Annotated in this window: 59 protein-coding genes, 1 tRNA gene and 5 pseudogenes (1 of these 65 running past the window's edge); 40 read left to right on the forward strand and 25 right to left on the reverse strand. The window is 42.3% G+C overall.

Translation table 11 applies throughout. The features are described from left to right. Positions 1 to 176 precede the first annotated feature (176 nt). Entirely contained in the window at positions 177 to 1,394 is a 1,218-nt protein-coding gene (tyrS, locus tag B5D77_RS04715; protein ID WP_106908372.1) for a tyrosine--tRNA ligase, read from the forward strand. A 14-nt stretch (positions 1,395 to 1,408) separates the two neighbouring features. Here the strand turns inward: tyrS and B5D77_RS04720 are convergent, their stop codons facing one another. Continuing rightward, positions 1,409 to 1,645 (reverse strand): ferredoxin-thioredoxin reductase variable chain, encoded by a 237-nt coding sequence (locus B5D77_RS04720; protein ID WP_008198231.1) that lies wholly within the window; start codon positions 1,643 to 1,645, stop codon positions 1,409 to 1,411. Positions 1,646 to 1,907: 262 nt separating this feature from the next. Here B5D77_RS04720 and B5D77_RS04725 point away from each other — a divergent pair, with 262 nt between their 5' ends. Continuing rightward, positions 1,908 to 2,738, forward strand: coding sequence for a hypothetical protein (locus tag B5D77_RS04725; RefSeq protein WP_008198229.1), 831 nt, complete (start codon positions 1,908 to 1,910; stop codon positions 2,736 to 2,738). A gap of 6 nt (positions 2,739 to 2,744) precedes the next feature. Here B5D77_RS04725 and B5D77_RS04730 read toward each other — a convergent pair whose 3' ends face one another. After that, complete coding sequence (locus B5D77_RS04730) at positions 2,745 to 3,635, reverse strand: alpha/beta fold hydrolase (RefSeq protein ID WP_008198227.1); 891 nt, start codon at positions 3,633 to 3,635, stop codon at positions 2,745 to 2,747. 202 nt (positions 3,636 to 3,837) lie between these two features. Then, positions 3,838 to 5,574 (reverse strand): IS1634 family transposase, encoded by a 1,737-nt coding sequence (locus tag B5D77_RS04735; protein ID WP_106908373.1) that lies wholly within the window; start codon positions 5,572 to 5,574, stop codon positions 3,838 to 3,840. Between the two features lie 231 nt (positions 5,575 to 5,805). Between B5D77_RS04735 and B5D77_RS04740 the strand changes: the two genes are divergently transcribed. The 7 genes and pseudogenes from B5D77_RS04740 (at position 5,806) to B5D77_RS04775 (ending at position 15,095) form a co-directional block, all read left to right on the forward strand. Next, positions 5,806 to 6,096 carry a DUF4347 domain-containing protein gene (locus tag B5D77_RS04740; protein WP_173915180.1) on the forward strand — a complete coding sequence of 97 codons (291 nt, stop codon included), beginning with the start codon at positions 5,806 to 5,808 and terminating at the stop codon, positions 6,094 to 6,096. A gap of 54 nt (positions 6,097 to 6,150) precedes the next feature. Further along, entirely contained in the window at positions 6,151 to 6,387 is a 237-nt protein-coding gene (locus B5D77_RS27950) for a hypothetical protein (protein WP_008205433.1), read from the forward strand. Between the two features lie 36 nt (positions 6,388 to 6,423). Next, positions 6,424 to 6,942 carry a hypothetical protein gene (locus B5D77_RS04750; protein WP_106909953.1) on the forward strand — a complete coding sequence of 173 codons (519 nt, stop codon included), beginning with the start codon at positions 6,424 to 6,426 and terminating at the stop codon, positions 6,940 to 6,942. Between the two features lie 21 nt (positions 6,943 to 6,963). Continuing rightward, positions 6,964 to 7,200, forward strand: a complete 237-nt coding sequence (locus B5D77_RS27955) for a hypothetical protein (protein ID WP_106908374.1) — start codon at positions 6,964 to 6,966, stop codon at positions 7,198 to 7,200. Between the two features lie 36 nt (positions 7,201 to 7,236). Beyond that, positions 7,237 to 7,716 (forward strand): hypothetical protein, encoded by a 480-nt coding sequence (locus tag B5D77_RS27960; protein WP_106909954.1) that lies wholly within the window; start codon positions 7,237 to 7,239, stop codon positions 7,714 to 7,716. Between the two features lie 225 nt (positions 7,717 to 7,941). Beyond that, positions 7,942 to 14,628, forward strand: a complete 6,687-nt coding sequence (locus B5D77_RS04765; RefSeq protein WP_106908375.1) for an ELWxxDGT repeat protein — start codon at positions 7,942 to 7,944, stop codon at positions 14,626 to 14,628. 125 nt (positions 14,629 to 14,753) lie between these two features. Continuing rightward, a pseudogene (locus B5D77_RS04775) lies at positions 14,754 to 15,095 on the forward strand (XisI protein). A 122-nt stretch (positions 15,096 to 15,217) separates the two neighbouring features. Here the strand turns inward: B5D77_RS04775 and B5D77_RS04780 are convergent. The 5 genes from B5D77_RS04780 to B5D77_RS04800 form a co-directional block, all read right to left on the reverse strand. After that, the gene (locus B5D77_RS04780; RefSeq protein WP_106908376.1) at positions 15,218 to 15,997 is read right to left on the reverse strand and encodes an HNH endonuclease; all 780 of its coding nucleotides are present in this window, start codon (positions 15,995 to 15,997) and stop codon (positions 15,218 to 15,220) included. Positions 15,998 to 16,037: 40 nt separating this feature from the next. After that, on the reverse strand, positions 16,038 to 17,123 hold the full coding sequence (gene ald, locus B5D77_RS04785; RefSeq protein WP_008198294.1) for an alanine dehydrogenase: 1,086 nt from the start codon (positions 17,121 to 17,123) through the stop codon (positions 16,038 to 16,040). A gap of 321 nt (positions 17,124 to 17,444) precedes the next feature. After that, complete coding sequence (locus B5D77_RS04790; RefSeq protein WP_002761852.1) at positions 17,445 to 17,747, reverse strand: DUF3181 family protein; 303 nt, start codon at positions 17,745 to 17,747, stop codon at positions 17,445 to 17,447. Beyond that, on the reverse strand, positions 17,740 to 17,994 hold the full coding sequence (locus B5D77_RS04795; protein ID WP_002761850.1) for a hypothetical protein: 255 nt from the start codon (positions 17,992 to 17,994) through the stop codon (positions 17,740 to 17,742). The genes B5D77_RS04790 and B5D77_RS04795 overlap by 8 nt, the downstream gene beginning before the upstream one ends. 108 nt (positions 17,995 to 18,102) lie before the next feature. Further along, the gene (locus B5D77_RS04800) at positions 18,103 to 19,971 is read right to left on the reverse strand and encodes a sodium:proton antiporter (RefSeq protein ID WP_106908377.1); all 1,869 of its coding nucleotides are present in this window, start codon (positions 19,969 to 19,971) and stop codon (positions 18,103 to 18,105) included. Positions 19,972 to 20,176: 205 nt separating this feature from the next. Between B5D77_RS04800 and B5D77_RS04805 the strand changes: the two genes are divergently transcribed. Genes B5D77_RS04805 through B5D77_RS04820 form a run of 4 tightly spaced genes read left to right on the forward strand, consistent with a single transcriptional unit; the run spans position 20,177 to position 21,150 of the window. Next, positions 20,177 to 20,392 (forward strand): hypothetical protein, encoded by a 216-nt coding sequence (locus tag B5D77_RS04805; protein WP_106908378.1) that lies wholly within the window; start codon positions 20,177 to 20,179, stop codon positions 20,390 to 20,392. Positions 20,393 to 20,399: 7 nt separating this feature from the next. Next, positions 20,400 to 20,669, forward strand: coding sequence for a type II toxin-antitoxin system RelE/ParE family toxin (locus B5D77_RS04810; RefSeq protein ID WP_039899589.1), 270 nt, complete (start codon positions 20,400 to 20,402; stop codon positions 20,667 to 20,669). 32 nt (positions 20,670 to 20,701) lie between these two features. Then, on the forward strand, positions 20,702 to 20,944 hold the full coding sequence (locus tag B5D77_RS04815; protein ID WP_002792732.1) for a DUF2281 domain-containing protein: 243 nt from the start codon (positions 20,702 to 20,704) through the stop codon (positions 20,942 to 20,944). After that, positions 20,944 to 21,150, forward strand: a complete 207-nt coding sequence (locus B5D77_RS04820) for a PIN domain-containing protein (RefSeq protein ID WP_198285282.1) — start codon at positions 20,944 to 20,946, stop codon at positions 21,148 to 21,150. Before B5D77_RS04815 ends, B5D77_RS04820 begins: the two co-directional genes overlap by 1 nt. Here B5D77_RS04820 and pta read toward each other — a convergent pair. The 3 genes from pta to B5D77_RS04830 all read right to left on the reverse strand — a co-directional run bounded on the left by pta (position 21,132) and on the right by B5D77_RS04830 (position 25,488). After that, complete coding sequence (gene pta, locus B5D77_RS04825; RefSeq protein ID WP_106908379.1) at positions 21,132 to 23,228, reverse strand: phosphate acetyltransferase; 2,097 nt, start codon at positions 23,226 to 23,228, stop codon at positions 21,132 to 21,134. The genes B5D77_RS04820 and pta overlap by 19 nt on opposite strands. A gap of 215 nt (positions 23,229 to 23,443) precedes the next feature. Further along, positions 23,444 to 23,728, reverse strand: a complete 285-nt coding sequence (locus tag B5D77_RS25725; protein WP_149978263.1) for a hypothetical protein — start codon at positions 23,726 to 23,728, stop codon at positions 23,444 to 23,446. Continuing rightward, entirely contained in the window at positions 23,692 to 25,488 is a 1,797-nt protein-coding gene (locus B5D77_RS04830) for an N-acetylmuramoyl-L-alanine amidase (protein WP_106908380.1), read from the reverse strand. Before B5D77_RS04830 ends, B5D77_RS25725 begins: the two co-directional genes overlap by 37 nt. A 300-nt stretch (positions 25,489 to 25,788) precedes the next feature. Between B5D77_RS04830 and B5D77_RS04835 the strand changes: the two genes are divergently transcribed. The 3 genes and pseudogenes from B5D77_RS04835 to B5D77_RS27635 all read left to right on the forward strand — a co-directional run. Continuing rightward, a complete protein-coding gene (locus tag B5D77_RS04835; RefSeq protein WP_106908381.1) occupies positions 25,789 to 26,223 on the forward strand; it encodes a peroxiredoxin in 435 nt (144 codons plus the stop codon). A 423-nt stretch (positions 26,224 to 26,646) separates the two neighbouring features. Beyond that, a complete protein-coding gene (locus tag B5D77_RS04840; protein WP_106908382.1) occupies positions 26,647 to 29,682 on the forward strand; it encodes an N-6 DNA methylase in 3,036 nt (1,011 codons plus the stop codon). Between the two features lie 524 nt (positions 29,683 to 30,206). Next, positions 30,207 to 30,341, forward strand: a pseudogene (locus tag B5D77_RS27635) (restriction endonuclease subunit R); the annotation flags it as partial. A gap of 83 nt (positions 30,342 to 30,424) precedes the next feature. Here B5D77_RS27635 and B5D77_RS04855 read toward each other — a convergent pair. From B5D77_RS04855 to B5D77_RS04895, 10 genes are all read right to left on the reverse strand, one after another. Then, a complete protein-coding gene (locus tag B5D77_RS04855; protein ID WP_008199301.1) occupies positions 30,425 to 31,447 on the reverse strand; it encodes a DNA cytosine methyltransferase in 1,023 nt (340 codons plus the stop codon). A gap of 46 nt (positions 31,448 to 31,493) precedes the next feature. Further along, complete coding sequence (locus B5D77_RS04860) at positions 31,494 to 31,742, reverse strand: DUF4926 domain-containing protein (protein WP_002789664.1); 249 nt, start codon at positions 31,740 to 31,742, stop codon at positions 31,494 to 31,496. Positions 31,743 to 31,744: 2 nt separating this feature from the next. After that, on the reverse strand, positions 31,745 to 32,053 hold the full coding sequence (locus B5D77_RS04865; protein ID WP_039899700.1) for a DUF6883 domain-containing protein: 309 nt from the start codon (positions 32,051 to 32,053) through the stop codon (positions 31,745 to 31,747). A 20-nt stretch (positions 32,054 to 32,073) separates the two neighbouring features. After that, on the reverse strand, positions 32,074 to 32,349 hold the full coding sequence (locus B5D77_RS27965; RefSeq protein ID WP_051011159.1) for a putative toxin-antitoxin system toxin component, PIN family: 276 nt from the start codon (positions 32,347 to 32,349) through the stop codon (positions 32,074 to 32,076). Continuing rightward, positions 32,339 to 32,575 carry a hypothetical protein gene (locus tag B5D77_RS04875; RefSeq protein ID WP_002743252.1) on the reverse strand — a complete coding sequence of 79 codons (237 nt, stop codon included), beginning with the start codon at positions 32,573 to 32,575 and terminating at the stop codon, positions 32,339 to 32,341. The genes B5D77_RS27965 and B5D77_RS04875 overlap by 11 nt, the downstream gene beginning before the upstream one ends. A gap of 211 nt (positions 32,576 to 32,786) precedes the next feature. Then, positions 32,787 to 33,542 (reverse strand): IS110 family transposase, encoded by a 756-nt coding sequence (locus B5D77_RS26475; RefSeq protein ID WP_254053038.1) that lies wholly within the window; start codon positions 33,540 to 33,542, stop codon positions 32,787 to 32,789. A 136-nt stretch (positions 33,543 to 33,678) separates the two neighbouring features. After that, positions 33,679 to 33,999: a hypothetical protein gene (locus B5D77_RS26480; protein WP_216824537.1), complete on the reverse strand. Its 321-nt coding sequence runs from the start codon at positions 33,997 to 33,999 to the stop codon at positions 33,679 to 33,681. 583 nt (positions 34,000 to 34,582) lie between these two features. Next, complete coding sequence (locus B5D77_RS04885; RefSeq protein WP_106908383.1) at positions 34,583 to 35,137, reverse strand: hypothetical protein; 555 nt, start codon at positions 35,135 to 35,137, stop codon at positions 34,583 to 34,585. 202 nt (positions 35,138 to 35,339) lie between these two features. Continuing rightward, positions 35,340 to 36,032, reverse strand: a complete 693-nt coding sequence (locus B5D77_RS04890; RefSeq protein WP_008198332.1) for a helix-turn-helix domain-containing protein — start codon at positions 36,030 to 36,032, stop codon at positions 35,340 to 35,342. Positions 36,033 to 36,045: 13 nt separating this feature from the next. Continuing rightward, positions 36,046 to 36,327: a ParB N-terminal domain-containing protein gene (locus B5D77_RS04895; protein WP_044000072.1), complete on the reverse strand. Its 282-nt coding sequence runs from the start codon at positions 36,325 to 36,327 to the stop codon at positions 36,046 to 36,048. 115 nt (positions 36,328 to 36,442) lie between these two features. Here B5D77_RS04895 and B5D77_RS04900 point away from each other — a divergent pair, with 115 nt between their 5' ends. The 19 genes from B5D77_RS04900 (at position 36,443) to B5D77_RS27970 (ending at position 49,381) form a co-directional block, all read left to right on the forward strand. Further along, positions 36,443 to 38,206, forward strand: coding sequence for an SWIM zinc finger domain-containing protein (locus tag B5D77_RS04900; protein WP_106908384.1), 1,764 nt, complete (start codon positions 36,443 to 36,445; stop codon positions 38,204 to 38,206). Positions 38,207 to 38,507: 301 nt separating this feature from the next. Next, positions 38,508 to 40,619, forward strand: a complete 2,112-nt coding sequence (locus tag B5D77_RS04905; protein WP_106908385.1) for a TIGR00300 family protein — start codon at positions 38,508 to 38,510, stop codon at positions 40,617 to 40,619. A 91-nt stretch (positions 40,620 to 40,710) separates the two neighbouring features. After that, on the forward strand, positions 40,711 to 41,733 hold the full coding sequence (locus B5D77_RS04910) for a DNA cytosine methyltransferase (protein ID WP_106908386.1): 1,023 nt from the start codon (positions 40,711 to 40,713) through the stop codon (positions 41,731 to 41,733). A 3-nt stretch (positions 41,734 to 41,736) separates the two neighbouring features. Next, the gene (locus B5D77_RS04915) at positions 41,737 to 42,807 is read left to right on the forward strand and encodes a HaeII family restriction endonuclease (RefSeq protein WP_106908387.1); all 1,071 of its coding nucleotides are present in this window, start codon (positions 41,737 to 41,739) and stop codon (positions 42,805 to 42,807) included. A gap of 591 nt (positions 42,808 to 43,398) precedes the next feature. Then, positions 43,399 to 44,883 (forward strand): GUN4 domain-containing protein, encoded by a 1,485-nt coding sequence (locus B5D77_RS04920; protein ID WP_106908388.1) that lies wholly within the window; start codon positions 43,399 to 43,401, stop codon positions 44,881 to 44,883. A gap of 34 nt (positions 44,884 to 44,917) precedes the next feature. Beyond that, on the forward strand, positions 44,918 to 45,130 hold the full coding sequence (locus B5D77_RS04925) for a type II toxin-antitoxin system HicA family toxin (RefSeq protein WP_106908389.1): 213 nt from the start codon (positions 44,918 to 44,920) through the stop codon (positions 45,128 to 45,130). After that, positions 45,130 to 45,336, forward strand: a complete 207-nt coding sequence (locus tag B5D77_RS04930; RefSeq protein ID WP_002743279.1) for a type II toxin-antitoxin system HicB family antitoxin — start codon at positions 45,130 to 45,132, stop codon at positions 45,334 to 45,336. Before B5D77_RS04925 ends, B5D77_RS04930 begins: the two co-directional genes overlap by 1 nt. Positions 45,337 to 45,497: 161 nt before the next feature. Next, entirely contained in the window at positions 45,498 to 45,698 is a 201-nt protein-coding gene (locus tag B5D77_RS04940) for a hypothetical protein (protein WP_061433428.1), read from the forward strand. Then, complete coding sequence (locus B5D77_RS04945) at positions 45,692 to 45,886, forward strand: hypothetical protein (RefSeq protein WP_002789683.1); 195 nt, start codon at positions 45,692 to 45,694, stop codon at positions 45,884 to 45,886. The genes B5D77_RS04940 and B5D77_RS04945 overlap by 7 nt, the downstream gene beginning before the upstream one ends. Positions 45,887 to 45,935: 49 nt before the next feature. Then, positions 45,936 to 46,256 carry a DUF6883 domain-containing protein gene (locus tag B5D77_RS04950; protein ID WP_002734685.1) on the forward strand — a complete coding sequence of 107 codons (321 nt, stop codon included), beginning with the start codon at positions 45,936 to 45,938 and terminating at the stop codon, positions 46,254 to 46,256. Between the two features lie 12 nt (positions 46,257 to 46,268). Then, the gene (locus B5D77_RS04955) at positions 46,269 to 46,505 is read left to right on the forward strand and encodes a DUF4926 domain-containing protein (protein ID WP_002792164.1); all 237 of its coding nucleotides are present in this window, start codon (positions 46,269 to 46,271) and stop codon (positions 46,503 to 46,505) included. Between the two features lie 511 nt (positions 46,506 to 47,016). Continuing rightward, positions 47,017 to 47,445 carry a hypothetical protein gene (locus tag B5D77_RS04960; protein ID WP_008198370.1) on the forward strand — a complete coding sequence of 143 codons (429 nt, stop codon included), beginning with the start codon at positions 47,017 to 47,019 and terminating at the stop codon, positions 47,443 to 47,445. Then, positions 47,442 to 47,654: a hypothetical protein gene (locus B5D77_RS04965; protein WP_002763392.1), complete on the forward strand. Its 213-nt coding sequence runs from the start codon at positions 47,442 to 47,444 to the stop codon at positions 47,652 to 47,654. Before B5D77_RS04960 ends, B5D77_RS04965 begins: the two co-directional genes overlap by 4 nt. Before the next feature lie 131 nt (positions 47,655 to 47,785). Then, a complete protein-coding gene (locus B5D77_RS04970) occupies positions 47,786 to 48,019 on the forward strand; it encodes a DUF433 domain-containing protein (protein WP_002775448.1) in 234 nt (77 codons plus the stop codon). A 192-nt stretch (positions 48,020 to 48,211) separates the two neighbouring features. Continuing rightward, a complete protein-coding gene (locus tag B5D77_RS04975) occupies positions 48,212 to 48,463 on the forward strand; it encodes a hypothetical protein (RefSeq protein ID WP_106908391.1) in 252 nt (83 codons plus the stop codon). Beyond that, positions 48,456 to 48,755, forward strand: coding sequence for a hypothetical protein (locus B5D77_RS04980; RefSeq protein ID WP_106908392.1), 300 nt, complete (start codon positions 48,456 to 48,458; stop codon positions 48,753 to 48,755). The genes B5D77_RS04975 and B5D77_RS04980 overlap by 8 nt, the downstream gene beginning before the upstream one ends. Positions 48,756 to 48,785: 30 nt before the next feature. Beyond that, positions 48,786 to 48,998: a hypothetical protein gene (locus B5D77_RS04985; RefSeq protein ID WP_008198381.1), complete on the forward strand. Its 213-nt coding sequence runs from the start codon at positions 48,786 to 48,788 to the stop codon at positions 48,996 to 48,998. Next, the gene (locus tag B5D77_RS04990) at positions 48,985 to 49,257 is read left to right on the forward strand and encodes a type II toxin-antitoxin system RelE/ParE family toxin (protein ID WP_106908393.1); all 273 of its coding nucleotides are present in this window, start codon (positions 48,985 to 48,987) and stop codon (positions 49,255 to 49,257) included. Before B5D77_RS04985 ends, B5D77_RS04990 begins: the two co-directional genes overlap by 14 nt. Then, positions 49,184 to 49,381, forward strand: coding sequence for a hypothetical protein (locus B5D77_RS27970; RefSeq protein WP_371413506.1), 198 nt, complete (start codon positions 49,184 to 49,186; stop codon positions 49,379 to 49,381). The genes B5D77_RS04990 and B5D77_RS27970 overlap by 74 nt, the downstream gene beginning before the upstream one ends. Positions 49,382 to 49,518: 137 nt before the next feature. On the opposite strand, the gene B5D77_RS04995 is transcribed toward B5D77_RS27970, so the two are convergent. Further along, positions 49,519 to 50,367, reverse strand: a complete 849-nt coding sequence (locus B5D77_RS04995) for a M28 family metallopeptidase (RefSeq protein ID WP_008198385.1) — start codon at positions 50,365 to 50,367, stop codon at positions 49,519 to 49,521. 109 nt (positions 50,368 to 50,476) lie between these two features. Here B5D77_RS04995 and B5D77_RS05000 point away from each other — a divergent pair, with 109 nt between their 5' ends. Beyond that, a complete protein-coding gene (locus B5D77_RS05000) occupies positions 50,477 to 51,859 on the forward strand; it encodes a flavin monoamine oxidase family protein (protein WP_106908394.1) in 1,383 nt (460 codons plus the stop codon). 79 nt (positions 51,860 to 51,938) lie between these two features. Here B5D77_RS05000 and B5D77_RS05005 read toward each other — a convergent pair whose 3' ends face one another. Continuing rightward, positions 51,939 to 54,464, reverse strand: coding sequence for a mannose-1-phosphate guanyltransferase (locus B5D77_RS05005; protein WP_008198389.1), 2,526 nt, complete (start codon positions 54,462 to 54,464; stop codon positions 51,939 to 51,941). 206 nt (positions 54,465 to 54,670) lie between these two features. Here B5D77_RS05005 and B5D77_RS05010 point away from each other — a divergent pair, with 206 nt between their 5' ends. Beyond that, positions 54,671 to 54,862, forward strand: a complete 192-nt coding sequence (locus tag B5D77_RS05010) for a hypothetical protein (RefSeq protein ID WP_039899592.1) — start codon at positions 54,671 to 54,673, stop codon at positions 54,860 to 54,862. Between the two features lie 163 nt (positions 54,863 to 55,025). Beyond that, a tRNA-Arg gene (locus tag B5D77_RS05015) sits at positions 55,026 to 55,099 on the forward strand. Between the two features lie 91 nt (positions 55,100 to 55,190). Here B5D77_RS05015 and B5D77_RS05020 read toward each other — a convergent pair. Together B5D77_RS05020 and B5D77_RS05025 are read right to left on the reverse strand one after the other, a co-directional pair. Continuing rightward, positions 55,191 to 55,643, reverse strand: a pseudogene (locus tag B5D77_RS05020) (transposase); the annotation flags it as partial. Between the two features lie 286 nt (positions 55,644 to 55,929). Continuing rightward, positions 55,930 to 56,058, reverse strand: a pseudogene (locus B5D77_RS05025) (IS4 family transposase); the annotation flags it as partial. A gap of 71 nt (positions 56,059 to 56,129) precedes the next feature. On the opposite strand from B5D77_RS05025, the pseudogene B5D77_RS05030 reads away from it, so the two are divergent. After that, positions 56,130 to 56,567 (forward strand): annotated as a pseudogene (locus B5D77_RS05030) (IS4 family transposase); the annotation flags it as partial. A gap of 117 nt (positions 56,568 to 56,684) precedes the next feature. Then, positions 56,685 to 57,366, forward strand: the 5' portion of a protein-coding gene (locus B5D77_RS05035; RefSeq protein ID WP_254053039.1) for an IS630 family transposase. 182 nt of this gene lie beyond the right edge of the window; 682 of the gene's 864 nt are visible here — the first part of the coding sequence; its start codon is at positions 56,685 to 56,687; the stop codon falls past the right edge of the window.

A 57,366-nucleotide genomic window follows, 5' to 3' on the forward strand; every position in this document is an offset into this window, starting at 1 on the left:
CAAGACAGGTAAATTTTTTGAAATTCGGGAGAGTAAGATTTTAAGACTCTATATTCGATCGAGAGAATTGTCAAGATGTTACCGACTCTGATTGAAGATGCTGGTTTATTTACCTTTTGCTTGTGACTTGACATAATAAAAAACTATAATGGGAAGGCTGTGGAAAATGAGCAACGATGACCGTATCTTCCTCCCTAGACTGGCTAACCCGTGGAACCAGTGACCTATTCCCCCATCAACCCGACTCCCAAGATCCTAGGGAAAATTTAACCCAACTACTGCAAACCGCCGATCGCCCTTTAAGAATTAAACTAGGTATTGACCCCACCGGCAGCGATATTCACCTAGGTCATAGTATTCCTTTTCGGAAACTGCGGGCCTTCCAGGATGCTGGTCATATAGCAGTGGTAATTATTGGCGATTTTACCGCTAGAATCGGCGATCCGACGGGAAAATCGGAAGTTAGAAAACAATTAACCATCGAAGAAGTGAGAACCAATGCCGAGAATTATCTGGCACAATTGCGCCCAATTTTAGATTTTAACACCCCTAATCGTCTAGAAATTCGCTATAACTCGGAATGGTTGGGGAAATTAGACCTCTCACAAATTCTCGAACTCCTCTCCACCATGACCGTCGGGCAAATGTTGGCAAAAGAAGGCTTTTCCGAACGCTACGACAAGGAAAACCCGATTTTTCTCCATGAATTTCTCTATCCCTTAATGCAGGGTTATGATTCCGTAGCTGTTGAGGCCGATGTCGAATTGGGAGGAACCGATCAAAAATTTAATATTGCCGTCGGTCGTGATTTACAGAAATATTTCGGCAAAAAACCGCAATTCGGGCTACTTTTACCGATTTTAATCGGAACCGATGGCAGTCAAAAAATGTCCAAATCCCTGAATAATTATGTGGGACTGCGGGAGTCGGCCCTGTCCATGTACTCGAAACTGGAAAAAACCCCCGACGCTTTGTTAAAAGATTATTACGAACTATTGACAAATTTGCCCTTAGATGCTATGCCGAGCAATCCGCGGGAGGCACAAAAACAACTGGCGATCGAGGTAGTTGCCCAGTTTCACGGGAAAGAGGAGGCATTAAAGGCACAAAAAACGGCGCAGGAGATAGTTTTACAGGGAAATACAGCATCCGCGGCTTCTGTTCCCGAATTTTCCCTCGCAGAGGTCACTTTTCCCCTGAAATTATTCTATCTTCTCTCGGCCACCGGCTTGTGTAAAAGTAGCGGCGAAGGGAGAAGACAGATTCAGGGGGGCGCTGTGAGGATCGATAGCGAGAAAATCACCGATGTGGACAAAAGTTTTCAGACAGCCGAAGCTTTAAGGGGAAAAGTCCTACAGGTGGGCAAAAATAAATTTATTCGCTTTGTAGCTTAAAAGCGAAAAAGTCCCTATTCGGCGGCTTTTTCCACGATTTCTAACTCAAAATCTCGAAAATGGGCTTTAAACTTTTTACTGAACTCGACGAGGACGGGTAGGTTGGCGCTAACCGGCCTACCACGCCATTCGGTGACAATCGCTTTCACCTCTCCCTCTAATCCTTTCACGTCAAAAGGATTCGATTTGTGTTCAGGATGGTGATAAACTACCACAGACTCAATTACACGAACTCGATCGCCAACTTTCATAAACTCTCTAGCGAAGACAAACGCCTATTGTATCTTTGAAAACAATCTTATCATTGTACGCTATATCAGGGAACGGGGAACTGAAAACTCTTAAGATTGAAACCGAGAGCCTGAGCTTTGACGATACTTTTGTTCGTAAGCAGCAATACTGGGAGCAACCTGAGCCTCACCTGTGGTGCAGGGCTGACGGCTGAGGGCAAAAAACTGATAACTGCTTAATGATTTGATAGCATGGAGGAAAACCTATAGAGGGTTAAGCGGTATGAGTGACTATAAAGATTCTTCTTCCATGCGCTATTTCCTGGCGGGATTAAAACCCTTTGCCCAACCCTTATTTTGGCTACCGTTAGGAATATTTTCCTTGGCTCTAATTGGTTTCTCTGTATATCAACAAAATCCTGAATGGTTGGATTCGGTATTAGATACCCCAGGAATGTCCTTAGAGGAACGGGAAATCCGAGCTAACCAGATTACCGATGCTCCTCCCCCCACTGCTCTACCACTGCCGGCCATTCCTGCCCATAATAATACCGCTCGCCCGAACAAACCGGCCCCGACGCAGCCTTTTAATCCTTTAAACACTAATCCCGACAACAACGAGAAACCCTCCTTATTTGCCCCGTTAATGCCGCAGACTAGGCAAAATCAGGCTCCGAAGGCTAGTAAAAGTCTGCAACCGATTCAAGTGCGACCGATTAGTGGCGATACTAGCAATTATCCTTTACAAAGGGAAATCGAAAATCGCTCGCGGACTGCTAACTTGAATAATTCTCCTAATCTCAACCCCGGGGGCAGCCCGAATCAAGTTAATCCCCAGGGGAATAATTCCCCCGATCAACAAAATGTTCAGGCCCCACCCTCCTGGAATAATACCAACCCTAACCCGGTCCGGGCCTCTAGCAACCCATCCAACTATTATCAACCTCCCGTATATCAGCCCCCCGTCTACGGCAGTCAACCGAACGTCACCGGTTATCCCAATCAGGGAATGCCACCTAGCAATAATGGCACCCCCAATCAAGTCCCACCTCCAAGTATTAACCGCGGTTTCACCATCCAACAACCGATTAATGCCCGGCCTTCTGGTTACTAGAGGGACTTAGATAGGAGCTTGCAGGAAGTCTAATAAAATCGGATTAACTATTTCAGGGGCCTCATCCTGGGGACAGTGGCCTAAACCAGCTAGGGGGATGAACTGTTTTACTGTCGGGAATCGTGCTAATTCTTGGCCTAAGGCCAAGGGTTCCCAAGGATCCTCGCTACCCCAAAGCAGAATGGCCCGACAGGGGAGGATCGGCAGTAGGTCTTCCGGCAGTGGGCCGCCAGAATAACCAGTAAAAGCGAGGAAAACCTCGATCGCTCCTGGATCTCGGGCGGGTTTTAGGATTATTTCTACTAATTCCTCTGTTACCGCTTCCGAGCGCCGATAAGCTTGCAGGAGAATTTTACGCACTGTCTGGGGTTTAGCGATCTGTTGGAAGAAAAAAGCCCCAATTGCTTTATTTTTGAGAATTATTTGGGCAATATCCGCACCTAAACGACGATACCAGGGTAATTTCCCCCGTTTTCTTTCGTGCAGTAGTCTGAGGGAACAATTAATCGCCGCTACCCCAAGGACAAAATCGGGATAATCGACGGCAGCCTGCATAATGGCCACACAACCGATGGAATTACCCGCCAAAAAAGCGGGACCCCCCACCACTTCCCGACAAAAATCGGCAATTTGCGCCCCCCAAGTCTCGAAAGTGTAATCGATCTCCTTTTGCGGTTCGGGTTTGTCGGAACCGCCAAAACCAATTAAATCTAGGGCAAAACAGCGACATTTTTCGCCTAAAACGGGGATATTTTTCCGCCAATGTCCCCAAGATGCCCCAAATCCATGCACAAGCACGATCGCCGGTCCCGTCTCCCCCGCACTCTGATAGGTGATTTTGAATCCCCGCCAATGCCAGATTTTTGGTTGTGTCTCTAATCCTAGAATTTGCTGCATATTTTTGTTTATCTGTAAAGTATTCGTTGCTTTTCTTAATATATACTGTCAGGAAAGAAGCATTAAGCGAATATTTTGAAGCATTTTTAGAAAACGGGTTTCTTTGAGAAACCCGTTTTCTTGCAATATTACTGGACTTCCCCGTTGACAAAAAGCCATAAGCTGTGCTGTAGAAGGGATTAAGAGAATTTACGCCGCCCCGTTACTGGGTACAAATCAGGGAAACTCCTAATAAATCTAACGCTTTTTGTTGCAGTTGGGTCGGTCGAGTTATCTTAGAAAAACGATAACTTCCCTCTCTAATCGTACATTCCACTGTATTCAAGCAAATTGTCCCCAAGTCTTCCAACAAAGTCCGAAAACTATGCACAGGAAAGTTCTCTTGATTCCGTTTTTTTCTCTCTTTAGACTGAGCGGATTCACTCCGATTGGCTTTAATCACATTCAGAGAACCATCATCAATTTCTTCATCCTCAAATAATAAAGGAGCCAAGCACTGTTTTAAATGCCATTCCACATAATAAGCCAACATACATAAAAAGATATGAGCTTTGACTCTATCACCCTTATAATGATAGATAGGACGTACCTTTAAATCAATTGACTTATAACAGCGAAATGCCTCCTCCACTTGAGATAAACTTTTATAAGCTTTAACCGTCGTCGCTGCATCCATCAAGGTTGACTCCAGAGAAGTTCTTAACACATACACACCATCCAAGGCCGTTTCTTGAGCGATTAATTCCCGCTTACGCTGATAAGAAAAGCCTTCTTCTGTTATCTCTAGGTTATAGTATTTATTGACCTTAAACTGATTAAGAATCTTGCCCACTCTCAAAGCTATCTTATCTTGGCCCTTTAAAGCTCTTTTCTCCCTTTGAGTCGCCTGAACAATCAAATCTAGTTCCTTCTCTACCGCTTCTAATAATGCCTCTCTTTGTAGTTGATTTTTCTGGGCTATTAAGGGATTCCGACAAGCAATTAATCTTTCTTCGGGATAATCTTCACTCTCAAATTCCACCAAGTTTACCTGATCAAATAATCCTAATTGAATCACTTCCACCTCAGCCAGTTTCCGAATTTGAGGCTTAGTTAAACCAGTAATATAGTCTAATCCTTCTATCGGTTTTACTAATTCCTTGATTTTCGAGTTAGTTAAAATTCCTCTATCACTTACCCAGACCACATTCTCAATCCCCCAACCCTTTCTGACTTTCTCAATTTGTCCGCTTAAAGTAGCACCATCTGAAGTGTTTCCTTCAAATACTTCTACCGCTATCGGACAACCCTTAGCTGAACAGAGCAAACCAAACACTATCTGAGTTTTCCCCTTCTTTTTATCTCGATTATACCCATATTTTCCCAGTTCACAACCATTTCCTTCTAGGTAGGTAGAAGTGACATCATACAAGACTAATGTTCCTGATTCTAAGTGTTTAATTGCTAGGTGCTTCTCAATTTTCTCTTGCTTTTCTAATAACCAATCTAAGGCGTTATATAATTCGTCTTCATCGCCTTTCTCTAAGTCTAACAATTGTCCTAAACTCTGACTACAAGTCTCACTATTAAACCCTCTCGCTGTGGCTAGTTTCGATTTAGGATTGATGATTCTTGCCACAATCATCGCCACCACTAAGTTTCTGATTCGTGAGGATTTTTCACTGATTATTTTATCTAAACCCAATTTTTTAATCGTCTCTAAAATAGCCATTACATGACCATGAGGAAGACTTCTAATCACTTCAAAATGATTGGGAATGCCTTCATTCATGGACAGTGTTGCTCCTTTAAGAGCCAGTTTCAGATTTTCGATAATATCATCGGGTAATTTTGAGAGATTGGCAAGGGTTCTTTTTTTGACTTGATCTCCTTCTCGGTAGGATTCTCGAAGAAGAACAGCGGGGGGAGAATTACGGTTAGGAACTTTTTCTATATACATGGCTATCATTTTAGCAAATGGAGAGAATTCTTGTCCATTAAGAAATGTTACAAATTACATGGGTACATTAAGAAAAGTTAAGGGGGTGCATCCATTGATGGATAAGGGTTTTCGGCTATTGTAGTATATATGTATGGGGGAAGTTCAGATATTAATTTCTGTTACAGGGGTCTTGAAAAATTGGCGATTGTTTGCATAGAATAGCCGCAGTCATCCTTTGCGGTCAATGTCATGACTTCTCCCCTGTTGCCGATTCTTCCTGCTATTGACGATATTTTATTCAATTTCGCTCAATCTGATGGCTTGAGTCAAGCTAATCAGGTGAATAGTGCGAGAAATCAGCGTTTAACCGCTACCGCAGTTTTCCTCGATGCTGGTGTTACCGATTATCAAAGTCTCCAAGCTGGGGTAATTCCAGAAGTCGCCACCGTTATTCTCACTCCCAATCAAGACGGAATCGAACAAATATCCGCTTTTTTACCACAAAATCCCCAGATTACCACCATTCACCTCTATTATTAAATTGGTGCGTTACGCTATCGCGCTTCACAGCCTACGAGTAAGCAAACAACTCAAATGAACCCAACAACCGCCAATTATGATGAACCCTGGAAAGAAGCATTAACCGAGTATTTTGAAGCGTTTTTATACTTCTTTTTTCCCGAAGTTCACCAATTAATTGATTGGACAAAAACTCCCGAATCCCTAGAAAAAGAACTGAAACGGATTACCGCTTCAGCAAAGACAAAAAAACGTTTCGCTGACAAACTCTATTCAGTTATCAGTTACCAGTTATCAGTTATCAGTGACTAATTGGAAGCAAGTAGCAATCCCTTTGCTATAATAGTGATGGCACACCTGAAAACAAAAGCGACTACTGGGAAGCTGCCAGAACGGGAACAGTGGAAGTGGAGGTTAATCAGGGGATTATATGAAAAGGAGTTCGAGAGAGAACAGATAATTAAACTGTTTGAAATCATCGACAATATGATGACTTTATCCCCTGAATTGCAGTCAAGTTTAGAAAGTAAAATCAAACAATTTGAGGAGGAAAGAACCATGCCTTTAATGAGTAATATGGAGTTACGAGGAATAGAACGCGGTAAAGAAATAGGTAAGGAAATTGGTAAGGAAATTGGTAAGGAAATTGGTAAGGAAATCGGTAAGGAAATTGGTAAGGAAATTGGAGCGTTAGAAAAGGCTCGTAACTATATTAAAACGGTGCTGAAAACGCGATTGGGTGACATTCCAATAGAAATTGAGCAAGCTGTTGATAAAATTTCTGTATTATCGATTTTAGACGAGTTACTGAAATCGGCATTAACCGTTAATTCTTTTGATGAGTTGCATCAACTTTTAGAACAATAGTCTCAGTAATTTTCTTCTCCAATGAACCCAACAACCGCCAATTATGATGAACCCTGGAAAGAAGCATTAAGCGAGTATTTTGAAGCGTTTTTAAGCTTCTTTTTTCCCGAAGTTCACCAATTAATTGATTGGACAAAAATTCCCGAATCTCTAGAAAAAGAACTGAAACGTATTACCGCTTCAGCAAAGACAAAAAAACGTTTTGCTGACAAACTCTATTCAGTTATCAGTTACCAGTTATCAGTTATCAGTGACTAATTGGAAGCAAGTAGTAATCCTTTTGCTATAATAGTGATGGCACACCTGAAAACAAAAGCGACTACTGGGAAGCTGCCAGAACGGGAACAGTGGAAGTGGAGGTTAATCAGGGGATTATATGAAAAGGAGTTCGAGAGAGAACAGATAATTAAACTGTTTGAAATCATCGACAATATGATGACTTTATCCCCTGAATTGCAGTCAAGTTTAGAAAGTAAAATCAAACAATTTGAGGAGGAAAGAACCATGCCTTTAATGAGTAATATGGAGTTACGAGGAATAGAACGCGGTAAAGAAATAGGTAAGGAAATAGGTAAGGAAATTGGGGCGTTAGAAAATGCTCGTGATTTTGTCAAAACAGTTTTGCAAGCTCGCTTAGGTGAAGTTGCTTTAGATGTGGAACAATACCTGAATAAAGTTTCGGTACTATCTACATTACAAGAGATTGTTAAATTAGCAGCTACCGCTAATTCTCTCGCAGAATTTAAGCAGTCTTTGGCAAAAATCAATATCTAGAAAACGGGTTTCTGCGAGAAACCATGAGAAAACGGGTTTCTTTGGTATTTAGAAACCGGGTTTCTTTGAGAACCTATTTAGAAACCGGGTTTCTTTGAGAAACCCGGTTTCTTGTCTTTGAGAAACCCGTTTCTTGTATAAATGTTAATTTATGTTATGGAAGTCTTGAAAAATTGGCCATTGTTAGGCTAAAACTGTTAGCAATAAACCTTTGCGGTTAACGTCATGACTTCTACCCTTTTGCCGAGCTTTCCTGCTGTTGACGATGTTTTGTTCAATTTCGCTCAATCTGATGGCTTGAGTCAAGCTAATCAGGTGAATAGTGCGAGAAATCAGCGTTTAACCGCTACTGTAGTTTTCCTCGATGCTGGTGTTACCGATTATCAAAGTCTCCAAGCTGGAGTAATTCCAGAAGTCGCCACGGTTATTCTCTCTCCCAATCAAGACGGAATCGAACAAATCACCGCTTTTTTACAACAAAATCCCCAGATTACCACCATTCACCTTGTTTCCCATGGTGCGCCAGGGTGCTTATATTTAGGGAATTGTCAACTTAATTTAACAAATATTTACGATTACCGCCAACAGTTACAGAATTGGGCAAAGATTAATCATATCCTACTGTACGGTTGTCAGGTCGCGGCGGGAGATGCCGGGACAGAGTTTATTAATAAATTGTCCCAAATTACTGGGGCAAAAATAGCAGCTTCCAGCGGACGGGTAGGAAATGCAGCCTTGGGAGGAAGTTGGGAGTTAGAGGTGAGTTTCCCCGCGACAAAGGGAGAGAATAAAACCTTTGTTGAAACCTCAGATTTGTCGGATTTGCAGACATCTGGGGTTTTTCAGCCAGATATACTCAACACCTATCCCGGAGTATTTGCCCTCACATTAGTAGGAGTATGGGATAGATTAAGCAATGCCAATGCGGTAACAATAGTCGGTAACTATGCTTATGCTGTGGGGGACACTCTGGAGATTATTGATATTAGTAATCCCAGTAACCCGATTTTCAAGGGGAATTATGATAATACTTCTGGCTTTGCTTTTGATGTACAAATAGTCGGTAACTATGCTTATGTCGCTGATTGGGATTCAGGACTGCAAATCATCGACATCAGCAACCCTACAACTCCCACTCTCAAGGGTAATTATGATACTTCTGGCACTGCTTTAGGTGTACAAGTAGTCGGTAACTATGCCTATCTCGCTGATTCTTGGTCAGGACTGCAAATCATCGACATTAGCAACCCGACCAACCCCACTCTCAAGGGTAATTATGATACTCCTAGCAGCGCTTGGGATGTACAAATAGTCGGTAACTATGCTTATGTCGCTGACTGGGATTCAGGACTACAAATCATCGACATCAGCAACCCGACAAATCCTACTTTCAAGGGTAATTATAATACTTCTGGCTATGCTCGGGATGTAGAAGTAGTCGGTAACTATGCTTATGTAGCTGATGATACTTCAGGACTGCAAATCATCGACATCAGCAACCCGACAAACCCGACCTTTAAGGGTAATTATGATACTCCTGGCAGTGCTGAGGGTGTTCAAGTAGTCGGTAACTATGCTTATGTAGCTGATTGGAATTCAGGACTGCAAATAATCGACATCAGCAACCCAACAAACCCCACTCTCAAGGGTAATTATGATACTTCTGGCGGTGCTGAGGATGTACAAATAGTCGGTAACTATGCTTATGTAGCTGATTCTTGGTCAGGACTGCAAATCATCAACATCAGCAACCCATCAACCCCCACTTTCAAGGGCAATTATGATACTTTTGGATATGCTGAGGGTGTACAAATAGTCGGTAACTATGCCTATCTAGCTGATTGGGGTTCAGGACTGCAAATCATCGACATCAGCAACCCGACAAATCCCATCTTTAAGGGTAATTATGATACTTCTGGCTATGCTTTGGATGTGCAAGTAGTCGGTAACTATGCCTATCTCGCTGATTCTTGGTCAGGACTGCAAATTATCGACATTAGCAACCCGACAAATCCTACTTTCAAGGGTAATTATGATACTCCTAGCAGTGCTTGGGATGTACAAATAGTCGGTAACTATGCTTATGTCGCTGACTGGGATTCAGGACTACAAATCATCGACATCAGCAACCCGACAAATCCTACTTTCAAGGGTAATTATAATACTTCTGGCTATGCTCGGGATGTAGAAGTAGTCGGTAACTATGCTTATGTAGCTGATGATACTTCAGGACTGCAAATCATCGACATCAGCAACCCCACTAACCCTACTCTCAAGGGTAATTATGATACTTCTGGCTTGGCTTATGGTGTTCAAGTAGTCGGTAACTATGTCTATCTAGCTGATAGGGATTCAGGACTGCAAATCATCGACATCAGCAACCCGGCAAACCCCACCTTTAAGGGTAATTATGATACTCCTGGTCAGGCTAATGACTTACAAATAGTCGGGAACTATGCATATCTAGCTGATAGGGATTCAGGACTGCAAATCATCGACATCAGCAACCCGACAAATCCCACTTTCAAGGGTAATTATGATACTCCTGGCTCTGCCAATGATGCACAAATAGTCGGTAAATATGCATATCTAGCTGATGATAATGGTGGTTTAAAGATTATTGATGTGAGTGAGTTTACCAGTCCACAAACTGTTACTCTTTCTATTTCTCCCAGCAGTGTTAGTGAAGACGGGACAGCTAATATGGCCTATACCTTCACCCGTAGCGGAGTAACCACTAATGCTTTAACGGTTAACTATACAGTCGGGGGGACAGCGACATTTAGTACAGATTACACCCAAAGCGGTGCAGCAACTTTCACCATTACCACCGGGACAGTGACTTTCGCTGCTAATTCAACCACTGCTAAAGTCACAATAGACCCCACTGCTGACACAACTGTTGAAGATGATGAAACCGTCATTTTAACCCTCGCTGCGGGGACAGGTTATACAGTAGGGACGACCACTCCAGTGACGGGGACGATTAATAATGACGATGTTGCTTTTACCATTGCTGCCGCCAGCAGCAGTCGAACCGAGGGCAACAGTGGCAGCAAAGCCTTTACCTTCACCGTCACTCGTTCTGGCAATACCACGGGAACCAATAACATCACTTGGGCAGTTACCGGCACGGGAACCAATCCCGCCAACGCTGCCGATTTTGTTGGGGGATTGTTACCATCAGGAACCGTGAGTTTTGCGGCGGGGGAAACCAGTAAAGTGATTACTGTTAACGTCCAGGGAGATACAACGGTAGAACCGAACGAAAACTTTACCGTCACCCTCTCCAATCCCACCAACGGAGCTACTCTCGGCACTCCATCTACGGCAACGGTGACGATTGTTGACGACGACGGCTCCGTTCCTTTTTTAGTAGATATCCGTCCCGGTGCCTTTAGCTCCTACCCCAAAAACCTGACGGCAGTGGGCAGTACCCTGTACTTCATCGCCGATGACGACGTTAACGGTTATGAATTATGGAAGAGCGACGGCACGGTAGCTGGTACAGTTGCGGTGGCCGACATCCGCTCCCCCTACTCTCTGACGGCAATGGGCAACACCCTGTTCTTTACCGCCCGTGACGGACTTAACGGTACTGAATTATGGAAAAGCAACGGCACGGCGGCCAGTACGGTTCTGGTCAAAGATATCCTCCCCGGTTCCTCTAGCTCCAACCCCAGCCGTCTGACGGCAGTGGGCAGCACCCTGTTCTTCAATGCCAATGACGGGGTTAACGGCTTTGAATTATGGAAGAGCGACGGCACGGCGGCCAGTACGGTTCTGGTCAAAGATATCTGGCCAGGCGGTGGTGTCCCCTGGGGTTCCTCCAACCCCGACAATCTGACGGCGGTGGGCAATACCCTGTTCTTCACTGCTAATGACAATTTTGACCAGGAATTATGGAAGAGCGACGGCACGGCGGCCGGTACGGTTCGGGTCAAAGATATCAGCCCCGGTGGCTTAAGCTCCTCCCCCTACAATCTAACGGTAGTGGGCAATACCCTGTTCTTTGCCGCTCGTGACGGTTTTGGCGGCTTTAACAGTCAAGAATTATGGAAGAGCGACGGCACGGAGGCCGGTACAGTTTTGGTCAAAGATATCCTCCCCGGTTCCTCTAGCTCCTACCCCCGCAATCTGACGGCAGTGGGCAGTACCCTGTTCTTCAATATCGGCTCGACGGAATTATGGAAAAGCGACGGCACGGCGGCCGGTACGGTTCTGGTCAGTGACAACTTTGCTGCTCCCAGTGCCTTGTTCGACAATATGACGGCAGTGGGCAATACCCTGTTCTTCACTGCCTATAACAACGGTTTGCAACATAAATTATGGAAGAGCGACGGCACGGTAGCCGGTACAGTTGCGGTGGCCGACATCCGCTCCCCCGGCAATCTGACGGCGGTGGGCAACACCCTGTACTTCACTGCCGATGACGACGTGAACGGTACTGAATTATGGAAAAGCGACGGCACGGCGGCCGGTACGGTTCTGGTGGCCGACATCATCCCCGGTGCCTCTGGCTACGGCCCCAGCAGTCTGAAGGTAGTGGGCAATACTTTGTTCTTCACTGCCAATAACGGCGTTAACGGTCAGGAATTGTGGGCTTTAAATGTGGGGGGTCCCACAGTTCCCACCCTCGCCATTGCCGCCACCAGTGCCAGTCAAACCGAGGGCAACAGTGGCAGTAAAGCCTTCACCTTCACCGTCACTCGTTCAGTTAATACCACGGGAACCAATAACGTCAGTTGGGCAGTTACCGGCACTGGAACCAATCCTGCCAATGCCACTGATTTTGTCGGGTCCGTGTTACCGTCAGGAACCGTGAGTTTTGCCGCCGGGGAAACCTCAAAAGTAATTACTGTTGACGTTCAGGGAGATACAACGGTAGAACCGAACGAAAACTTTACCGTCACCCTCTCCAATGCCACCAACGGCGCTACTATCACCACCGCTACTGCCACGGGAACCATTGAAAATGATGATTTAGCAGTTCCCACCCTCGCCATTGCCGCTACCAGTGCCAGTCAAACCGAGGGCAACAGTGGCAGTAAAGCCTTTACCTTCACCGTCACTCGTTCAGTTAATACCACGGGAACCAATAACGTTAACTGGGCAGTTACCGGCAGCGGAACCAATCCTGCCAATGCCACTGATTTTGTCGGGTCCGTGTTACCGTCAGGAACCGTGAGTTTTGCCCCGGGAGAAACCTCAAAAGTAATTACTGTTAACGTTCAGGGGGATACAACGGTAGAACCGGACGAAAACTTTACCGTCACCCTCTCCACTCCCACCAACGGCGCTACTATTACCACCGCTACCGCTATTGGCACTATCCAAAATGATGATACCAGTGTCACCCCAATTGAAGCCTTTGGTAACACCAAATTAGTCCAAGACGCGACTAATAAACTCTATGCTCAAATTGGCAATAATAACCCCACTGTCATCAAAAATGGTGCCACTCAGATTACCACAAATACCTACCCTGGTTGGCAAATCTTAGCCGCAGAAACCGTTGATGGAATTAACCAAGTCCTCTTGAGGAATACATCACAAAACCTTCTATATATATGGAATTTAGATAGCAATTGGAATTGGCAATCTTCCCAGGGAGGGTGGGGATTAAACTCCCTGGAAGCTTTTACCCAAGAAACCAACTTCCAACAAGACTTTAACGGTGATAATCAGATTGGTAATCCCTCCACCACCCTTCCCAGTATTACGCTTACTGTCTCTCCCGCAAGCGTGACAGAAGACGGGACAGCTAATCTCATCTATACCTTCACTCGTACCGGTTCTACTACCAGCGCCTTAACCGCTAACTATACAGTTGGGGGAACAGCTACTAATGGAACCGATTACGCTTCTATTCCCACCAGCGTCACCTTTGCTGCTAATTCAGCGACTGCTACCGTAACCGTTGACCCCACTGCTGACACAACAGTAGAAAGTGATGAAACTGTTGCTTTAACTCTTGCTTCTGGGACAGGTTATACCGTAGGTACTCCCAACGCAGCCACGGGAACTATCACGAATGTCCCCGCTACCATTGTCACCCCAATCGAAGCTTTCGGTAACACCAAATTAGTCCAAGACGCGACTAATAAACTCTATGCTCAAATTGGCAATAATAACCCCATCACCCTTAAAGTTCGTGCCACTCAGGTTACCACAAATACCTACCCTGGTTGGCAAATCTTAGCCGCAGAAACCGTTAATGGAGTCAATCAAGTCCTCTTGAGAAATACCACACCAAACCTTCTATATATATGGAATTTAGATAGCAATTGGAATTGGCAATCTTCCACTGGAGGGTGGGGATTAAACTCCCTGGAAGCTTTTACCCAAGAAACCAACTTCCAACAAGACTTTAACGGTGATAATCAGATTGGTAATCCCTCCCCAAGTAGTCTAGTTGGTGGCTTAGGTAATGATATTCTAGTGGGTGGCGCTGGTAACGATACCCTCAATGGTGCTGCTGGAACCGATACTTTAACCGGTGGGACGGGGACAGACATCTTCATTTTCCAATTTGGCCAATCTACCATAGCAGCAAGCGATCAAATTATGGATTTTGCCATCAATACTGATAAAATTGACCTGCTTAGTCAAGCTGGTGCGGCAATTAATGCCCCGGTCGCTTTTACCCGGGCAACAGATAGCACCACGACCAATATTAACACTATTGTTACTAACGTCTTTACCGATGCTGATGGGGCAACAGCCGGAAATCAAGCTCTCGGAATTAACAGTGCTGTTTTAGTACGGGACAATAGTTCTTCTACTTACCTAATTATCAACGACGGTACGGCGGGTTTCCAAAGTACTAATGATTTGGTGATTAATCTGACCGGGTTAACGGGTACTTTACCAGCGCTCGGCACTATTCCAGTCAATAGTTTCTTTGTCTAAATTGATGGGGGGGATTAATTCTCCCCTTTTAACAGTGTTTTTAGTATAGAATTAGGGCAGGTATTGCTAAAGAACCAGATTGTGAAACTAATTGTCTTTGATGATGAAAGTGAGGTAATCGTGCAATGGATACCCGATTAAAATATCAAGATATTATTAAGACTGTTCTCCAGAATCATGCTAACTATCGTGCTACCTTACCTGATGGCTACACTTCTCAGGTTATATTTGATGATGAACGAGGACATTATCTAGTTTTAGATTTCGGTTGAAGTGGTAATAAGTATCTCCATGCAACACCAATTCACCTTAGCTTGGTTGTCGATAAAGTCTGGATTCAATGTGATGAAACGGAGGAAGGCATAGCGACTGATTTGATGGAAGCAGGTATTCCCAAAGAAGATATAGTTCTGGGTTTTCGTTATCCTAAAGTACGCAAATATACGGGATTTGCTGTGGCTTCGTGACCAAAAATGTTGAATCTATACAGCAAACTTTATACACAAGCTGAAATTGCAAAAATGTTTTAGACAAACTCAATTATAAACAAAGTAATGCAATTGAGAATTTAATTTACCTTATCGTACTTTTAGCCCTGAAATATATGATAGCGATGATAGTTTAAAAAATCCAAATCCGGTGAGAAGCGATCGGGAACATTTAAAGTTTTACCGCGATAGTTGATAAAATTTAGTTCTAACGTCTCGCTACCTTGATCCTGAGCCTTTTTTTCGATCTCATGGCCAATAATTAATCTTAAATCCTCATCGAAACTAATTAAACCTCGATCGAAAGCAGTATCATGAGTACGAGCTAGGCACAGGCCATTATGAGGGTTTAAACGCTGTTCGGGAAATTGACTCCAGGGTAATATATGACTAGCTGTTAGTAACAGAGGAATGGGATTTCCTGTAATACAGCAACGATAGTTATATAGGGCTAAAATTGTCTTTCTAAAAAAGTTTTGTCCGATTCTAACTTTTCTGATTGCCTCGTTTTCTGTTTTGATATTTTCCGAAAAATCATGTCTAGTAAAATCCTCTTGCTGTTCGTTGATAACTCCTAAAAGAACCTGTAATTTTTCCTCACTTTCTAGGGCTAATTCTGTCCAGTTATCCTCGAACTCTTGCCAGATTTGCCGATCAGCTTTACTGATACCTTTTAACCCCTGTACTCCTCGCAATTGATGCCTGGGATCGAGAGAACCAAAATTACATAATTTCATCACCAGGGCCGATGGTGTTCGCTGTAACTTTTCAGCGACTTCGATAATAACAGGATTATTGGTGTGGAATTGTCCATAGGGAAATTTATAGTATAAATTGAGAGCGATCAGCAGCTCATCCCTTGTCCATAAATTCTTAGTCATAACCCCTAGAAAATACCACGATCAGCCCTGAAATTACTGCTCAAATCAAATCGGGAAAAACTTCGCGCACTGCTGGATGAATTAACCGATGATTGGCGACATTTAACCCCTTAGCGAGGGAAACATCTTGATCCAAGGCTTTTACCCCATGGTCGGCTAATTTAATAACGTAGGGTAGGGTACTATTATTTAAAGCTTGGGTTGCCGTCCAGGGGACTGCTCCTGGCATATTAGGCACTCCATAATGTACTACTCCCGACTCCAGGTAAGTCGGTTGACTGTGGGAAGTGGCCCGCAGGGTTTCCACGCAGCCGCCTTGGTCCACTGCCACATCGACAATTACAGAACCAGGGTTCATTTTGGCGACTAAAGAGCGAGAAACTAGAGTCGGCGCTCGTTTTCCTAAGACTAGCACTGCCCCAATCAATAAATCGGCCTTAGGAACCACATTTTCTAATTGTGCCGGGCTACTGTAAAGCAATTCTACCCTGGAACCGAATAAAGTCTCTAAATAGGCCAAGCGCTCGACGTTAATATCTAAAATAGTTACTTTTGCCCCCATACCGATGGCAATTCTGGCCGCTTCCGTACCCACCACACCACCGCCAAGGATAACCACTTTTCCAGGACTCACCCCGGGGAAACCCCCCAGTAAAACTCCCCTACCTCCCTGTTGTTTTTCCAGATAGCGGGCCCCAAATTGTACCGAAAGACGACCGGCAATAACACTCATGGGAGTTAAGAGAGGCAAACGACCATCGGCAAGCTCGACCGTTTCATAGGCGATCGCAGTTGTTCCCGACTCGATTAATGCTTCCGTTAAATAGCGCTCGGCCGCTAGGTGTAAATAGGTGAATAGGAGAGCTTCTTTATTTAAAAAGCCGTATTCTGCCTTAAGCGGCTCTTTGACCTTGACAATTAGCGGTTTATCCCAAACTTGGGCTGCTTTTTCCACAATTTTGGCCCCAGCTTTTTGGTAATCCTCATCGCTGAATCCGGCACCCAATCCGGCGGCCGTTTCCACAAATACCCTGTGACCGCGATCATTGAGTACACGCACACTACTAGGACTCAAACCGACGCGAAACTCCTGATCTTTAATCTCTTTGGGAACACCTATTTCCATGGTTTGCTTCTGGGGGACTATTTCTAACTAGGGTATGCTGAAAAAGTTTTTCGGTGGGGGTAGGGTGTGGGGTGTGGGGTGTGGGGAAGTGGGGAAGTGGGGAAGTGGGGTGTGGGGAAGTGGGGAAGTGGGGAAGTGGCCCCCCCAACCCCCCCGACATCGGGGGGGCAGGTGGGGTGTAGGGTTTTAGCCATTTTCAGGGGAAAAGTCCCTGAATTTTCCCCCGGATCACTCCAATGGCCAGTACTTATCGAACAATGTTTTTAGATTTATTCAGCCAACCCTATAGTTGCGAGTTATCAGGCATACTATTGGGGAATTTTAGCGACTTTTTTGGTATTCTTCCAGCAAATCGATTAAATCTATCTGACATTTGCTGGGTAACAAATCCGCTAGAGAAACTTGCAGATGACCACCTCCGAGGGTGACTTTTATCTCCCGCAGGATAGACATGACTGCATTCTCGCTTAAACTGTCGTTTTCGAGCAAAGGGAAGACTTTTTCGGCAACGACGCTGTGTAAATGTGCTTCCCGGAGATAGAGATGCCATTTAGCCACGTCAATGTAGATATTGTCGCCGATTTGGGCCGCCAGATTTTCGATGTCCTGAGTTGTATTAGCCATGGGATGTTACCGAGTAGTTAGCGATCGCCGCTATATAAATCAAATGTCCCACCAATAGAATAGCCCAAATTCCCGTGAACAGATTTAACCAAGTCCAATCGGAGAATTTAATGATATGAAAGAACCACAACCCTGAATTAATCGCTAAAAAACCAGCCACATGAACGGCAAAATTCATGCGATCATCTAAACGTCGGAAAGCGGGATCGTTTTTGCGGTCGGGTTGACGGGGCCAACGGGGAGGCATAAGCAGTGATCAGTTATCAATTATCAGTTATCAGTGTACCGTTTTTTTTAGCTAAGTTAAGTTGCCAGAGTGCCTATCCTCACCAAGAAGTTAATTTTGTCCTATTACTTATCTACTGGTGGCAATTTCCACTTCGGGTAAGATTTCTAAAGATAAACGGGTTCTGACAGTGCCGGAAAGACGTTTAAGGAGTTGTGGGCGTAAATCGCGCAGAATATAGATTAATTCGTCTCCCGTGCGCCATTCTTCCCTTTCTGTGACTACCTGTAGGGAATTATCACGACGCAATAGTAGGGGCAGCAGTTCGCCATTTTCGATTAATTTAGTTAATCTGGTCTGTTGTTCGCTCAAATCATCGGCCTTAAAGATAGTTTTACCCAATTTAATCTGATTATCGTCTAAATACTGATTCCATTCCTTGACCGAAAAACTAGGGAGAAAAACCTGATTAACCTTATTTTTATCTGGGTTGGGGGTTCCCGCAAAGGCAGCCAACAACCGGGGAGGATGAAATTCCTCGCTGGCTCTTTGGGCTAAAACCAGATTAACCTCGCTATTATTAGTCAAAACCAGAAAAGTTCCCATGGATTCGATTCCCGCTTCTTGCAGTATTTTTGTATCAAGTGCGCTACTCTGCAGCACCGTCAAACCCTCTTCTTTTGCTTGCTGACAGGCCCTGGCATCCGTATCGATTAAAACCACGTTTTCCCCTTGTTCTTGGAATAAACAGCCGATTAAGCGACCTAGGGGATTACAACCGACGATTACTGCCCCTGTTGCCGCAGAAGAAGTGATTTTTAGCCCTTTTGCCACCCAACGCGCCGTTAATCCCTGAATAAAAACGGTCATTAAAATTGTTAAAAAGACTAAAGCTTTGATCGCTTCACCGCCATTAATACCGGCACGGGTGAGTAAAATGGCAAATAAAGAAGCTACAGAGGCGGAAACGATTCCCCTAGGGGCAACCCAAGCGATAAATAACTTATGTCGCCAATTTAGGTCACTTTTTAGGGTACACAGAGCCACACTCAGGGGACGTACCACCAGCATCAAGACTAACACCGTCAGGACGCTGCCCCAACCCAAAGCGATGACACTGGCGATCGAAAGATCCGCCGCTAGTAAAATAAACAGTACCGACACGCAAAGAGTGGTTAATTGACCTTTAAAACGCCTTAATAACCGCTCATCGGGAACTGCCGCCGCTTTTAGCACAATTCCCGCCATTACCACCGCCATTAATCCCGATTCACTGCGACTAAATTGTGATAAACCAAATAACCCCCAGACTCCCGCTAAAACCACGAGATTCTTTAACTCAAAAGTCAAAAAATTGCAAGTTTTTATAATAAAACTTAACAATCCCCCGCCGACAATGCCGATCGCCGCCCCGATGCCTAAACGCAGGGTTAAACCGGTGATAATTGCCATGGGGCGGGCATGACTATCAATAATCGTATTTAGCACCACTACGGCTAAAATTGCGCCCACAGGGTCGATTAATACCCCTTCCCCTTCCAAAAGCGTCGCTACTCGCCGATCTACGGCGATTTGCTTCAGCAAAGGCCCGATCACTGTCGGACCAGTTACCACCACTAAAGAAGCGTAAAGAAAAGCGATCGGCCAGGGAAATTCCCCCAACCAGTGGGCTGCCATACCGCCACCGATGAGAGTGATGGAAGTACCGAGGGTGACAAGATTGCGTAAACTGCCAGAAACTCGCCCTAATTCCCGTCCGCTTAAGCTTAAACCGCCTTCAAATAGGATAATCGCCACAGAGAGGGCAACAAGGACTTCTAAGCCAATTCCCAGACTTTGGGGGTGTAAAATTTCCCAACCATCGGACCCCAAAGCAATCCCAAAAATGAGCAGGAAGACAATACTGGGAACTTTCAGGTATTCGGCAATGACTTGGGCTGTAATCCCCGCCACCACAGTGATGACGATTTGCAGGGTAAGGGCGAAAGATGGATCCATGTTTAGCGATCGGTTATCGGCTATCGAGGCGGGGTTATGGTTGGGGTTTAATCATTCTAATTATAGTTTTGATTCCCGCTTCGGCCCGGTCGGGAGGAAATAAGCATAACAAGCTCCAGAAAACGGGTTTCTCAAAGAAACCCGTTTTCTAATGTAATCGCGTAGTGCTATATCATAGACTTATCAAACTTGACAAGTCTTGTCTATGCTTTCAATAGAATACCTAACTGACCAAAACGGACAAACCAAAGCCGTTGTTATTCCGATTGAACTATGGAGACAAGTATTTCCCCAAGAAGATATGTCTTGTGAAGAGTTCACCGAAGCAATAGAAGACTACTGCCTTAACCAAGCGATGGATGAGGCACAGCAGAGTCCACTATTAGATATCGAAGAGGCACTGGCTTATTTGGAGGAATAGATTTACCTTGAAGGTTCAATATCGAAAAAGATTTCTCAAAGATTTGAAGGCATTGAAAAACCAGCCTGTTTATGAGCAAATTTTACAGCTTGCTTTTAGAGATTTACCCAATGCCAAATCATTGCAGGATATTGGTAATGTCAAGCCAATGAAGGGAGCTACCAATCGCTACCGAATACGGCTTGGTGAATATCGATTAGGAATAGCCGTTGTTGATGATAACATTGAGGTAATGCGGCTCCTACACCGACGTGAATTTTATCGCTACTTTCCCTAAATATTCATTAATTTAACTAAAAGTGAGCCATTATGAGTATAGATTCAGCCCTTAAGAATATAGTTGAGAATATGCCCGATGCTCTCAAAACTGAACTTTTACATTATGCCGAATATTTGCTCACTAAGTCTGACCAAACAGAAGAAAATAAACAAGCAGCAAAAGAATCTGTAACTGTTAAAAGAACTTTAGCTGGTTCAATAAAAGGAACTTTCGTTTTACCTTTAGCTAATGACTTTGATGCTCCCTTAGAAGACTTTGAGGACTATAGGTAATGAGGAGTGCTTTAATAGATACTCATGTCTTTATCTGGTTAGCTGAGGATGACCCAATTTTGCCTGTTTCGCTGCGAGATAGTCTTGAAAATACCGATAATGTTTTTGTAAGTATTGCTAGTTTTTGGGAAATATCGATCAAGGTAAAAATTGGTAAACTCTCTCTCTGTTCTGAAATAACTATAACTCAAAAAGATTGGGATTGAATGGCTGTGATTACCACCGTATTGATAATATCGGGAACGGTACAACCGCGACTGAGATCATTGACGGGTTTTTTTAATCCCTGTAGGATTGGACCAATCGCTAAAGCTTTTGTTTCCCGCTGCACGGCTTTATAAGTATTATTCCCTGTATTCAGGTCAGGAAAAATAAACACCGTTGCTTGGCCCGCTACCTCTGACCCCGGCATTTTTTGGGCGGCTACTTCCCTATCCACGGCCGCATCGTACTGAATTGGGCCTTCTAGCTTCAAATCGGGGCGTTTTTCCCTAGCGATTTTGGTCGCTTGTCGTACTTTTTCCACGTCTTCTCCCTGGCCCGATTGACCCGAAGAATAGGAAAGCAGGGCGATTCGCGGTTCAATTCCGAATTTTTGGGCGGTTTCGGCAGAAGATAGGGCGATTTCGGCTAATTCCTCGGCACTGGGGTCAGGATTAACCGCACAATCCCCATAAACCAAGACTCGATCCTCTAGACACATAAAAAAGACCGAGGAGACGATCGCACAATCGGGCTTAGTTTTGATAATCTGGAGTGCAGGCCGAATCGTGTGTTGAGTGGTATGCACTGCCCCCGATACCATACCATCAGCATCGCCCTGATACACCATTAAAGTGCCAAAATAGGAGACATCCTGTGCATAATCCCGGGCCATGTCGAGATTCATTCCCTTGGCTTTTCTCGCTTCGTAGAGGGTCTGCACATAGCTTTCAAAATGGGGACTAGCCACGGGGTCAATAATTTGCAGGCGATCGAGATCGAGAGTGATACCATGTTTTTTAATCACCATTGCAATCTCGTCTGGTTGTCCCAAGAGGGTTAAATCGACGATATCCTGTTCGATTAAAACTGTGGCCGCCTGGAGGATGCGCGGTTCGGTTCCTTCGGCCAAAACGATGTGACGTTTTTGCGCTTTGGCCTGTTGTACGAGATTATAGGTGAACATCTTCGGGGTAATCCCCTGGGTCCGCAAAGTGCGAATTTGCGCTTCTAGGCGATCAAGATTGATGTTACTGTGAAAAAGCTGCAGACTGAGGTTAATTTTATCGTAGTCCGTCGAGGTCAGGGTGGTTCGCACATTGTGGACGCGTTCGGCCGTGGTGTAGGTATCGGTGGTGACGGAGAGAATCGGTAAGGGATCTGGCAAACCTTCAATTAAACGGGCGATCGAAGGATTGAGGTTATGACCTGCTGTTAAAACTATACCGGCTAATTGGGGATAATTGGCCGATTGATGGGCCTGTAACATCCCGATAATCACATCGCCGCGATCCCAAGGGGTGATAATTAAACTATCTTCTTTTAACCGCTCTAGGGCATTTTGCATCTGCATGGCCACCACCAGAAAGTTACTAGCTAAACTATCTAATCTGTGCTGTCCGTAGAGAACTTTTGCCTGTAATTGTTGGGCGATTTCTGATACTCGCGGGCTGCTAAGTTTAGTATTATGGGGAATCACTCCTAGGGCATATTCTTGGGGGGGAAAAATTTTAGTTAGGCTTTTCCGTAATTCCTCTATTTTTTCCTCTTCAGCTTGATTGATAATAATTCCGATCACCGTACAACCTTTATCTTGGTAGGTGTCGCAGGAAATCAGGATCGGACTAAGGGCATCTTCGATACTGCGCTGGTGAGCATTACCTAATATTAAGATGGGATGGCCGAGATTTTTGGCGATTTCTGTATTTAGTTCAAATTCAAAGGCGGAATTTTCTTGCAGATAATCGGAACCTTCACAGAGGATAAAATCATATTTTTTTTCTAAGTTTTTAAACTTTTTGATAATTCTTTCGATGATTTCATCAAATTTTTGGTGTACCAATAAATCCTTCACTTCGTCGTAACATAAACCGAATGCCTCTTCGTAGGTTTGTTCTAATTTAAAATAATTGAGGATTAAGTCAATGTCTTCGTCCCGATGACCTTGGGAACAGTCGAGAACAATTGGCTGGAAAAAAGCAACTTTATTAGTTTTGCGGAGAATTAAGTCAATAATTCCTAAAGCTACTAACGCTTTACCGCTTCCCGTTGCCGTCGTGCTGATATATAAAGAGTTAGTCATGGGTAGAGCAGAATAATAACAGGAGTGGGATTTAATTGGGCTACCCCAACCTTGAGGTGAGCGATTGATACCCCCTTAATCCCCCCTTGATCCCCCCTTAATAAGGTGGTTTTGATCCCCCCTTAATCCCCCCTTAATAAGGGGGGCAGCGATCAAGTTGTCTATAAGGGTGTGAACTGTTGGCAAATTTTCAGTAAACTATCTTTATTTGTTGGCTAATCCAGAGATTTTTGTCCCAGAGCGATCGCTGTTTGAATATCTGCTAGAGAGTGATGGAATATACCTTGTAATCTAGCAGTTATTTTGTCCGATGGCTGTTCACTGGTAACATTTTTTTCATGAACTTGATTTAATTTCCTCGGATTAAAATAAAGACTCCAGAAAATCCTATCACCAGCTTTACATTTAGGGCTTGTTTTTTCATAAAGATTTAAGCTTATCTCCCTCCGATTGCTATTAAATTTTAACTGGAAGCAATTACCCCAGATTGTTGAAACCATTGGCTAATTCCGGCGGCTAAAACTTGCGCTAATTGTTTTTGTGCCTGAGTATCGGTAATCCATTCAAATTCTTGAGGATTACTCATAAATCCTAACTCTAATAACAAAGAAGGACTACTATAGGGACGAGTTAAAGCTAAATTATTCCAAAATACTCCATAGGAAGGACGGTTAAGATTTTTGGTTAAATAATCGTGGAGAAAAACCGATAAATCCGCTGCCTGGGGATGATACCAAAATATGCCAATTCCTTGAGTATTTAAGGCATCTCCATCATCGGGTAAAGCATTATAGTGAACCGATAGTGCTAGGGTTGGTTGTAGATTATTAATCATCTCTACCCGTGCCGGTAGGGATAAATCAATGTCCGTTTCTCTGGTTAAATAAACTGTTGCCCCCAATTTTTCTAACTCCCGTTTAATTAATTTAGACATAACCAAATTAATCTCTTTTTCTGTGTAACCCGTCGGACCGACAGCACCAGTTTCTTTACCTCCGTGTCCGGGATCTAATAAAATAACTTTGCCCTGTAAATTAGCTCTTTTTTCTGGGGGATGACGCAGGGTTAAGATTAAATTTGTCTCCTGGTAATGAAGACTATAACCCCACTGTTGTTTTTGATTAAGATTAAAAGTGTATTCTATCGTAGTCGGGTTAATTTGTCGCCAATCTAAACGTCTGACAAAAGGATTATCCACCAGAAAAATTGTATCGGTTTGGGCAATGGTATTATAAAGCGTCAAAATAAATTTATCATCCTCTTGTCTCACGGCGATGGGTACAGGATGGGAGAGGGGAAAAATAATTTCCGTTGCTTGATTGATACTGCGAGAAGAGAGACCGCGAATATTAGCATTATCCAATACCTCATTGACTATTAAACGGGTTTCTCGCTCTAAAATCCAACCACCATAATCTAACCGTAACCAATCCCCTTCTTTCCCAGTGACTCTCGCTTTCGTACCTTGGGGTAAAGGAGTTAAACGGGAATAATCACTACCCGGCCCCGTGCGTGCTACCCCTTGGGCTGCTATAATTTCAATCACTGGTAAATTTTGATCGCTAATAATGTTAATTTCTCCTTGACCTTGTTGACTAATCGAGCGATTATTTAATTGTGCTGTAAAAATAGGTTTTCCTAAGTTAGCCTCTTGCTTAAACTGTTGACAACCTCGATAGTAACCAGTTTTATCCTCGGAATTCGCTTGATTAAGATTAGTTAAAACTGCGGCATTACTAGGCAGTTTTGTGGTTTGAGGTTGGGGTAAAAGAGGTAAGATTTTATCTCCTAACTGCACAGAAACCTGAGCTTGGGGAGTGGCAATCGCACTAAAACAAATCCATTCCCCCACTAACCTCGTCTTATTGACAGAAGGACTGAGAGAGTTATCAGCAAAAGCTAATCCTTGAGGAATAATTGCTTGAGTATCTAGACGAATTATTTGACGATTAATAGTTTGGTTTTGATAGCGAATAGTGAAATTATTTTCGCCAACTTCTAGGGGAAAACTAGGGGCAAAATATCCTTTAGCACTGCGTTGAATCGGTTGATTATTAAGCAAAACTTGACCCGATGGAGGAGCAGAACCAATAAAAAAGATTCTCGATGCCGTGGTTTGATGATTATCGGGAGGATAAACAATCATTAATGAAGCAGATTTAGCGCTGATGCTGTGATAAAAACCAATTAATAGCACTAAAACTAAACCGATTAAGATATTTTGCCCAAAAGTTCTCACCTTTAACCAGAATAGCCCCATATTATAACCCTCTTAGCTGACAAATATTATCCTAGGACAAATTCTAGAGGTTTGTTGTTGGTCTTCTCAGTTGTACTGCATTTAAACTGCCTGTGGAAAATAGTAGTACAAATGCTCGAACCCCCACTTCCCCATCACCCCCCGCAACGCGCACGCAGTGACCACCCCATCACCCCATCACCCTAATTCATAATTCATAATTCATAATTCATAATTCATAATTCATAATTCCCACACCCTGTTTTTGACCCTCATCCCTTATGATCAATATAGATTAACTTTTGTAAAGGAATCGGAGTTATGGCTTTAACCGTTGGAACAATCGCACCGAACTTTACCACCACCGACGATACTGGAAAAACCGTTTCCCTGTCGAATTTTCAAGGTAAAGTCGTAGTTTTATACTTCTATCCCAAAGATGATACCCCCGGCTGCACCAAGCAAGCGCAAAGCTTCCGGGATAACTACGAACAATACCAAGACAAGGAAATAGTAGTCTTCGGGGTGAGCAGGGATGACCAGGGTTCCCATGCACAATTTAAAGAAAAATACAGTTTACCCTTCCAATTGCTCGTAGATACCGATGGTGCTATCACCAAAGCTTATGATGTCGATGGTGGTGGCTATTCTAAGCGCGTCACCTATATCATCGATGCAGAAGGCAAAATTAGCCATGTGGATGACAAAGTGAATACCGCTAGTCACGCATCGGATATTCTCTGTGTGGTCGGTTAGTTTTTCCTAAAATCTTTTCTGGGTGTGTTAGGGGAACCTAATACACCCAATGTTTATCTCCCCTTTCCGCAGTTGGTGGTGAGTCTTTCGTCTAAAAAGGGTTGACAAGCTCAGGTGAGGACGGTGGAGCGTCAGGGTTATTTGTTGGGAGTTTGTGGTCATGCGTCATCTTTTTAATTATATTCCCCGGTTTTAAGTGAAAAGGCTAGTATAATTAAGGGTGTTCTAAGTAAGTGGTTCTAATTAAATAGAAGATAAATTTTGCCTTCCATCTCCCCCTGCTCTCCTTAATCCACCCTTGACAAGGACGGTATTTGACGGTTTTTAACATCTACCTACTTATCTTGTGGGGAAATGATTACCTTGTCATCAAAAATTAATATATTTTTAAGGCTTACGATCTAATTTTTTGCTTTTACTAAAATGTCAAATGTTATTGAAATTGTCAAAAACTTAGCCAATAGAGAAGCCAAGCGCACTGAAGCCGATATACAAGCTGGCATCAGGGATTTATTACTTCAAGCTTCACTAGATCTCGATGATGAAGATCTTGATGTAAAACTTGAATCTCAATTGGGTGATCGCCGTAGAATTGATGTTGAAGTAGGATCGGTAGTCATTGAAGTCAAAAAAGATTTACGGAAAGCGAAAATTCTCGCTGATGCGATAGAGCAATTATCGGGCTATGTCGCAGTTCGGACGCAGCAAACGGGACAAAACTATATTGGTATTTTATCGGATGGTTTGGAATGGCGCTGTTTTCATCTCAAACCATCAAAGGATTTTGTTGAAGTCTCTAAACATTTAGTAAATGCAAATAATCCCGATGCCGATAAATTAATTGCTTGGTTAGATGGTGTTTTGGCAACAAAGCAAGGCGTTATTCCTACTCCAGAAGAAATTAATAATAAGCTGGGTGTAGAAAGCTCTTCCTATGCCATTAATCATGCAACTTTATTAAGTTTGTATGAGGAAAACAAAGAGCTTCCTACAGTAAAAATGAAGCGTCTATTATGGGCGAAACTTTTGACGACAGCGTTAGGTAGTCAATTCAAAGATAGTGATGAATTATTCGTTGAGCATACCTTACTGGTGAATGTATCTGAAATTATTGCTCATGCTGTTTTAGGTCTAAATGTTAATGATTTATCGCCCGCTTCTCTTTTATCAGGTTCTCAGTTTGAGATTAGCGGTATTTATGGCGTAATTGAAAGCGACTTTTTTGATTGGGTGATAGAAGTTGAGGAAGGTGATATTTTTATTCGTTCATTAGCTCGTAAAATTTCTCGTTTTAATTGGGGGGAAGTGGCCTATGACATTATGAAAGTCTTATATGAATCAATCATTGCTCAGGAATTAAGAAAACAATTAGGAGAGTATTACACACCAGACTGGCTGGCGGAGGCTATTGTTGAAAAAACAATTAAAGACCCCTTAAATAAGCGTGTTTTAGATCCGTCTTGCGGTTCTGGAACTTTCTTGTTTCATGCGGTTAAAAATCTTTTTAAAAAAGCAGCGCAGGAGAAATTGTCTCTGCGTGAATCTCTTGAAACTTTGGCAAGGAATGTTATTGGCTTTGATATTCATCCAGTCGCAGTGACGTTAGCTCGTGTAACTTATCTTTTGGCAATTGGTCGTGATAATTTGACTAATCCAAGCAGAGGGGAAATTAATATTCCTGTTTATTTGGCTGATTCTATGCAATGGCGACAAAAGCAATATGATCTATGGTCAAGAGATCACGTCATTATTGAAACGGATAGTGAAGGACAGTTATTTAAATCGGAGTTACGTTTTCCCCATGAGCTTCTAAAAAGTTCCCATAGTTTTGATGAGCTTGTAAAAGAATTAGCAGATAAAGCTACTCAAAAAGATTACAGTAAACCGATACCTTCTTTAACGGGGGTATTTCGGCGATTAGCTATCCCTGAAAAGTTTCATGAGACGATTAAAAGTACATTTTCCGTTATGTGTGAACTCCATGAAAGCGGACGGGATCATATTTGGAGCTATTATGTGCGTAATTTGGTCCGTCCTGTTTGGTTGAGTTTACCGCAAAATCGGGTTGATATTCTAATTGGAAATCCGCCCTGGCTTTCTTATCGGAATATGCCTAAAGAGATGCAACAATCATTTAAGGAAATGAGTGAAGAGCGCTCACTTTGGCATGGGGCAAAGAATGCCACACATCAAGATCTTTCAGCATTGTTTGTCGCTAAAACTATTGAAACTTATTTGGGTGAAGGTGGCAAGTTTGCTTTTGTGATGCCTAATTCAGTAACGGATAGAGAATATTTTGGAGGATTTCGAGAGGGGAATTATTGCCTAGGGAAAGGAGCAACAACATACGTTGAATTTGCAGAATCTTGGGATTTACGAAGACTAAGACCCCATTTTTTTCCTAGAGGTGCATCGGTTATTTTTGGTAAGAGATCTCAAAAACCTGTAAAAATGCCTTTGATTGCTGAATATTGGACAGGAAAAATCAACGAACCTAAATCATCGTGGAGCGTGATTAAAAAATCACTTAAATTCCCTAAAGAAGAAATAAAAATAGGCTCAGAAAATAAAATTTCTCCCTATTATTCCCAATTTTCACAGGGAGCTACAATAGTTCCGAAAGTGCTTTTAACTGTTGAAGAAAAAATATCTAGTCCGTTAGGTTTAGCTTCTGGACGTAAGTTAGTTCAGTCAAAAAGATCTGCTAATGAGAAAAAACCCTGGAAAGATCTTCCTACTTTAGAAGGAACAATTGAAAGTGATTTTATCAGACCTTTATATACAGGAGCATCTATTTTACCTTTTCGTTGTCAAGAACCCGAATTAGCAATTATTCCCTGGAATGGAAAAGTCTTAATGGACGGAGAATCTGAATTAATTGATCTGTATCCCGGCTTATGTGCTTGGTGGCGCAAAGCAGAAGAAATATGGACAGCAAACAAATCTAGTAGCACTCGCTTATCCTTACTTGAACAAATTGATTATATGGGCAAGCTGACTCAGCAGTTTTCCATACCAAAAGAAAGAATTTTATATGCAACCTCTGGAATGCACATTTGTGCGGCTAGATTATCCAATAGACAAGCTATTATTGATAGTAAACTGTATTGGGCAACGACTGAAGGACTAGAAGAATCCTATTATTTATGTGCAATCTTAAATGCAGAGATTACAACTTTAGAAACTCGTCCTTTAATGTCCTATGGAAAGGATGAAAGAGACATACATAAGCACGTCTGGAAACTTAACATCCCTAAATTTAATCCTCAAGATCAATTGCATCTTAAAATCTCACAAATTGGTCAAACCCTAGAAAAAGATATTTCTCAACTTGAATTGAGAGATGTTTATTTTGCTAATATTCGTCAAGATATTAGACAATATATAAGAAATAGTAGCCAAGGGAAAGAGTTGGAAAAATTAGTAAAAGAACTTTTACTTGCTAAAAAAGTGATTTAAACCGATGCCACCAAGGTTACTGATTAGATCAATCAACAACTCCAAACCTTAAATATTCAAATTTAATAGGGAAAAATTATGCAAACTTCATAAAAGAAACCCTTAAACAACCACTAAAAATAATACTAAATCTGGTTATTTAAAGATCGAATTCCGTCAGGGATTACCTCAATTACTGACTTATGCTTACAATAGCTTAGAAAGACAACCCTAAGTTTGGTGATTAGCGACTAATGGCTTACAATATAAGTAGCTGGTTATAATTAAATTAAAAATGGATTTGAGGTTCGATCCCCCCTATCCCTTATAGGGATCTTTCTTAACAATTTTTGCAGTAAGCACTCCAACCCTTATCCTGACTTGATTTCAGTTTTTTCTTTGTCAGTAAGGGTGTCAACAAGGAATATTACAAATTGTTAACCGAGTCTTGAAAGCCTTGTGCCACAAAGGTTTGAAATGTTAAGAAAGATGTGACTAAAGGACAGAGGGGGGCATCTGATAATTTTTAACGCCTACCTACCCCTATGTTCGTCTATCTCAGACAAGAAACTAACCCCACTTATCAAATAATGCCAGAAGTTAATTTAATGTATCCTGAATCAGCAATTAATCTGCTCCAAATTCTCAAGGCAATGGGTCAGCTAATTTTAGAGACATAAATTAGGACTCAAACAAGCTATAATCTCTTAGGGTTTGACTGTCTATATAGGCAATTAAAAGCGTCTTGAATACTTACCACTATCTAAAACTCCTGAGTCGAAAATAAACTTAATTGAGTAGTTCGATTGAACGAGAATGAATTAGTTGATGCTTGCTCAACATCTAACCAAGACTCGATTACAGAATTAACCACAGCAGCTACGCAGGAAATCGCTACACTATTACCCGTTAATTTTCGCATAGTTTGATAACTGCCGACAATTTGATAATCATCGGGAAACCCTTGTAAACGTAGCATTTCTCTTTCTGTTAAACGTCTTTTCCCCTCCACTAACAAATAATTATAGGATGCTCCCGCTCGCAAGGCACAGGAATAGGGATAAGCACTGACATTACCTCCTTTATTTTCGTGCCAGATGGTCGGTTCACTATAAGGTTTTTTTCCCTCTCTTTTCAGAAGGCGACTTTTTTGAATTCTGGCGGAAGCATAATAAAAATCCGAGACATTTTCCTCTAATATTTCCGTTAAACTTGTTCTAGATAAAGCTGGTTTTGGCCAGATAAAACGCCGCGATTCTCGGAAACCAACGATAAAAATCCGTTCCCGTTTTTGCGGTAAACCAAAATTAAGCGCATTCAAAACCCGATAATCGGTATAGTAATCTAAATCTTGCAGAGTATCGAGAATAACTTGCAAGGTTTTTCCCTGTTGATGTCCCTGCAATTGCTTGACATTTTCCAGAATAAATGCTGCGGGTTGTTTGACTTTTAAAATACGGGCAATCTCAAAAAATAGCGTGCCTCTGGTATCTTCAAACCCCTTTAAATCACCACAAATACTAAAGGGTTGACAGGGAAATCCCGCCATTAAAATATCATGATTGGGAATATCTAGGGCAGCAATTTCGGTAATATCTCCCTGGGGTTGGTCGCCAAAATTAGCCTGATAAATTGCCCGAGCGTCTTTATCTATATCACAGGAAAAAACACAATCAGATTCTAAGTTTTTTTGGCGACAAACTTGTTCAATCGCCACTCGAAACCCTCCCAAACCACAAAAGAGGTCAATAAAACAAATTTTTTTGCTATCTTTCAGGAGATTCATCGATAGTTGAGATTGTAGCGATAGGGACATTCTCTTTGATTTTAAATTACTCAACTTTCACTAAAGAGCGGACGGTAAATATTTCATTTGCTTGTAGGGGTTTAATCGCAGAAATTGGCACAGTAACTACTGAAATTGACTCACCGAGAGCGTTAAAAACCTCTAAAATTGCTCCCATTTCGCCATTGCTAGGATGGGGGATTAAATCCACTAATACTGCCACATCTCCCGATTTTAGATTGTCTTCGGGAACATCAAGACAAAGAACCACATGATCGTATAATCTAACATCCATAATTATCTATCCTTTCGGGGCTTGAGAGTAACAAACTGAAAACAGTCGTCAATGTATAGCAGTATCCATATTGTAACCACTGCTAAATTGATTCCGTTAACTCCTTCTAGCATTCCTTCAACTCGATAAAAGATACCGTATTCATTTTTACCATCTTTGATCGCATCTTCTACGGTAATTAGCTGAATAATCGCTTTTGGCAAACTGGCCGCATTATCGAGAGGAAATCCTGCTTGTGCTAAAAATTTTGATTTGTCATCTTTGTCTCTGAATACGAGAAGATAACGAGTAAGTTTATCCTCTGGAATAATTCCTTAATAGTTTTTTCGTACTATATTTTCAATGCCAAAATCGGGGTTAATGCTCTATTTATTTCAAAATGAGAATTGCTGATTCTTACTAGCAGTTGTTGGCGCTGCTCCAGTGTAATGTACCTCTCGAACTTTGGGAGAAGAAGTTTTGTGACCAACTCGCATATAGTTGCGGGACTTTGCAGAATAATAAAGTTATTAATCGCGTATTCTACAGCCAAAGCTGGTGTTGTCGTACTGCTTAAGGCGAAGCTTATAAAGACGTTCGTATCGATAACTATGGGTTCACGATTCATCTACTAAAAGCTCTTCCAACTTCTCATCAGTCAATCCCTGACTCTTAGCATAAGCACGAATTTCATTCACCACTTCCATCAAGGTTTGGGTGGTTTCGTCCTGTTCGTTCCCCGTCATCTCATGATTCTCGATGGTGAAATCGACACACGCATGAGCAGACAAACCTAACTGCTCGATCGCTGTGGGGATTTCGCTAATTTTAACGTTTCGGATCGTTGCTTTCATATTTTTAAAGTAGCACAAATACAAATTGAATTATTATTCTTCAGCTTGTAGCGACTGTCTTGATTGTCAAGGGGTAACTCAAAAAACAATCAAGGAGTTGCTGTCGAACCTAAAATCTCAAGCCAGAAAAAAGCGCAGCAAAAACTAAGTCGCTCAGGTTAAACCAAAGCAAGCGCAACCCTTGATCAGAGATAACAAAAAGTGTGAATCTCTAGGAACAAGGTGGTAAATTGTCAGCAAGCTGCCAAGGCTGATTTTGGCGAACCATTGCATTAAGAATAACTAAGATTTTCCGCACACAAGCAGTCAGAGCCAGTTTTTTTGATTTACCGCGTCCGACTAGGCGTTCGTAAAAGGTTTTAATCACCGGATTATGACGCATAGCTACCACCGCTCCCATGTAAAGAGTCGCCCGAATCTGAGCGCGACCTCCCTGAATCATTCGCTTACCTTTATGTTGACCACTATCATGATTAATCGGTGCGACACCGACTAAGCGAGAGATTTGTTTGGCGGTTAATTGACCGAGTTCTGGTAAGTCGGAGACGAGAGTAGTAGAAATTACTTGACCAATCCCCGGCACGGTTTTGAGTAAATTGACTTTCTCGAGCCATTGTTGGTTAGCTTGGGTCAATTCCTCAATTTCTTGATTGAGTTTTTCGAGGCAGTTATCGAGATACTCAAGATGGGCTTCGATATCGACCAAAGCTTTACCGCGAGCGCGTTCCCGTCGGTTTTTTTCGGCAGTCCGCATCTCGACAAGTTGCCGGCGACGACTAATTAAGTCGCCCAATTGACGAGATTCTTCCGACTCAACCGCTAATATTTGCGGTTGCATTGCTTCGCCAAAATGAGCTAAAATTTGAGCGTCAATGGCATCGGTTTTGGCTAATTTACCAGTGGCTTTAGCAAAGTCTCTTCCTTGACGGGGATTGATTAAGGCTACAGGTAAATCCGCTGGGAGCATCTCACTTACGCGATAAGTAATTATACTTAGCCTAAAAGCCACTCTTAATCGTGTCTTGGAACGAAATAGAGGCTTTTAAAGACTGCGTACATGGAGAATTAAAACAAGAATTACCCTCGAAAAGCCTATTTTTCCACTAAGTATTTATGCTCATTGCAAAGGTGAGATGCTCCCAATCCGCTTCTTGTAATTGAATCACCAGTTCAGTTTCTAAACCTCCTGTTGCTTCCAGAACGATGAGGTTGACAGTGTAGGATTTTAGGGTTTCGACCAGTTTAGATATGTCCTCCTTTGTGTTAGCAACTTTCATCGCTTTACTGAGGGGACGAAGGTAAACATCTAGGGTCGCTTTACTAATGTCAATGCCTACCCATTGAGAGATATTTTCCATGATTAAACCTGAGAAATTGGCGGGATTAATGGTTCTTTTGGAGAGCATCCCCTTGATTTTACTCATCCTTGCCCGATACGGTCTCTTAGCTTAACAATTGATTGTTTTCGCCACGACCCCGGCGACTGTTCGAGTTTTGTCAGGGAGATTATGGTGGTGACCCTTGCTACGAAGCGGTCTTTTCCGACCAAGGTTGGGACGGTCTACCACCTCTCTCAATATACAAGGTTGGGTTGAGCGATTTAATACTTAGGAGAAAACTGCTGGCTCTCCCAGCTTTGGTGGGTAAAATGTATTTTAAGATACATTTCTCAAGAGCGAGGGGGTGGAACGAACCACAAAGACACAAAGGACACAAAGATCGATCGATCCTATGTCAATTAAACTTATCACACAGAACCTAGAAGAGCCAACTGCTCAATTCAATGGTTTGAGCGAAACCCAACATTCTTGACGATATTGGTGTGGTTGGGTTTCGCTTAAGCGTCGCTAATATTTGACAGACAAAAGTTATTATTGCTCAACCCAACCTACGGCTACGGAAGACATAGATAGAGAAAAAAATTGGTAATCTCTATGAAAATTGTTTTCAATTCTTCTCCTTTACTCTTTTTGTCTCGGTTAGGATTTTTGGAAAAATTCCTAGATTCTAAAGATAGCGTGTTCTATGTTCGCTGTACCAATCGCTATCGGGATACAGATATTCATATTCTTTCCGTTCTCTTTCCCTTCTTTCTTCTGGCGATTCTCTTCGCTCTCTTTCTAATCGTTCTCTTTCTGCGGCTTCTCTTTGTTCTTTGTGATATTTTAGGCTGGCTTCTATATACTTTTCAGCTACCTGTTTAAACTCAGGAAATATGGTGGCAAGCTTGTTTAATTTTGATTCTTTTTCATATTCCGGTTGTTTACCTGGTTCAGAAACAAGGTTAGAAACATACTTATCAAATACATATTTAAACTCAGGCAAAGTAGCAAGAAACTCCTTTAACCTGTCCATTGTATCATAACTAAAACCGAGACTTGCAGGCTGGCAGGGAATCCACCGACTAATTGCAAACCGAAAATCTGGGTACTTATCTAGGAGCATCCTAACATCGGCAACAGATAAACCTCCGTCAAGCATCTGTAACCATTGCTGGCGAACAGAATTTCGTTGGACAGGATCAGTAATGTGGTCAAAACAGTTATCGTAGGGCGTTGACATATTTTTTTCTCCGAATCACCCATAATCTTATTTTAACCGTTCAGGGGGCGGTTATCAAGTAGCCATTAGTTTTGTAATGGGGATTTATGCTCCGCTCCAAAAACTTTTCGCCTTAAGGCAAGGTTTTAGACCCGATTTTTTCGATAAAAGCAGACTACGAGAGAATTTTTCGCAGCACTAAAGCTATGTAAGAATCATCGCTTTAAGGGGTGACATTTTCTGTTTCTGCTGGTTGAATTTCTGGCATTTCTACTTTAATTAAACTCACTCTAGCACGATAAAGTAGTTTTTCCCCATGACGATAGCCCCGATAACGAACTAAAACGGGTGTACCGATTGCTGCTTGACCATCGATCAATTGATGGATTTGCGGATCATAACTAACATGATCACCGACACTGTCAATTGGTTGCACTCCCCAGCGCTCCAGTAACTGCATAATCGGTTTAACTAGGGAGAGGATTTTGACGGCTGCTAGGTCGGGATTTTTGCGGGCAACGGCCTCGGCCGTAGGCCATTGAACTAACCAAGATTCGATCGCTTCGATGCTTTGACGTTGAAATTCTGCGGCTAATTCTTCTTTTTGCTTGTCTAATTTTTGCTGTAAATTTTGATACTCTTGTTCGAGAATTTTTGATTCCCCTGAACGATCCTCTGTCCCCATCGTCGGGATTTGAAAATGAGCAAGGAGATCGCTAACTGGCAGCTGCAGCCCATTAGCTAATTTCACCAAAGATTCAGAGGATAATTTGGCGATTAAGCCATGGCGAACTCTCTGCAATTGCCAAGAAGATAGACCCGATAACCGACTCAATTCTTCCAGATTTTTACAGCCAATTTCTGCCATTAACTGCTCTAATTTTTGCCGATGATATTTATATAAGGACTCATTCATGGGAATTCTCAGCTTAAGCGATGTGTTTAGCTAAAACGGATTTAGGGGCGCGACGAACTCGACAGAGAATTGTTTCTTTACCGAGACGCTGATGAGCGGCAAAGCGATGGCAACCGGAAAAACCGTAGTAGTTACCATCCACCTCCAAAACATCGATCGGTTCTCGTAATCCCTCCTCAGCGATCGATTGCATCAACTGATTAACTTTTTCGGGATCGGTTTGTCGCGGTAAAGGACGACGAATTTGGGACAGAGGAATGTTTTTAATTTCCATAGTGTTTTTACTATAGCACATTTAGGCTAAACTGAAGATAAGTTGACTCGGTTGCTGATGCAGTGGTCTGCCTCGCTGCCGGTAGTTTTCTGGCCACAGACAAGATTTTATTCCTAAATCCTCTCCTTTACTGACTATGACTATTCCTCCTATCAATGAAAAAATTATCCGGCAAAATAGCACCAATGCTTCCTATCAGCGCGGTCGGTATTATTACGATAGCGATGCAGTTATTTCTCTTTGGCAACGGGGGCAAAATCTGCAAGCTTTAGTCCGTGGTAGTGAGGTTAAACCCTATCGAGTTGTCATGGATTTTAACCAAGAAAATCTTGAGAATGTCTCCTGTTCCTGTCCCTACGATTACGAGGGTTGGTGTAAGCATATTGTGGCGGTTTTATTAACCTGTTCTCGCCAACCAGAATTCATTATTAAAAAAGCCTCCCTAGAGGAGTTATTGACACCGATTGATGAAAGTAAATTAAGAAAATTGCTTAATCATTTAGTGGCTAAACACCCAGAAATTATCGAGGCAATTGATAAGTTTTTATTTCCAGATACCCCAGTCAATAAAGCAGCAGGAAAGATAACTATTAATATCAAAACTTATCGTAATACTGTCCGTAATGAACTGCGGCAATTCCTGCGAGCGATCGAAGAAGATTACTGCGAAGAAGATCCAATTTCTGATGAAATTTATGCCCTGGTGGATGAGGCCCAAGATTATTATCAAAAGGGAGAACCGGATAATGCGATCGCTGTTTTAGAAGCAATTATTGGCGCCTGTATCGAGGAATGGGATGATTTAGAAAATTACGGTGCTGTCAATGATGATTTAAGTGATAGAATCGATCGAGTTTTAACTGCAGCAATTTTAAGCAAAGAATTTAATCCCCAAGAAAAGCAAGATTTAAGGGAAAAGATCGAGCAATGGCAGCATGAATGGAGTGCCGATTTTGAGATGAGTTTAGCAGCCTTACAACAGGGATGGGATGATCCTGTTTTAGAGAAGATTTTACGAGGACAATCGGCTAATTTTTCAGAAATGTGGTCAGAAAATATCCCCGATTATGCCCAAACATTGACTTCTATTCGCTTAGAAATTTTCGAGCAGCAGGAAAAAGATCAGGAGTATTTGAATCTAGCTTTAGCTTCAGGACAAGTGGTAGAATACCTAACTAAGTTAGTCTATCTTGATCGCATTGACGAAGCGATGGCATCGGCAAAAAATATGATAACTAAAAACGATGAAGCTTTCTTTTTTGCCAAAGCTTTACGCGATGAATCCGCACCAGAATCCGCTCTCATAATTGCCCGAAGTGGTCTAAATTTCCCAGGTGATTATCATTATAAATTAGCTCTCTGGACAAGTGAACTAGCGCAATCTTTAGGGGATATAGATACAGCTTTGGCCGCTAGAATTAAGGCATTTCAAGACCAACCTTCCTTTTCCCATTACCAAAAAATTGAGTCTTTAGCGGGGCAAGATTGGCCCGATTTAAAACTAGACTTGTTAGATTACTTGCGCGAGTTTAGCGGTGGACGTTCCACAGAGGCTAAAATTGATATATTTCTCCACGAAAATTTAGTTAGAGATGCAATTAAAGTCGTTTCTGATAATTCCTATGTGCAGTCTCACCTAATTTGGCGGATAATGGATGCGGCTGCTACCGTCGATCCTAACTGGGTGATCGATCGCGCGCGTTCTGCTGCGGAAGAGATACTCGACGAAAAAAAGGCTGATCGCTACGAAGAAGCAATTAAATGGCTAAAAAAAGCTCGTAATGCTTTTTATATGTCGGGAAGACGGGAAGAATGGCAAACTTATCGGGAAAGTTTAATTAAGGAACACGGACGCAAATCGAAATTTATGGGGTTATTTAAACATCAGGATTTACAATGATTTAAGCTTCTAAGCTAAGACCCATTTTAACCGCCTATCCTTAGAGCAGCTGAATCTCCCCCACCCCCCCTACCCCCCGACATCGGGGGGGGTTTCCTCTTGCCTTATCTCCACAAGCAATTTAAATACTTAACAGCTTCGCCGTCAGTTATCGGCTAAAATTGTGCTGTTTTTAGCTTGTAGAGCGGAAATTATCCTAATCTTAGGCCTAGTGACATTTCGGGGCAAAGTGGAGTATAATGGAAGATTGGTCTAAACTTATCTCCAGACTACTTATACTGAATATTCATTGTCAAAAAATATGACTGAAACTATTCGCTTTTTGATGTGTTCTCCCGATCATTACGATGTGGATTATGTGATTAATCCTTGGATGGAGGGCAACATTCACAAATCTTCCCAGGAAAAAGCTAGGCAACAATGGCAGCAGCTTTATCATGTTCTCAAAGATCGGGCGCTCGTGGATTTAGTCACACCAGAAAAAGGCTGGCCTGACATGGTTTTTACCGCTAATGCAGGTTTAGTTCTGGAAAAAATAGTCGTTCTCAGTCGCTTTTTACACAAAGAAAGACAGGGAGAAGAACCCTATTTTAAACAGTGGTTTGAAGATAACGGTTTTACAGTTCACGAACTGCCCAAAGATTTACCCTTTGAAGGTGCAGGAGACGCACTATTAGATCGGGAAGGACGTTGGTTATGGGCAGGATATGGCTTCAGAACTGAGTTAGATTCCCACCCTTTAATCGCTAAATGGCTCGATATCGAGGTTTTATCCCTACGTTTAATTGACGAACGTTTCTATCACCTTGATACCTGTTTTTGTCCCCTTAGTGGTGGTTATCTCCTCTACTATCCCGATGCTTTTGATGCCTATTCTAATCGGTTAATTGAGTTAAAAATTCCCGAAGAAAAACGCATTATCGTTGAAGAAGCCGATGCGGTTAACTTTGCTTGTAATGCAGTAAATATCGGTCAAGTAATCGTCATGAATAAAATTAGTGACGACTTACAACATAACTTAGCCGCAAAAGGATTTGAAGTGGTACAAACTCCCCTAACGGAGTTCTTAAAAGCAGGAGGAGCCGCTAAATGTTTAACCCTGCGTACCACGGAACCCCTAATTCCAGACCATCACGCTAATGTCACCATTGAAAGTCGCATTCTCCAGCTAGAAGGTCATCTGCTCGACGCGGGAATTATGAATAAAGCTCTCGATGTTGTGGTGGGAAATGGGGGCAGCTTCAAGGTTTTAAACTTCACCTTAGGGATTGAGCGCCAAAGTACCTCCTCGGCCGAAGTGCGGGTTTCTGCACCCTCTCACGAGGTAATGGAGGAGATCATGGTACAATTGATCGACCTCGGTGCGGCCGCTCGTCCCCAAGAAATCTGTGATGTCAATACCGCCATTGTCGCTCAAGATGGGGTCGCTCCCGATGATTTTTATGTCAGCACCATCTATCCCACGGAAGTGCGGGTTAACTGTGAATGGGTGCGGGTGGAAAATCAACGCATGGATGCAGCCATCGTCGTCACTGAAAGTCCAGAAGGCAAAACCGCGAAATGTACTCTCCTGCGGGATTTAAAAGCTGGCGATCGCGTTATGGTGGGAGTTGAGGGCATCCGTACTATCCGACAGGCGGAATCCAGGGAACAACGCAACAGCACCCAGGAATTTACCTTTATGGGTGCGGGGGTTTCCAGCGAGCGCCGAGTCGAGTTAACCGTGGAGCAGATTGCCTGGGAAATGCGCCAAATTCGCGACCAGGGCGGTAAAGTGGTGGTAACGGCAGGTCCGGTGGTCATTCACACTGGAGGAGCGCAACATCTCTCCCGTTTAATCCGCGATGGTTACGTTCACGCTTTACTGGGGGGAAATGCGATCGCAGTTCACGACATGGAACAGGCGATCATGGGTACTTCTTTAGGGGTAGATATGCAGAAAGGCATCCCGGTGCGCGGTGGCCATCGTCACCACCTCAAGATTATCAACCTCATCCGTCGCCACGGCAGCATCGCCAAAGCTGTATCGGCCGGGGTATTGACAAAAGGCGTAATGTATGAATGCGTCAAGAATAATGTCCCCTTCAGTTTGGCCGGTTCAATTCGCGATGATGGTCCGCTTCCGGATACGGAGATGGATTTAATTAAAGCACAGGAAGAATATTCCCGTTTAATTCAAGGTGCAGACATGATTCTCATGCTCTCTAGTATGCTCCATTCCATCGGTGTGGGCAATATGACACCGGCGGGGGTAAAAATGGTCTGTGTTGATATTAACCCGGCCGTGGTGACAAAATTAAGCGATCGAGGTTCCGTAGAATCCGTGGGTATTGTCACCGATGTGGGTTTATTCCTGAGTCTGTTAACCCAACAGTTGGATAAGTTAACCCGTCCCTTGGTAGAAACGGTTTAAAACCGCAAGTAAATCCTCTAGAGACGTTTCTAGAAGCGTCTCTTTTTTAATTATTCCCATAATTGGCGATACTGCCGATCAGATGCTATCAATGAACCTTCTAAAAAACAAAGAAAAAATTCGTTTTATTGACCTCTTTTGTGGTTTGGGAGGGTTTCGAGTGGCAATTGCACAAGTTTGTCGCCAAAAAAACTTAGAATCTGATTGTGTTTTTTCCTGTGATATAGATAAAGATGCTCGGTCAATTTATCACGCTAATTTTGGCGACCAACCCCGGGGAGATATTACCGAAATTGCTGCCCTAGATATTCCCAATCATGATATTTTAATGGCGGGATTTCCCTGTCAACCCTTTAGTATTTGTGGTGATTTAAAGGGGTTTGAAGATACCAGAGGCACGCTATTTTTTGAGATTGCCCGTATTTTAAAAGTCAAACAACCCGCAGCATTTATTCTGGAAAATGTCAAGCAATTGCAGGGACATCAACAGGGAAAAACCTTGCAAGTTATTCTCGATACTCTGCAAGATTTAGATTACTATACCGATTATCGGGTTTTGAATGCGCTTAATTTTGGTTTACCGCAAAAACGGGAACGGATTTTTATCGTTGGTTTCCGAGAATCGCGGCGTTTTATCTGGCCAAAACCAGCTTTATCTAGAACAAGTTTAACGGAAATATTAGAGGAAAATGTCTCGGATTTTTATTATGCTTCCGCCAGAATTCAAAAAAGTCGCCTTCTGAAAAGAGAGGGAAAAAAACCTTATAGTGAACCGACCATCTGGCACGAAAATAAAGGAGGTAATGTCAGTGCTTATCCCTATTCCTGTGCCTTGCGAGCGGGAGCATCCTATAATTATTTGTTAGTGGAGGGGAAAAGACGTTTAACAGAAAGAGAAATGCTACGTTTACAAGGTTTTCCCGATGATTATCAAATTGTCGGCAGTTATCAAACTATGCGAAAATTAACGGGTAATAGTGTAGCGATTTCCTGCGTAGCTGCTGTGGTTAATTCTGTAATCGAGTCTTTGTTAGATATTGAGCAAGCATCAACTAATTCATTCTCGTTCAATCGAACTACTCAATTAAGTTTATTTTCGACTCAGGAGTTTTAGATAGTGGTAAGTATTCAAGACGCTAAAATGAGACTTGATAGCATTATTGCTAAAGCTAGAATTGACTTGTATAAGCCAATTCAAATTGCCGAAGTTCTTAGAAAATCTCGGTTAGAAAAAAATATCAAAGTTTTAGATTTAAAGACTTATCAAAATCAATCTATTCGTTGGCGAGATGAAGTAACAATAAGATTGCTTAATAAAGTTTCTACATCTTCTGCTAGATATCAACATGATGTATGGAGTACCACAGCAATGTCTCCTGAGTTACTGGAAATTCTTGATCGAGAAAATAAGCGAACACGGGGAGGTGTAGAACGTTATATTTATTTAAAATTTAGTGAAAGACAATCTACTGTATCAAGTTTAATTGACTATATAGAAAGTCAAAATGAGAAAAGTTTTGATTTAAAATATTTATTAGATGAGTTTAGTGCTAAAGCAGGAATCCGCAGAAGTATAGACAAAGCATACGAGATTATAGCTTATAGTTTATTTGAAACCATTGTAGTATCTCTGGAGGCAGAGATCACAATGTCTATACCTTCAATCAAACAAGATTTATTAAACGAGTTTTCTGATTTAGCTAAAGCCTTACTTGGTTTAGATAAGAACCAAAATAAGCGAGTATTTAAGGCTCATATTTATAGAGTAGGAGTGACGAATGCAGCCGATAGGGGCTTAGATATGTGGGCAAATTTTGGCATAGCTATTCAAATAAAACATTTAACCCTTGATGAAGAAATAGCTCAAAATATTATCGATAAAGTAGAAAGCGATCATATAGTTATTGTTTGCCGTGATGCTCATGCTGATGTCATCAAAATTATAGCTCAACAAATCAGTTGGGGACAAAGAGTGCGCGGCATAATACTTGAATCGGAGCTAATTAATTGGTATAACAGATGTTTGCGAGGTGAATTTTCTAATTTGTTGGCCAAACCTTTACTTCAGTATCTAAGTGATAACTTTAGAAAAGAATTTCCTCAGTCTATTGCTTTAATAGATTTTTTAGAGGAAAGAAAGTATTTGAAGTTAAAAATAAAAGACGATGATATTTGGGCTATTGGTTAGATTACTAAAAATGGTAATTAAGTCAAGAAAACAAAAACTATCAAAAAGTCCCTCCTGTCTCCTGCTGTCAACCCATTGATTAGGATTTTTCTTAGCCAAAACTTTTTTGGCATCGGTCAAAGATTTTAGGCAAGGATGTGGAACGCTTCAGCTGATTGGGTGTAACATAAAATTGCTGTCGATTTTACAATCTAAGACTTTAAATCTAAATCTATTGCCCTATTTTAGCTGAAACTATTTTTATCGGTATTTTTAACCAATTATCAGAGAAAATTTACCCACTAGAGTCGCCCTAGCCGGCTTTCTTTTTCTATAATACTAAATCTGGTTATTAAGTTCGATCGCCCCTTAGTCCTAGGTTTGATTCATAGTAGGGTTGATTCATGAATCAACCCTACCCTTAGTCCCCCCTTGATAAGGGTGGTGTCTGATAATTTTTAACGCCTACCTACTTAAAGACTGATTATTTATTCCCCTTTTTGCATGAGTGCATGAGCAGAAAACGGGTTTCTCCGAGAAACCCGTTTTCTGTGCGTTACTCAACGGATTTAGTATAATAGGGGTTAATCTTCCCATACTTGTCAAACGGCTATGAGTCTCTGTCTCAATCCCGATTGTTCGCACAAAAACACCCCCACGGATAAATTCTGTCATAAGTGCGGTTCTCAATTACTGCTCAGAGAACGTTATCGAGCGCTAAAATTAATCGGTCAAGGGGGTTTTGGTAAAACATTTCAAGCGATAGATGAAGATAAACCCTCAAAACCCTATTGTGTAATTAAACAATTTTTCCCGTCAGCGCAGGGAACAGGAACTTTACAAAAAGCAGCAGAATTATTTAAAGAAGAAGCGATTCGTTTAGATAGTTTGGGAAGATACCCACAAATCCCCGAACTTTACGCCTATTTTACCGGTAATGACGGGCGACAATATCTCGTGCAGGAATATATCGAAGGACAAAATCTCGAACAAGAATTAAAAGAGGAAGGAGTATTTAACGAAGCAAAAATTAAACATCTTTTGTCAGAGATTTTACCGATTCTAGAATTTATTCATAGTAAACAAGTAATTCATCGCGACATTAAACCCGAAAATATTATTCGCAAAAAAAGCGATAATAAATTGATTTTAGTGGACTTTGGCGCAGCAAAATTTGTCAGTCCTTTAAATCGTTCCATGACAGGAACAATTATCGGTTCTGCCGAATATATTGCTCCAGAACAGGGAAATGGCAAGGCAGTTAATGCCAGTGATTTGTATAGTTTGGGTGTAACTTGCCTTTATTTATTAACAGGAATATCTCCTTTTGATTTATTCGATGGGGGGGAACACCAATGGGTATGGCGACAGTGGTTGGTTAATAATCCTGTTAGTAATGATTCAGGGAATATTCTTGATAAATTAATCGAGTTTGGCACAAAAAAACGCTATCAATCCGCCTCGGAAGTGTTGCAAGCTTTGCAGATAAAAACATCAGTCTCTATACCCCAGACAACTATTCAAAAACCCGTTAATGCCGTTATTTCCGTTCCCCAAACTCCCCCATCTATTCAGCTTAAAAGTGCCAAAGGAATCGATTATCGGAACTTAGAGGATTTACTGAAACGGCAGCAATGGAAAGAAGCGGACGAAGAAACCGCAACAGTGATGCTACAGGTAGCCAATCGCACAAAAGAAGGATGGCTAGGTACGAAGGATATCGATAATTTTCCCTGCGAGGATTTGCGAACCATTGACCAATTATGGTTGAAATATAGTGGCGGAAAATTTGGCTTTTCTGTGCAGGCGAAAATTTACCGCGAACTCAGTGGGACGCGGGAGTATAATGAAAGAGTTTGGAACGCTTTCGGAGATAGGGTAGGCTGGCGAGTGAATAATTGGATATACAGCTACTGGAATTGTACTTTTGACCTAAAAGCACCCCTAGGACACCTCCCGTTTTTATTGACGAGAGCCGACAACAGGACATTTGACATTTATATTGACGAGACCGGGACGCTAAGGAGGGGACATTTCGTGGGGGGGGCGTTGTTTTATAGGTCTCTCGCGTCGAGACTTGTAAAATGTAACATATAAAGGTTACAGCCAATTTTTAAGAATCAGATATAACATGAAAGTTAGAGATGTAATTAGATTACTAGAACAAGATGGATGGTATTTATCGAGAACAAGGGGAAGCCACCGACAATTCAAACATTCTCTGAAATCAGGTTTAGTTACTGTTCCGGGTAAGCCATCCGATGATTTAGCGATTAAGACTTTACAGAGTATTTTCAAACAATCTCAATTGAATAAATATCTAGAAGAAGGAGACAATAACTAATGCGTTACGCGATTATTATCGAAAAAGCTGAAAATAACTATTCCGCTTATGTTCCCGATTTACCCGGTTGTGTTACTACAGGTAAAACCCTAGAGGAAATCACAGAAAATATGAAAGAAGCAATTCAATTTCATCTGGATGGATTACAAGAGGAAGGGCTGCCAATTCCCCAACCAGCCACCTATTGCCAGTATATCGAAGCGTAACCGATCACCTGCATCCTGTCCGCGACTTTTATCTGTTAACATGGAACTGTAAACATATTACTAATGCTCAAATGCAGAAAAAACTTCTCAATATATGCGCGGATTTCGGCTACAAATTACCGCTAATCTGTACACCTTACGAGTTAATGGGAGAATGAGCTATGTGGGAAGATGAAATACTCGAAGAAATTCATAAGATTAGAGAAGAACACGCCAAGTCTTTCAACTACGATATAAAAGCGATTTGCGCCGATTGGAGGGAGAGACAAGCGAAAAGTGGTAGAAAATTAGTTCGGTTAAATACCGCCCAAAACATGACAAAAAATAGCGAAAATGATACTATTGAGAGAAACAAATGCTAGAAATTAACAAAAGCTATGTATTAGACAAAGATCAAAAGCCGATTGCTGTTCAGATTCCCATTGCTGAATTTGAAAAAATCGAAGAAATCCTAGAGGATTACGGACTAGGAAAACTCATCGAAGAAGTTGAAAATGATCAAATCCTAGACAAAGAAAAAACATGGCAATACTGCCCGCATATACTGTAAAATCTATTTTATAGAAGTCTATAAAGAAATTGGCTAAATTACAATATAAATGCCTTATTTAAATCCCAATGCGACAATCCCACCAGCTAAATTAACCCGGTATTTGCTAGTTTTACAACCCAAAGATGATAAATCAGGCTTTCTGGCACAAGCGGGATATAATTTAGACAACTGGCAGGTATTGGAACAAGATTTAAGACGTATTCTTCTCAACGAGGCCACCTTAAATAAACCAACAAAGTTCGGTGATATTTATGAAATTAAAGGACTTTTACAAGGGGTGAACGGGATAAACTTACGAGTCTCTACCTATTGGATTATCGACTCACTTACGAAAGAAACAAGATTTGTGACTTTATTACCAGATTAAAAGAGTTAGACTATGAAATTTGATATGTTTTCCGAAGTTCAATTAACCGAAGATTTGCCAGAATCTAATTTGTCTCGTGGCACTCACGCGATTATCGTGGATTATTGTCCTCGACCCGAAGGCCAAGAGGATGGCTATGTTTTAGAAGTGTTAAATAATCAGGGAAAAGCCTATACAGTTATCGCTGTAGAAGTTTCCAAGATTGAATCAATTCAAAATATTAAACAGGATGAATTGCAAATTATATAATTCTGTTATTCTTAGTGGATTTAATCCCCCATCCTAGCAATGGCGAAATGGGAGCAATTTTAGAAGTTTTTAACGCTCTCGGTGAGTCAATTTCAGTAGTAACCTTTGGGGTGGTTGGGTTTCGCTTAAACAATCGAATTGAGCCATTTTCGACCCAGTATTGTTTCGCTCAACCCAACCTACAATAATTGCTTATATTAATTTCTGATTAATTGCCAATTCATTGCCGACACAAGAGTTAAAGCGATAACAATTCATTGCTGTATGTAACAATATAAGAGGAGTGCGATCGCTGATCTTGTAGGGTGCGAAAACGCGCGTGTAACGCACCGCTAATGTTTGGGATAAAATGGAGAAGTTTCAATGCGATCAAGTGCGATCGCTATGAGAAATGATCGAGGTCAAGCATGACAGTGCAATAACTTCGTTACAGAGATAGGATAGTAGAATAGAGGGGGCTACCATACGGCTGCTTCAGGCTTTAATTTAGTCTTGTCGATCAGTTATTATCATGAAAGAAAAAGTGTACTTGGATTCCACGGTTCCGAGTTATTACTTTGATGAGCGTGAAGCTCTAAAAACTTTTACCGAAATCACAAGGAAGTGGTGGTCGGAGATGTCCAGTTATTATGATTTATATATTTCGGATGCCGTGCTTCAAGAACTAACCAACGGAAACTATCCGCGTAAAGCTGAAATTATTCATTTGGTTTCGAGGATTCCTTTACTACCGCCGACTTCTGCTCTTGAACAAGTTGTCGAGTTTTATCTTGCCTATGCCAGCTATTTCGACATTCAATATCTCGTTACTTGGAATTGCAACCACCTAGCGAATGCTAACAAACGGAAGCATATTCGCGTTATCAATGCCCGCCTTGGTTTGTCAACACCTGAAATTGTCACACCACTTGAACTATTCAAAGAGGAGAATAACTTATGATCCACTCAGAGATTTTGCAAGAAAAAGATAAAACTCAAACAAGATTATCGGAGGAATGCACGTCTATCCATGACTATTTAGTTAAGTCTCGCATTGCTGCGGAAAAGGCTGCGGAATCCTACGGGTTTACTCTCAAGTATGCTGAAGAAATTCATAAAATTCGAGAAGAACACACCAAAGCTTTCAACGTCAACACAACAGCCTCTTAGGTTGGCTTGAGCGAAACGCTATAGATTGATTCTGATTAATTGCCAATTCATTGCCAACACAAGAGTTAAAGCGATAACAATTCATTGCTGTATGTAACAATATAAGAGGAGTTTATCTCAGGAGTTCCACAGTGATTAAAGAGCTAGACCGTATTACTGTTAATCCACAAATATGTCTTGGACAGCCAACGATTCGAGGAATGCGTATCACTGTAGGATTTGTTCTGAAACTGTTGGCTAGTCAGTTATCTATTCAGGAAGTTTTAGAGGCTTATCCAGAGTTAGAAGAGGAAGATATTCGTCAGGCTCTTAATTATGCAGCTTGGGCTGTATCCGATTATATCGTTAGCTTCACTTCGGCATGATTTCTTATTCCGAGGCTCTGCCTTAGAACACCATATCTAAGGCTCTACCTTAAACCAGTATTCAGGTAGAAACTGAAGGGAGCGTTCCCCGGTAGAATATGGGAACGGGATAAAATTGTCAAATCCATATCTTCTCGTGAATCGATTAAAATATAGTTATTAGTTAATATCCATCTCACAACAATTTAAATCATGAAAGGTATTCAGTATATTGTCGATGAAACAGGAGAAAAAACAGCAGTTGTTATCGATCTAAAAGAATGGGGTCAACTGTGGAATGAGTTTTATCAAAATTTACTCGATCGCTCTCCCGTAAACGAAGACTGGATAAATCGATCGCCTTTTCGAGAAAAATTAGATCAAGCTCTGACATGGAATGCTAATCATCCACCGCAGTTATCAGATCTAGAATCCCTAGAGAGCAAACTCGACAATCATGAGTGAGGTTTTACTTGATCTAAACAACCCGATTTTTCAGCGAGATTTATTCAATTTACCCAAAAGTGAAGCATTATCCGCTCTGAAAACTTTCAGGAAAATTTCTCAACTAACTTGGGAGCAGTTATATCAAGATCAAGGATTAAAATGGGAGAAGATTAATTCTAAAAAAGGTCAAAAAGGAGAAAACTTGTACAGTTTTAGAATCACGCAAAAATGTAGAGCAATTGCTACTAGAGAAGGTGATTATTTACGAATACTTTCTTTACATTCCGATCACGATTCAGCTTATCAATAATAATCTAGAGAACTTTTAGAGGAACTCCAAATGCTAGAAATTACCAAAAACTATGTATTAGACAAAGATCAAAAGCCGATTGCTGTTCAGATTCCCATTGCTGAATTTGAAAAAATCGAAGAAATCCTAGAGGATTACGGACTAGGAAAACTCATCGAAGAAGTTGAAAATGATCAAATCCTAGACAAAGAAAAAGCCTTACAATATTTAGAGTTGCTTAAAAACAAAAATGTGGAAGGTTGAATACAACAAGAGATTTTTAAAAGAATTAGCCTCTTTGCCAAAGGACATACAATCTCGTATTGAGTTGATCGTATTTTACCAGTTAGAAACTGACAATCCTTTTGAATTAGACTATCTCGATAAAATGAAAGGACATAAAGATAAATATAAAATTAGAGTTGCAGATTATAGGATTGGCCTGACTATTGATAGACCCAATCAAACCATCATCTGTCAACGAGTCGCACATCGTAGAGAAATTTACAAAACTTTTCCTTGATAGAAAGATACTGCTATCTTTATTTGTCAGTTGCTTATCTTTTCTCTACCAACCGATATACCTATTCCGCTATGATAGCCGACTCAAAATTATTTATATTTTAGTGCGATCGCTAATCTTGTAGCTAATCTTGTAGTGGACTGTTTCAGCTAATTTGGTGTATTAGAAAAATGCTATAAATTCTATAATCTAGGACTTTAAGCCGAAATCTATTGCCCTATTTTAGCTGAAATAGTCCACTACTGGACTACACACTAACTTTTATCTCATCGGTAAAGATTGCAATCCAAAACAGAGACCTTGACAGACTCGTGTTAGGAAATTTAAGTCCAAAGTAGCGATTGTATCCCGAGAACTATGATAATAGGGATTACGCATATTAGCCGTATCTGTCACCATAATTGCCGAATAACCGCGACTCCAAAAAGGAGAATGATCGCTGCGTCGAGTATCGGGGACGATATAACCTCCAAAAATTACGGGCAACCACTCGCAGGGAGTCTGATTTTCCCGCAGGACTCGACTGAGAAAATTTAAATCCTTGCGGGTTTTGAGATTGCCAATCAAAGCGATAAAATCCCCAGTGTTGGGATAAAAATATTCTAGAAAAGCTGGATATTTTTGAGAATGGGGATTTTTATCACAGTAACCGAGCATTTCTAAGGATAACATTAACCTTAAATCCTGCTTAGTTTGTTTTAATTTTTCTGCGTAGGCAATGCTCCCCAGTAATCCGTATTCTTCTAGATCGAAGGCAATTAAACGAATTGGATAATTAGCCTGATTCTCCCCAAAAAACCTCGCTAATTCTAATAATACCGCTAATCCCGTGGCGTTATCGTCAGCCCCCGGCGACCCCGGCACCGTGTCATAATGAGCGCCAATTAAAATCGGAGGTTTTTGACTGTTGTTAGGCAAATCCAAGATTAAATTTTCGTAATTTTTTCCCTGAAAATGGAAAAAATGTGATTCAACTTTTCCCCAATTGCCTAACTCTTGCCGCAGGTATTCTCGCACATAAAAATGTCCTTGACTAGAGAAAAAAGGGTTTCTTTCTCGGACAATTTGTTCTAGGTGTTGGCTTAAGCGATCGCTAAGAAGATCAAACATTGATGGCAGCAGATAATTTAATCAAAAGAGCCAATGGATAGAGAAACTGAGGGAAAAATCGGGGAGAATAATAATTGTTAATTATAAAATATTCTGTGGAGCTAAAATCATGACAAATCTCCAGTTGACTAGCTATGAGTGTATCGTTGTTGGGGCGGGATTAGCGGGATTAATCGCCGCGCGGAATCTCCAGAGGCAAGGTCATCAAGTTCTGGTGATCGAAGCGCGAAATCGTTACGGTGGCAGAATGTCTGGTCAATATCTCCCCTCCGGACAGTGGATCGATCGAGGTGGTCAGTGGGTGGGCCCAACCCAAGAGCGTTTTTTAGCCCTCCTTGATGAGTATCAAATACGTCGTTTTCCCTCTCCCAATCAGGGAAAAACCGTTCTAGTGTTCAACAACAAACGCTATGAATTTAATGGTTTTTTTCAAGGTTTCCACGAGGGAGAAGTACCCGATATCGGCGCAGCAGAATGGCAAGATGCGATGTCAGCATGGGCGCGTTTTCAAGAACTAGCCAAAACCCTACCTTCAGGTTATCCCCAAAGCAACGATCACACCAAAAAACTAGACAGTAAAACTTTTGCCCAGTGGATTGAAGAAAACACCAGCACAGATTTTGGTCAATGGTATTTTGCTTATATGGCCCGTGCCGTCGGGTTTCTCGGGCCAGCCGAACCCCAACAAGTCTCACTGCTGCACGTTCTTTGGGGACAAAATTGCGCCGCTCAAGCTGAACATCCAGAAGCCGAACTGATCCATGGCGGAGCGGGACAAATTCCCGACAAGATCGCGGCGGAATTAGGAGAGCGAATTCGACTGGGGGAACCGGTTGTTCGCCTTAATTATGACTCGGCCGGCGTGACCATAGAAACCAGCCAGAACACTTTTACTGCGAAATTTGCCATCATTGCCATGCCGCCCCATCTTGCCGGCCGCATTATTTATCATCCCCCGCTGCCACCCCAGCGAGAACAACTAACCCAACGAGTACCGATGGGATGCTGCGCTAAAGTCCTGATTTCCTATGAGCGACCTTTCTGGCGAAAACAGGGACTAGCGGGACTTGCCCAAGGAAATTGTCAATGGTTGGAACTCTGTGCTGATAGTTCCGATCCCGAAACCGGCGTCGGGGTAATCGCCACCTTTGTGGTTGGCGATCGCTATATTCGTTGGCGCTCCATGAGTGGACCAGCGCGTCGTGCCGCCGTCCTCTCGGATTTAGCTATTTATTTCGGTCAAGAGGCCCTTTTGCCGATCAGTTACGATGAGGTGGATTGGCCCGGGGATCCCTGGACTGGTGGAGCATATTCCGCTTTTATGCCCCCCGGAGTCTGGACAAGTTTCGGCGAGGCTCTTTTTACTCCCGTCGGACCGATTCACTGGGCCGGCACAGAAATAGCTGATCGCTGGCCGGGATTTTTTGAGGGAGCGATCCGCACCGGTGAGGCAGCGGCCGATCGAATCGCCTTGCTTTTACGGGAAAAATGAGCATCTACAGGGCTAGGACACTTTTTAGGTCAAAAAAGTCATCATAGTCAATTTTCGTGGATAATAGGGCAAAAAAATCCTAAATCATCACTATTTCGCCTTGGTAATGTTCGACGAAATATTGGACACGATGACGATATTCTTTAATTGTCCGATCGACCCATTCCCGCTGCTCACTGTTAGCATAGATATGTACTAAAGGTTCTCCGGCATCGGGTAAAATCAACACCCAGTCATCATTAAGGGGATTAATCACCTTCACCCCATCGATCAACTCTAGATTATCGGTAGCGTGAGTCTCCACCAGATAGCGCATCAAGGATCCCTTTACTTTCCAAGGACAACGCACCGCCGTATTCTTATTGTAAATGCGCGGTAACTCAGCCCGCACCTGAGCTAGAGAACGTTCCTGAATGGTTAACATCTCCAAAAGTTTCGCCACGCTGAACATGGCATCGAACCCGGGATGTAATTGCGGAAAAATAAACCCAGTTTGCCCAGAGCCTCCTAAAACCACGTTAGGATTGGTTTGACATCCTTCCATTAAAGCGCTAGGACTGGCTTTTGTCCGCACCACCCGGCCATCGTGACGACGCGCGATCTGTTCCACGGCACTAGAAGCATGAACCGGCACTACCACTGTACCGCGAGGATGGGCGGTCAGAATTGTGTTCACCATTAAAGCAGTTAATTGTTCCCCGCGAATCGATAAACCACTCTCATCGACGAGGACTAATTGTTCCCCGTTGGCCGAAACTTGTACCCCTAAGTTCGCTTTCAGGGCCTCCACCACATGGCCCAATTGATGGATTAGTAACTCTCTTTCCTGCATGGAAAGGGCATTCTGACGTAAACTGGCATTGAGAACCACGGCATCACAGCCAAATTTGGCCAGTAATTCCGGTAAAATTGCTCCTGAGACTCCGTAGGCGTAATCAATGACGATTTTGGAGCTACTATTGCGAATAGCCTCCACATTTAGCTGAGTTTCAAAGGTTTTGCGGTAATTATCGAGAATATCAGCCGGATAGGACATACTGCCGATTTCCTGCATTCCCACCCGTCGCAGATCTTCTTTGAAATAGGCCCCTTCGATTTTCTTTTCCCTAGCTTTGGAAACATTAATCCCTTTTTCGTCTAAAAACTCGATTAAGAGAAAATCCGGGCGATCGGGGTGAATACGAACGTGAATGCCACCGACTACGTTTAATTTAGCCACTAAAGTCCGCGAAATCGGTAAAGCATTCGCTTGTAGGTTTTGGATATTCACCCCCACGGACATTAAACCGGCAATCAGCGATCGACTGACCATGCGCGAGACACTACGTTGATCTCGGGAGACGATTACCGTTGACCCCGGTTTCAGGATAGAACCGTAGGATGCCCCCAATTTAACGGCGAATTCGGGCGTGATATCGATGTTAGCGAGGCCCGATACTCCTCGTTGACCAAAGAGGTTTTTATGGGCAGTATTTCCCCAAATCAGGTTAATATTGAGGATGGCTCCCGATTCGATCTGTTTACTCGGCCAGACTCTTACCCCGGAATTGATCTGCGCTTCTTCCCCCACGATCGATAATTGTCCAATCACCGCACCTTCGTGTACCTGGGCCCGTCGATCGATTCTGGTTCCCCTAGCGATCGTACAAGCGGCTAAATTGACCTCATCTCCGATCACTACACCATTCCAGAGGATGGGACGTTTCAGATCGGAACCGGCACCGATGGTGACATTATCGCCGATAACCGAACCCCTCTCGATCAGAACATTTGCACCAATGCGGCAATGATTGCCGATCATGGCCGGTGCCTCGATCTGGGCGCTAGGATCGATATAGGTATTAGTGCCGACCCACACCCCGGGGGATTTTTCTCGATAGGGAAATTCTAGGTTAACTTTGCCGGATAAAGCGTCGTATTGCGCTTCTCGGTAGGCCTCCAGATGACCGACATCGCACCAATAACCATCGGCCACATAACCATACATAGGTTCGCCCCTTTGCAGCAGCAGCGGAAACAAATCTTTAGAAAAGTCGGCTTCTTCTTTGTAGGGGAGATAATCGAGGACTTCTGGTTCGAGAATATAGGTTCCGGTGTTGACAGTATCGGAAAAAATCTCACTGGTGGATGGTTTTTCGATAAAACGGCGAATTCTGCCTTCTTTGTCGGTAATCACTACCCCAAATTCGATCGGATTGGCAACCCGCGTCAGCACGAGGGTTGCTTTCGAGTTTTTGCTTTTATGGAATGCGATCGCTTTTTGCAGGTCAAAATCGGTGATACTATCGCCACTAATTACCAGAAAGGTATCATCTAACCATTCGGCAATATTTTTCACACATCCTGCGGTGCCTAGGGGTTGATCCTCCTCCACTGCGTAGGTGATTTTTACTCCAAAGTCGCTGCCGTCTTGAAAGTAGTCCCGCAGGACATCGGGGAGATAGTGCAGGGTGGTGATAATTTCAGTAATGTCATGCTTTCGTAGTAAATTAATAATATGTTCGGCGATCGGACGGTTGAGGATCGGTACCATCGGTTTGGGAAGATCACAAGTAAGCGGACGTAATCTTGTCCCCGAACCACCTGCCATTAATACCGCTCGCATAATTTCCTCCCAAGGCTATCTTTTCGCCGTTTTTAAATAGTTTTTGCAAATTATGGCTTTAGTTTCCCGACCTCGATCGAGCTAGTTCCTAACCGGCATTCTAACACCGTCCCCCCGATTCAGGACAATATTTTCTTTTCCCAAGCTGGCAAAACCCAAGCTTAAAATGGGAGATGTGAACTGTCTAAATCCAAGGATGAGATGACATGAGACTGGTTGTTTTTCTCTTAATAATTGTTTACGGTGTCGGTGGTTGGAAATTCTGGAATGGATACAGAAGCACTAATTTTAGTTCCAGTTTACCCAATCGTTTGGCTCTAACCCTGTTCTGGCCGCTTCTGTTGGCTGTTAATCCCGCCTATCGCAAGAATTTTCAAAAAGCCCTCAAGGGTAAATAAAATTAACATACTGCCAAAATCGCCGCCATAAAACAGGAAAGAGGGTGGGTATCGAGGCGTTTTCTGCCGGATTAGTCCAGATTACCCCCCCCAAAAAAAACCTAAATAATTTATGGTGATCAGCAATTTAGCCGTGGATGGCTTATCATGGTTAGGGAAAAAAGGGGTCGTAGCTCAGTTGGATAGAGCGAGTGCCTCCTAAGCACTAGGCCGCCGGTTCGATCCCGGCCGATCCCGCCTTTTTCAGTGATCAGTTAGGCGTTGGGGTATGGGGAAGTGGGGAAGTGGGGTGTGGGAATTATGAATTATGAATTAAGGCGATGTGCAACTAAGGGGAGACAAGGAACTGAAACTGCAAGGGGTCAGGGCTATGACGATTAAGCCAGTAGCAAACTGTGTGAGCTAAAAGCTTAGGGTTCAGACGACTGATTAAATGCCACAAATCTCTTGGCCACAACTTTTCTATCGAAAAACGCTCACTGAGTTGTCCAATCACAGTTTCGAGCAAACGTCTGGTTCTCTGGAGTAGCTTGAGATAGTTAGGGGAAGGCAAATCCTGCATATTGGAACGACAGGGAGTCGCCAATTGGATACCATACTGTTGCAGTTCGGCTTTTAGTGGAGCGGACAGATAGCCCTTATCTCCGATGAGTAGCCCCTTAATCGAAGGGACGAAATCCCAAAGAGCTTCTCGTTCACTCCCATTGGCAGCGGTGAGGCAAAAACCCGTAATAATACCCGTCTGAGTCACTAGCAAATGACCATGAAAGCCATAGTCAGTAGATGGAAAAGTTTGAATAACCAGAGTATTTAGTAACATCTGATACAAAATACTTAGAGAAATTAATTAAGAAAACTTATGTCTAAGAAAAAAGACTATTGCTATTAGCCAGAAGGCAAATATAGTGCGCCTAAATGATATATAAACTAGAATGCCGACAACAATCCCGAAATATTTTAGAATAAAAGGACGACAAATATAAGTGTTTGGAGAATCAAATCGAAGCAGAACTTCAAATTCTCGAAGAGTTCATCAAAACTAATCCCGACTCCCGATAACTGAAAAGCTAAGTACAGGACAAAAATTGTAGGGAATGAAGAAAATCCCGATGATTGGGCAAAGAAGGGTTAAGAATCAGATGACGAAGATGGTCAAAACCTAAGCGAAAAAGACTTTGGCTACGACGACCCTCAGTACAGGACAAAAAGCTTGAAAAGTAGGCGAGAGTAGGGTTTTATGAGAAATAGAACCAATCTCTAAAACCCTATGAACCAGTATAGCGCCCTAAAGCAAGCCCTTAAACCCCATCTGGCATGGCATGGAGCCAGGCTCTCGTTTCTAGCACTGTTCCTACTAGCCTTAATTAAAGTCAAAACCGTCAATCTGAGCGAGTTAGCAGTAGGATTTGGAGGTAAAGCCCTCAAAGAATCGAACTACAAGAGATTACAACGCTTTTTCCGCAACTTCGAGCTTGATTATTCTGAAATTGCGAAAATTGTCGTGGGTTGGTTGAAGCTCCCCCAGCCTTGGGTGTTGAGTCTTGACCGGACTACCTGGGAGTTGGGCGAGCATTGCTACAACATCCTGACTGTAGGCATAGTCCACGAAGGAGTCGCCATTCCCATCTTGTGGTGGCTGCTCAAGAAAAAGGGAAACTCCAACAGTGATGAGCGTATGCGGTTCATTAGACCTCTTGCAAAAGTCTTAAGTCGATCCTTGTACAGCAACATTTTTGAAGATTATCAACTACTAATAAATAAGTAGGTAGGCGAAAAAACTTATAAAATAGCAGAGAACCCTTTGTGGAGGAGGAATAAAACCTTGCCAGCCCCTCTAAAAATTGATTTAAGTGAAGAAGAAGACAAAAACCTGCTAGAACTGCAAAAACTGGCAGGAATTCCTTATAGGGTCAAGGAGAGAGCCGAAATCATTCGACTTAGGCATTATGGATGGTCAGTGGAGAAGATAGCCCAATATAAGGGAAAATCGCCCCACACCGTGCGAGATTGCTTCCATCGTTGGAAAAAGCCAGGAATGGAAGGATTGTGGGAAAAAATGGGGAGAGGAAGAAAAAAGAAGTGGAAAGAGGATGATCTGGTTTATGTAGAAAAATGTCTAGAAGAAGATTCACGAACCTATAATGCGGCTCAATTAGCTCGAAAACTAGCAAGAGAGCGAAAAGTTGTTTTGAGTCAAGATAGATTAAGGAAAATTATCAAAGCAAGAGGATGGGTCTGGAAAAGAACAAGATATAAACAACCCAATGGTGCTGATCCTCAAGTTAAATTAGCTAAAAAAGCCGATTTAGACTGGTTGTTCTGGGCGCACAGTGCCGGAGAAATCCGTCTAAAATTTTTGGATGAATCAGGTTTTTCTCTTTGGAGTCCCGTCAGCTACACTTATGCTCGTCTTGGAGAGCAGAAAGTCTTAGAACAGACTAAAAGACGAGGAAAAAGATTAAATATTCTGGGACTTTACTCAGTGGGAGTGAGTTTTGACTATG

Source organism: Microcystis sp. MC19, assembly GCF_003019735.1.
Lineage (GTDB): Bacteria > Cyanobacteriota > Cyanobacteriia > Cyanobacteriales > Microcystaceae > Microcystis.

Coding starts and splice junctions, on each gene's coding strand:
- B5D77_RS26475 (WP_254053038.1), bottom strand. CDS start 33,542: ATGCTCCCAGCGGATTTACCTGTAGCCTTAATCAATCCCCGTCAAGGA.
- B5D77_RS04920 (WP_106908388.1), top strand. CDS start 43,399: ATGAGTCTCTGTCTCAATCCCGATTGTTCGCACAAAAACACCCCCACG.
- B5D77_RS04790 (WP_002761852.1), bottom strand. CDS start 17,747: ATGGCTAATACAACTCAGGACATCGAAAATCTGGCGGCCCAAATCGGC.
- B5D77_RS26480 (WP_216824537.1), bottom strand. CDS start 33,999: ATGAGTAAAATCAAGGGGATGCTCTCCAAAAGAACCATTAATCCCGCC.
- B5D77_RS04975 (WP_106908391.1), top strand. CDS start 48,212: ATGAAAGGTATTCAGTATATTGTCGATGAAACAGGAGAAAAAACAGCA.
- B5D77_RS27955 (WP_106908374.1), top strand. CDS start 6,964: ATGAACCCAACAACCGCCAATTATGATGAACCCTGGAAAGAAGCATTA.
- B5D77_RS04725 (WP_008198229.1), top strand. CDS start 1,908: ATGAGTGACTATAAAGATTCTTCTTCCATGCGCTATTTCCTGGCGGGA.
- tyrS (WP_106908372.1), top strand. CDS start 177: ATGACCGTATCTTCCTCCCTAGACTGGCTAACCCGTGGAACCAGTGAC.
- B5D77_RS04740 (WP_173915180.1), top strand. CDS start 5,806: ATGACTTCTCCCCTGTTGCCGATTCTTCCTGCTATTGACGATATTTTA.
- B5D77_RS04905 (WP_106908385.1), top strand. CDS start 38,508: ATGACTGAAACTATTCGCTTTTTGATGTGTTCTCCCGATCATTACGAT.
- B5D77_RS27960 (WP_106909954.1), top strand. CDS start 7,237: ATGGCACACCTGAAAACAAAAGCGACTACTGGGAAGCTGCCAGAACGG.
- B5D77_RS04815 (WP_002792732.1), top strand. CDS start 20,702: ATGAGTATAGATTCAGCCCTTAAGAATATAGTTGAGAATATGCCCGAT.
- B5D77_RS04855 (WP_008199301.1), bottom strand. CDS start 31,447: ATGAATCTCCTGAAAGATAGCAAAAAAATTTGTTTTATTGACCTCTTT.
- B5D77_RS04860 (WP_002789664.1), bottom strand. CDS start 31,742: ATGGATGTTAGATTATACGATCATGTGGTTCTTTGTCTTGATGTTCCC.
- B5D77_RS04960 (WP_008198370.1), top strand. CDS start 47,017: ATGAAAGAAAAAGTGTACTTGGATTCCACGGTTCCGAGTTATTACTTT.
- B5D77_RS04830 (WP_106908380.1), bottom strand. CDS start 25,488: ATGGGGCTATTCTGGTTAAAGGTGAGAACTTTTGGGCAAAATATCTTA.
- B5D77_RS04925 (WP_106908389.1), top strand. CDS start 44,918: ATGAAAGTTAGAGATGTAATTAGATTACTAGAACAAGATGGATGGTAT.
- B5D77_RS04780 (WP_106908376.1), bottom strand. CDS start 15,997: ATGACTAAGAATTTATGGACAAGGGATGAGCTGCTGATCGCTCTCAAT.
- B5D77_RS04805 (WP_106908378.1), top strand. CDS start 20,177: ATGCTTTCAATAGAATACCTAACTGACCAAAACGGACAAACCAAAGCC.
- B5D77_RS04910 (WP_106908386.1), top strand. CDS start 40,711: ATGAACCTTCTAAAAAACAAAGAAAAAATTCGTTTTATTGACCTCTTT.
- B5D77_RS05000 (WP_106908394.1), top strand. CDS start 50,477: ATGACAAATCTCCAGTTGACTAGCTATGAGTGTATCGTTGTTGGGGCG.
- B5D77_RS04995 (WP_008198385.1), bottom strand. CDS start 50,367: ATGTTTGATCTTCTTAGCGATCGCTTAAGCCAACACCTAGAACAAATT.
- B5D77_RS04895 (WP_044000072.1), bottom strand. CDS start 36,327: ATGTGCTATAGTAAAAACACTATGGAAATTAAAAACATTCCTCTGTCC.
- B5D77_RS04940 (WP_061433428.1), top strand. CDS start 45,498: ATGTGGGAAGATGAAATACTCGAAGAAATTCATAAGATTAGAGAAGAA.
- B5D77_RS04795 (WP_002761850.1), bottom strand. CDS start 17,994: ATGCCTCCCCGTTGGCCCCGTCAACCCGACCGCAAAAACGATCCCGCT.
- B5D77_RS04720 (WP_008198231.1), bottom strand. CDS start 1,645: ATGAAAGTTGGCGATCGAGTTCGTGTAATTGAGTCTGTGGTAGTTTAT.
- B5D77_RS04945 (WP_002789683.1), top strand. CDS start 45,692: ATGCTAGAAATTAACAAAAGCTATGTATTAGACAAAGATCAAAAGCCG.
- B5D77_RS04765 (WP_106908375.1), top strand. CDS start 7,942: ATGACTTCTACCCTTTTGCCGAGCTTTCCTGCTGTTGACGATGTTTTG.
- B5D77_RS04890 (WP_008198332.1), bottom strand. CDS start 36,032: ATGAATGAGTCCTTATATAAATATCATCGGCAAAAATTAGAGCAGTTA.
- B5D77_RS04735 (WP_106908373.1), bottom strand. CDS start 5,574: ATGTATATAGAAAAAGTTCCTAACCGTAATTCTCCCCCCGCTGTTCTT.
- B5D77_RS04900 (WP_106908384.1), top strand. CDS start 36,443: ATGACTATTCCTCCTATCAATGAAAAAATTATCCGGCAAAATAGCACC.
- B5D77_RS04875 (WP_002743252.1), bottom strand. CDS start 32,575: ATGAAAGCAACGATCCGAAACGTTAAAATTAGCGAAATCCCCACAGCG.
- B5D77_RS05005 (WP_008198389.1), bottom strand. CDS start 54,464: ATGCGAGCGGTATTAATGGCAGGTGGTTCGGGGACAAGATTACGTCCG.
- B5D77_RS04750 (WP_106909953.1), top strand. CDS start 6,424: ATGGCACACCTGAAAACAAAAGCGACTACTGGGAAGCTGCCAGAACGG.
- B5D77_RS04930 (WP_002743279.1), top strand. CDS start 45,130: ATGCGTTACGCGATTATTATCGAAAAAGCTGAAAATAACTATTCCGCT.
- B5D77_RS04835 (WP_106908381.1), top strand. CDS start 25,789: ATGGCTTTAACCGTTGGAACAATCGCACCGAACTTTACCACCACCGAC.
- ald (WP_008198294.1), bottom strand. CDS start 17,123: ATGGAAATAGGTGTTCCCAAAGAGATTAAAGATCAGGAGTTTCGCGTC.
- B5D77_RS04730 (WP_008198227.1), bottom strand. CDS start 3,635: ATGCAGCAAATTCTAGGATTAGAGACACAACCAAAAATCTGGCATTGG.
- B5D77_RS05010 (WP_039899592.1), top strand. CDS start 54,671: ATGAGACTGGTTGTTTTTCTCTTAATAATTGTTTACGGTGTCGGTGGT.
- B5D77_RS04800 (WP_106908377.1), bottom strand. CDS start 19,971: ATGGATCCATCTTTCGCCCTTACCCTGCAAATCGTCATCACTGTGGTG.
- B5D77_RS04885 (WP_106908383.1), bottom strand. CDS start 35,137: ATGTCAACGCCCTACGATAACTGTTTTGACCACATTACTGATCCTGTC.
- B5D77_RS27950 (WP_008205433.1), top strand. CDS start 6,151: ATGAACCCAACAACCGCCAATTATGATGAACCCTGGAAAGAAGCATTA.
- B5D77_RS04950 (WP_002734685.1), top strand. CDS start 45,936: ATGCCTTATTTAAATCCCAATGCGACAATCCCACCAGCTAAATTAACC.
- B5D77_RS04990 (WP_106908393.1), top strand. CDS start 48,985: ATGTGGAAGGTTGAATACAACAAGAGATTTTTAAAAGAATTAGCCTCT.
- B5D77_RS04840 (WP_106908382.1), top strand. CDS start 26,647: ATGTCAAATGTTATTGAAATTGTCAAAAACTTAGCCAATAGAGAAGCC.
- B5D77_RS04980 (WP_106908392.1), top strand. CDS start 48,456: ATGAGTGAGGTTTTACTTGATCTAAACAACCCGATTTTTCAGCGAGAT.
- B5D77_RS25725 (WP_149978263.1), bottom strand. CDS start 23,728: ATGGTTTCAACAATCTGGGGTAATTGCTTCCAGTTAAAATTTAATAGC.
- B5D77_RS04820 (WP_198285282.1), top strand. CDS start 20,944: ATGAGGAGTGCTTTAATAGATACTCATGTCTTTATCTGGTTAGCTGAG.
- B5D77_RS04955 (WP_002792164.1), top strand. CDS start 46,269: ATGAAATTTGATATGTTTTCCGAAGTTCAATTAACCGAAGATTTGCCA.
- B5D77_RS04965 (WP_002763392.1), top strand. CDS start 47,442: ATGATCCACTCAGAGATTTTGCAAGAAAAAGATAAAACTCAAACAAGA.
- B5D77_RS04985 (WP_008198381.1), top strand. CDS start 48,786: ATGCTAGAAATTACCAAAAACTATGTATTAGACAAAGATCAAAAGCCG.
- B5D77_RS27965 (WP_051011159.1), bottom strand. CDS start 32,349: ATGAATCGTGAACCCATAGTTATCGATACGAACGTCTTTATAAGCTTC.
- pta (WP_106908379.1), bottom strand. CDS start 23,228: ATGACTAACTCTTTATATATCAGCACGACGGCAACGGGAAGCGGTAAA.